The organism is Enterococcus sp. 7F3_DIV0205, assembly GCF_002141365.2.
In the GTDB taxonomy this organism is placed as follows: domain Bacteria; phylum Bacillota; class Bacilli; order Lactobacillales; family Enterococcaceae; genus Enterococcus_L; species Enterococcus_L palustris.
The window spans coordinates 1,153,431-1,211,101 of the sequence record NZ_CP147244.1 but is presented as its reverse complement, the minus strand read 5'-3'; the positions used below and the strand labels follow the sequence as shown (position 1 = coordinate 1,211,101).

The following is a 57,671-nucleotide window of genomic DNA, read 5'->3' as shown; positions in this document are numbered from 1 at the left end:
TCCTACATACGCGAAAGAAATTAAAACACCGGAATTTGGTTTTGGCTTGGATGGAATATTACGTTTAGAGCAAGGCAAACTGAGCGGGATTTTAAATGGGATCGATTATGATTCAAATGATCCAGAAACGGATAAGTTGATTCCAGCACATTTTTCTGTAAAAGAATTGTCTGGAAAAGAACGAAACAAACAAGCGTTACAAAGAAAAATGAACTTGCAAGTTAAATCAGATGTGCCCTTGATAGGGATCGTAAGTCGTTTGACATTTCAAAAAGGTTTTCATTTGATTTTGGATGAATTAGTGCATTTATTGGAAAAGGATGTACAATTGGTCCTGTTAGGAACAGGGGATACAGGAATTGAAAATTCTTTCCGTTATTTTGCTAGTCGCTATCCAGATAAATTTAGTGCCAATATCACGTTTGATGTTGCTCTAGCCCAACTAATATATGCCGGAGCTGATTTGTTTTTGATGCCCTCTGCGACTGAACCTTGCGGCTTATCTCAAATGATCGCAATGCGTTACGGCACATTGCCGATCGTTCATGAAATCGGCGGGTTGAAAGATACAGTAAAGCCGTATAATCCAATCACAAAAACAGGTACAGGTTTTGGCTTTTCTGAGTTTAACTCGTATTACTTGATGTATAGTACACTAAATGCTATTGACCTTTATTGGAATGACCAGCAGACATGGAAGCAATTAATGAAAACGGCGATGGAAAAGGATTTTAGTTGGGAAAAATTAAGTCAGCTTTATTTAGATTTATATAAAAAAGCGAGTGCTATATGAATGTTTTAGCATAATGAAAATCACTACTATTCATGCAAATAAGTGGAATAGTAGTGATTTTATACTCACGATAGAACACCAAAGACGATCAGATTATATGAAACGAACAAAAGAAAATCAATATGGCGTACGTTGCTCAAACAAGATGGTAAATCAAGCCTATTAAAAATCTAGATCCTGAATAGGAGAATCATATGACTGAGTTTTATTATAATTCGTGGTTGGAACAATATAAACGGCCATTTGGAGCAATCAAAGCAGGAAAATCTGTCGAAATTTCCATTGATTGTCCTAATATGAAAATCGCTGCTCTTTATTTTGTTATTCGTAAAGAAGATGGAGATCAAGGAGTAGAGCAATATTTGATGGAATCGGACCAGAATGGACGTTATCACTGTTCTTATTTGCTTAGCCAAGGAAAGGGTCTTTATTATTATCATTTTATGATTCAAACGAGAAATGATGAGAATCAGCTTGAAACCTTTTTTTATGGGGCAACAAAAGAACATGGTGGTATCGGTCAAGTATACAGAGAAGACATGCAGTTGATTCCGTATCAACTGACTTGTTTTTCAACAGCAGAAAAAGCACCGACGTGGTATCGTGAGGCTGTATTTTACCAAATTTTTCCTGATCGTTTTCATAATGGAAATCCTCATGGACAAATTAGTCAGCCAAAGAAGAACTCTTTTATCTATGGCAATCATAGTGATGAACCGATGTATGTAAAAAACGAGGCTGGAGAAATCGCTCGTTGGGATTTTCAAGGTGGAAACTTGTTAGGGATTATCCAAAAAATTCCCTATTTAAAGGAATTAGGAGTGAATGCGATCTATTTAAATCCTATTTTTGAATCTGTTAGTAATCACCGCTATGATACCGCCGATTATTTAATGATCGATGGTATGTTAGGAGATGAAGTTATCTTTAAGCAATTGGTGGATACGCTGCATGAACATGATATGTATCTAATTTTAGATGGTGTTTTTAATCATGTAGGAAAAAATAGTCGTTACTTTAATTACGATGGTAGTTACGGTACCAAAACTGGTGCGTATAGAAATTCGGAGAGTCTGTATTATTCTTGGTTTACTTTTATAGATTATCCTAAGTCATATGAATCATGGTGGGGGATCGCTGATTTGCCGCAGGTAAATAAGGAAAATCGAGAGTTTCAAGAATTTATTTATGGTAAAACAAATAGTGTCTTAGCAAAATGGAATAGCTTTGGTATAGATGGTTGGCGATTGGATGTTGCTGACGAACTGCCTGATTTTTTTATTCAAGGTATACGGCAAAATTTAGAGCAGTACACTGAAAAAATTTTACTTGGCGAAGTGTGGGAAGATGCCTCGAATAAAATTGCTTACAATCAAAGACGTCAATATATATTAGGCGACGCATTGCATGGTGTGATGAATTATCCCCTTCGCACAATTATCTTATCGCTGTTAAGAGAAGAAACTACAACAGAAATAAGTGCTAAAAACCTGACTATTCTTGAAGAAAATTACCCATCAGACATTTTTATGAATAACCTGAATAATTTAGGGACTCATGATACTGAGCGTCTGCTGACGATGATGAACGAAAATATAATAAAAATGTTGAGCGCTTTTTCACTAATGATTGTTTTACCAGGCATCCCTTGTCTTTATTATGGAGATGAAGCGGGACTGACTGGAGGGAAAGATCCGGAAAATCGGAAATATTTTCCATGGGGAAGTGAAGAGTTGGTCATCCAAACGCAAATAAAAAAATGGATCGATATCCGTAAAAAAAGCGCAGCTTTGAAGTACGGTAACGTGTATCCCTTTTATACAAAGGACTTGTTTGGAATTTTGCGGACGACAGCAAAAGAGTATGCACTTTATATTTTAAATCCAACGAATTACCTAAAACAAATCAATGTATCTGAATTTATTTTTACAAAACAATGCCCACTAAGTGAGGAAAGAGTCGGCAATATGTTGGAAGAACTGAAAATCGCCCCCTATGATCATGTCTTTATTTCAGGCGAAATGGAAACTTTTGATTGACGATATCGAAAAACCAAGGTATACTTTTAGCGAGAAATGAATGAATCAAAGAAAGCCATAGAGGTGTTTTTGTGAGTGTAAGTATCTAACTAGAGGAAATGAATAGCTGAAGAATTAATGTCCATTTTTTAGAGGGCTTCTTTAGTATACCTATGTTGATACCTATCTTAACTCATAAAAAATAGCTGATAGATCATGTATATCTATCTTTATTTATCGATTATTGAGGGATGAAGGGAAGACTTCATCCTTTTTTGTTATCGTTTTGCTATAAAACTCTTTGACCATTCAAAAAAGATAGGTATCTCTTAAATGAAAAGGAGATACGTATGAATCAAGATACTTATAATAAAACCCAATTTACGACAATCAAAGAAAAGCTAATGACGTATGCTATCAGTTTTTACGGAAAAGAACTTATCAAGAATATGCGTCCAAGCAGTCAGTTGGATATAGTGAAAAAACGCCTGCAAGAAACAGCAGAAGCAAAAGCTCTGCTCTTAGCCAATTTGCATGTTCCTTTTATGGGGCTAAACAACATAGAGCATCTGACAAATCAAGTGGAAAAAGGATTTGTTTTAGAGCCGAGTGAATTAGTCAGCTATGCAGACTTTCTTAGAAGTAGCCGCTTAATTCAATCATTTATGAAAAAAAATGAATTTATTGCGCCGCTTTTAGCTAGATATAGTGAATCGTTACAGCTGTTTTCCAACATTGAAGACGAAATTTATCAGGTCATTCGTCATAATAAAGTAGAGAATGATGCTAGTCGTGAGCTTCGTAAAATTCGTAGAGCCATTCAAGAATGCGAAAAAGAAATCGAATCAAAATTGAATTCATTTCTTCGAAATACCCAAAATAAGCCTAAAATACAAGAAGCAGTTATCGTTAAGAAAAATGATCGCTATACAGTGCCGATCAAAGCAACGTATAAAAACCAAATTTCAGGAACGATCGTGGAAGCTTCTTCTAAAGGAACAACCGTTTTTATTGAACCTGTAACAGTAACGAAGTTAAATGATAAATTATATCAATTGAAGATGGAAGAAGCGACAGAAGTCTATCAAATTTTATCTACATTAACAGGGCTGATTGCAGAACAAATGAGTTTGATTCAATCAAACTTAGAAGTGGTTGCGCAATTTGATATGATCTTTGCGAAAGCGAAATACAGCAGAGAAATCAATGGTATCGAGCCTGAAATCAATCAGGAGGGAATCCTTGAATTTGTCAATGTGAAGCATACTTTATTGGGTGAAGCTGCTGTTCCTTTAAATCTATCGCTAGGAAAAGACTATCGTGGTTTGACTATAACTGGACCAAATGCTGGTGGAAAGACAGTGGTATTAAAAACAGTGGGTCTGATTTGTCTGCAAACGATGCTTGGTGTACAAATCGTTGCAGATGCAGGTACAAACATTGCTATTTTCGATCAGATTTTCGTTGACATCGGAGATCAGCAAAGTATTGAGAATGCCTTAAGCACCTTTTCAGGTCATATGCATAATATTTCTGAAATTTTAGCGAAAACAAAACAGAATAGTTTGATTTTGCTAGATGAAATCGGCAGTGGGACTGAGCCGAATGAAGGAGCGGCCTTGGCAATTGCAATCATGGAAGCTTTCTATAAAAAAGGCAGTATCATTATTACGACAACTCATTATGGTGAAATTAAACGATTTTCTGAACAACACGACGACTTTTTAACTGCTGCAATGGCTTTTGATTCAGAACACTTAACGCCAAAATATCAACTGATCTTAGGGGAAACTGGAGAAAGCAATGCGTTTTGGATCGCCAATAAGATGAATTTAGATAAACAAGTCGTTATTCGTGCTCAAAACTATTTACACAACCGCAACTATTCAACAAAAAAAGAGACAACTCTACCAAAACTCAAAAAACAAAAAGAGCAAACCTGCTCTACAACCTATGAAAAAGGGGATAGAGTATTTTGGACGGAGAAAAAGCAAATTGCTTTGGTCTATGAATCGATGGAAATGACAGATGATGTGATCATTTTTGTGGAGAATAAAAAAGTGAAAGTGCATAACCGTCAATTAAAACTAGACCGTAGTGCAAAAGAATTATATCCGCCAAATTATGATCTAGATTCGTTATTTGAAGATTACCATGACCGCAAGAAAATTCGAGATCTTGAAAGAGGATCAAAGAAGGCACATAAAAAATTAAGAAAAGAAATGCAGGAAAGACAATCAAAAAATAATCATCACTAAGATATTCTGAAATGTGGCGTAACTACAAGGACATAAAAACAGCGTATCGTTCTGCTTTTTTATGTCCTTGTTATTTTAGTTGATTAAAAAGTCTTGCATATAATTTCCTTCTTTCAAAGTTTTCAACCCTATTTTTCAATGGTATAATAGCTTCGGAGGAATATGACGAATGAATGAAAATCAATTATCAAAACGTTTAGCTCGTGTGGGAGAATTAGTCCCTGAACAAAGCCGTTTAGCAGATATCGGTTCTGACCATGCGTATTTACCAGTAGCATTAGTTTTACAAAAGAAACTTGATTTTGCGGTGGCAGGAGAAGTAGTCAAAGGACCTTATGAAGCGGCCCAAAAACAAGTGCGAAAAAATGGTTTAACTGATCAAATCACGGTTCGTTTAGCAGATGGCTTAGATGCGATAGAGGAAACCGACAAAATCACAGCAGTCACGATTTGTGGTATGGGTGGTGTTTTAATCCGTGATATTTTGGACGCTGGTTGGACAAATCAACGACTTCAAGGAAATGAACGCCTCGTTTTACAGCCAAATATTGGCGAAAAGCCGTTACGTGATTGGTTGACTGTTCACGGGTATACAATTATTGAAGAAGATATTTTAGAAGAAAATAATAAAATCTATGAAATAATCGTGGCTGCTAGACAAGAGACAAGAGTTGCCTATTCAGAAAAAGAACGTCTTTTCGGACCGATTTTGCTAAAAAAACAGTCCCCTATTTTTCACAAAAAATGGCATGGGGAAGTAAAACAACGTGAGGCTATTTTAGCACAATTAGCCAAAGCATCAGGTGATCAGCAAGTAAGAATGCAACAAATAGAAAAAGAAATCATTGAAATTCAGGAGGTTTTATCAAATGAGTCTTGAGGGTAAAACATTTATTGAACATTTTGAAGCCTATTGTCCTCAATGGTTGGCTGAAGCGGGCGATCCTGTAGGATTACACATCGGTACACTGAATAAAAAACTAGATCGAGTGTTAGTCACATTAGATGTTAGACCAGAAGTAGTTGCAGAAGCAATCGAGAAACAAGTGGACTTGATCATCGCAAAACACCCACCTATTTTTAGGCCAGTAAAACGTCTGGATACAGATGATTTACAAACTAAGATGTATGCGGATTTACTAAAGCACGATATTGCTGTTTTTGCAGCACATACGAATATGGATATTATTGAAAATGGTTTAAATGATTGGTTTTGTGAACTTTTAGAAATTCAAGATACGACGTACTTAACCAAAACCCATACGGTTAGCTATAAAAAATTAGCTGTTTTCGTTCCTGTCGATTGTGCGGCGAATATGCGTCAAGTATTAGGACAAGCAGGTGCGGGCCTTCAAGGTGATTATTCAAATACAAGTTACTCTTTGATTGGGACAGGAAGATTTACGCCGGGTGCTGGTGCTAATCCAACACTTGGTACAATCGGTAAAGAAGAAGCTGTTCAAGAGGCAAAAATCGAAGTGATTTTTCCAGAGACAATCGAAGCAAAAGTCATTCAAGCAATGTTAGAAGCACATCCCTATGAAGAACCAGCTTATGATGTATATCAGATCGAAAATATCACTAAAGAATATGGTTTAGGGCGAGTGGGTCATTTAGAACAAGCAGTTTCTTTAAACGATTTCGTGTCTACCATCAAAGAGACATTTGATTTAGATGGTTTAAGAATCATAGCAGAAGATGAGAATAAACTGATTCAGCGTGTTGCAATCTGTGGTGGTAGTGGTGAGAAATTCTTCCGTGATGTGATTAAAAAACAGGCAGATGTTTATATCACAGGAGATGTTTATTATCATACAGGACATGATATGCTGACAGAAGGCTTACCCGTGATCGATCCTGGTCATTATATCGAGCAATTATGCAAACCGAAGTTGGTGGAACTATTCAATCAATGGAAAAAAGATTATAATTGGGATATAACGTTTATCGAATCAGAAGTAAATACGAATCCGTTTAAATTTAGATAAAGTGGAAAGAAGGAACTTAACTATGTATGAAAATTTATTACCACGTTTTTTACGCTATGTAAAAACAGAAACACGCTCAAATCCAAAAAGTGAAACGACTCCTTCAACACAAACACAGGTTGATTTTGCGCAAACGTTGAAAAAAGAATTGGAAGAAATCGGTATGAGTGATGTGGTTTATAACGAAACAAATGGTTTTGTGATTGCTACTTTGCCAAGTAATGTAGACAAAGAAGTTCGCTCAATCGGATTTATTGCTCATATGGATACAGCAGATTTTAATGCAGTAGATGTCAATCCGCAAATCATCGAAAACTATGATGGTGAATCAACGATCAAATTAGACAAAGAAGGAAAATTCACATTAAATACAACAGATTTTCCTAATCTAAAAAACTATGCAAATCAAACCTTGATCACAACTGACGGCACAACACTTTTAGGTGCGGATGATAAGTCTGGAATCGCTGAAATCATGACAGCAATGGAAATTCTGATCAAAAACCCATCGATCAAACATGGAACGATTCGTGTTGCATTTGGTCCTGATGAAGAAATCGGTGTAGGCGCTGATAAATTTGATGTAGAGCAATTTAACGTTGATTTTGCTTATACGATGGATGGCGGCCCAGTTGGCGAATTACAATTTGAAACATTCAACGCAGCGCAAGCAGAGGTTACGATCCAAGGAAAAAATGTTCATCCTGGAACAGCAAAAGATACAATGATCAATGCATTGCAGTTGGCGATCGATTTTCATAATCAATTACCACAAAACGAAGTACCTGAGAAAACAGACGGTTATGAAGGGTTTTTCCACTTAGCTCAAATGGGTGGAACACCAGAAGAAGCTCAGATGACTTATATCATCCGTGACCATGATCGCGAAAAATTTGAAGCTAGAAAAGCCCTGATTCTTAAAGTTCAAGAAATAATCAATCAGCCGTTTGATCAAGAGCGGGTTCAAATCGATTTATTTGATCAATATTATAATATGGGTGAAGTGATTGAAAAAGATATGAGCATTATAGAATTAGCTAAAAATGCGATGATCGATCTAGATATCGAACCTCTGATCGAACCTGTCCGTGGCGGAACAGATGGTTCTAAAATTTCTTATCTAGGGATTCCAACGCCGAATATTTTTGCTGGTGGTGAAAATATGCATGGACGTTTTGAATTTGTTTCCTTGCAATCAATGGAAAAAGCGACGGATGTCATTGTTAAAATTGCAGAATCGAATGCTAAATAAAACTAGCAGTTAGTGTTAATAATAGTAAAATTTAAAAAGAGGGAGTAAAGTTACAGTAGTGACTTACTTCCTGTTTTTCTGTTAAAATCAGATGAGTTCTACTCCGTTTATTTTGAAGTAGAGTCAATAAAATCAATGGATGTCGAGAAATACAAGATGGAACGTTGATACATTATATAAGGAGGAACGTAAATGGAAAATGTAATGATTCTCTTTAATGAAACATCAGGTAAAGATAAGGGCAAAGAATTAGCGGAACAGTTTGTAGAGTATGCAAAAAATCATGGTCAAACATCCACGAATTTTATACTAGAACAAGTTGGTCCTGATTGCGATAGCGGCAAAACGCTTAAAAAAGCGAAAACTGAAAATGTTGATACCTTGATTTTCATCGGTGGTGATGGAACGATCAATCATAATGTAGAAGATTTCAAAGAAGAATTACCACACTTAAAAGTAGGCTTATTGCCTGGCGGCACAGTGAATAATATGGCTAAAGTCTTAGGAATTCCTATGAAGTTTGAGGATGCTGCTGATATAATTTTAGGCGGTGTTACAAGAAAAATCGATTATGGAATGATCAATAAAAAAGTCATCATTAGTACAATGACAATTGGTATTTTAGCAGATACTGCTGCAAGAATCAGCCAAGAAGATAAACAAAAATATGGAAAACTTATTTTTGTGAAGAATTTTTTCAAATTACTCGCTAAGAAAAAACGCTATCGTTTAGAGATCAAAACCGATAAAGAGCAATGGCAAGGGAAAACACAATTAGTAACCGTGACGATGACGAATTCTGTTGGAGGGTATACCAATTTTGATGATTCAGCTTCACCAGATGATGGATTGTTTCATTTGACGATCTTACCAAAATTAAACTTTTTCAAGTTAGCCTTTTATCTACCAAAAATTATTTTAGGCAAGGTTTATGAAATTCCCGGATTAAAATATATGACAGCAGCTGAAATAAGTATTAAAAATACATCCGAAAAAAAAGTAGGAACACGCGTTGATGGGGATCCAAGCGAAGATTTGCCAGTTCAAATGAAAGTCGTCAAACATGGCCTTACAGTTTTTGTACCAGAATCTTCGATCTGATTTTTTGTTGGATTGTTAAATTTCCTTTACAGTTCTTGTTCTTTAAGGGTATTCTAATAAGAGAATGATATTGGAGGAAAAAGTATGACAGAGTTGTTGAGGCATTTACCGTGGGTGTATTTACTTAGTCTAAATGTGATTGAATTTTTTGCAATGTATATAGACAAACAACGGGCTAGAAGAAGAAAATGGAGGATACCAGAATCCAATCTGCTTTTTATAGGAGTGATTGGCGGGGGAGTTGGTGGTTTACTAGCACAGCAATTATTTCATCATAAAACGAGAAAATTACGCTTTTATTTTTGCTTTATTTTTGGTACACTTGTGACTATTGCAATTATTTGTTTTAGTTATCAAAAATAATCGTGAATACAAATTTAGTGGGGAGAAACCATGAAAAGCAATTCTAAAACAAAAGTTTTTCTGAATATTGGTTTATTAGCAATTTTTATTGGAGTAATCATCTATGTGATGGATAATTCACTTAGTGATATATTTGCTCAATTAATGAAAACGAGTTGGATCGTTGTTGGCCTAGTCATTTTGTTAGGTGTCGTGTATCAGGTTGTAGAAGGACGTTCAATCAAAGAAATTGCTTCCTATTTTCAGAAAGATTTCACAACAAAAGATGGTTTTTTTACGTCATGTTATGTTGCCTTTTATCGTGTGATTTCATTTGGAACAGGGACATTGCTTTCTGAAATTTATTTTTATAAGAAAAAAGGAATGGCTGTTTCTCAAGGGGTTGGTGTGACAGCGTTGCATATGATTATGTATAAAGTCGCTGTTATTTTTCTATCAATACTTGGGTTGATTTTTCAATTTTCTTTATTTTATGAACGAGCGCCAAAAATGATTCCTTTTATCTTAGTGGGCGTTGGATTAACGTTTCTGATTATTTTTTCATTGTTGATTCTTTCGAGTAGTATCAAACTCCAAGTAATCTTAATTAAATGGACAAATAAGCATTTTAAACGTAAAAGATTGCGAGATTGGGTAGATAAATGTAACCTACAGATTTATTCTTTGAGGGAAACTGTCCAAACGATCACAAAAGACCGTTCGGCGATGCTTCGGATTTTTGGTTGGAACGTAGCGAAGTTACTTTTTTGGTATGTGATTCCTTATGTGGTGTTGGTTGAGAACCATCCAACTATCGATTTTCTTTTGGTTCTTTCTTTTACCAGTTTTTCAGTTATTTTGTCCGGTGTATTTCCGACACCGGCAGGAATTGGTCCGTTTGAGTTTGTTTATCTTTTGCTCTTTAAACCTTTAGTGGGAACTGTTGATGCAGTATCATCTTTATTGTTGTACCGCTTTGGCAGCTTTGTTTTACCATTTTTGATTGGGTTTGTTTATGTTTTGATTCAAAAAAGACGAGAGATAAAATTAGAACTCCATGCGGTTAGAGAAGAGAAAAAAGAAGTAACGGATGAATAAAAGGAAGAAGCATTCACTTTTTCTATAATGAAGCAGAACCGAACGAAACAGATAAAGTTTCGTTCGGTTTTTTTATTTGAATAATTAATTTGTTAGAGTTACTATTGATATGTAAAGAATATATTTCTAGGAGGGGAAAATATGAGTAAAAAATTAACCACTAGTGAAGGGCAACCTGTAGCCAATAATCAACATTCGCAAACAGCTGGCAAAAGGGGACCAGTATTGATTCAAGATATCCATCTTTTGGAAAAATTAGCTCATTTTAATCGCGAAAGAATTCCTGAAAGAGTGGTTCATGCTAAAGGAGCCGGTGCTTTTGGTGAGTTTGAGTTGACGAATGATATGGGGAATTATACAAAAGCTGGACTTTTTAATGACGTAGGAAAAAAGACGAGAGTAGCGATTCGTTTTTCCCAAGTAGCCGGTGAGTCAGGTTACATCGATACCTATCGAGATGTCAGAGGGTTTGCAGTCAAGTTTTATACAGAAGAAGGAAATTATGATATTGTCGGAAATAACACCCCGGTATTTTTTGTTAATGATGCTTTAAAGTTTCCCGATTTTATCCATTCTCAAAAGCGTGACCCAAGAACACATTTACGTGATCCTTATATGCAATGGGATTTTTGGTCTCATTCGCCTGAATCTCTCCATCAAGTAACGATTTTAATGGCAGATCGTGGGATTCCTGCAAGCTATCGTACGATGCATGGATATGGCAGTCATACGTTTAAATGGGTCAATGACCAAGGAGACGTTTTTTGGGTGAAGTATCATTTTAGAACAAATCAGGGTGTAAAGAATCTAACAGACGATGTGGCTGCGCAGATTGCTTCTGAAAACACCGATTATTTGACGGATGAATTATTTCAAGCGATTGAAACTGGCGATTTTCCTTCATGGACACTTTGTGTACAAATTATTCCCTATGAAGAAGGCTTGAACTACAAATATGATTTATTCGATGTAACAAAAGTCGTTTCGCAAAAAGATTATCCGTTGATTGAAGTTGGTAAAATGACATTGAATGAAAACCCTCAAAACTATTTTACTGATGTGGAGGAAATTGCTTTTTCACCAGCAAACTTGGTACCAGGAATCGAAGTGTCACCTGACAAATTATTACAAGGAAGATTATTTGCTTATAAAGATGCAGCACGTTATCGTTTAGGGGTTAATTATGATCAGTTGCCTGTTAATAAACCAATCAATGAAGTCAATAATTATGAACGAGATGGTTTCATGCAAGGAAATAATCCGGGTGGGGCAGTTAATTATGAACCAAATAGTCAAGGTGGACCAGTCCAAGACGAATCTGCAGCGATTACACCGTTTGATGTAAAAGGGCAGGTAGGAACTTATGAATATGGTCCAGACCACTATTCCCAAGCAGGTGATTTATATCGTTTGATTCCAGAAGCTGAAAAAGAACGTTTAGTCCAAACCATCGAAAATAATTTAGGTCAAGTGGATAATCGGGAAATACAGGTTTTAGCAATCAAACAATTTTATCAAGCAGATCAAGACTATGGTTCAAGAGTGGCTAAAGCTTTGAATATTTCGATAGAAGAAATTCAGCAGTAAAAAATTGTTTAAACCGGTCGCTAATAAAATAGTATGCTCTACTTTAGGCAAATACTAGGGAGTCTTTTTGATTGAAACGTTCTTTTGAACGGACCCTTTGATCCTATGAGATGATACTCGCGTAGGAAAGTGTCTAAGAAATAGAATACAATGACTTAACTCTATGAAATGGTTCTTTATCATTTTATAGAGTTTTTCCTGTTTTAAGGCTCTTCTCAAAATAATTGAGGGGAATTATATGACATTTACTGATTATGGAACACTATCTAAATTGGTAGCTGAGTAGCCAATCAGATTGACTAGGTTAAAAAATTGATAAAACCAGAGAATAACCTAGTTGTTGCTATGGGCGGAATTGATATGTTCTTCAATTAAGTTATTTAAAAAAAATATTGAATTTCTTTCTAAGGTAGTGTACTATTTAACTAGAACACTAGTGAAGGTGAAAATCAATTGGAGGTAAAGTTATGGATTTCCATACGGATCGGCCGATTTATTTACAGATTATGGACTTTATCATTCAGCAAATTGTTTCTGGAAAATTACAGCCTGGAGATAAAGTTAAAGCGGTGAGAGAGATGGCAGTAGAATTAGCTACAAATCCAAATACAGTTCAACGAGCGTTACAAGAATTAGAACGTGAGGATATCTTATTCTCTAAACGTGGACTGGGTCGTTTTGTAACAGAAGATAATGAAAAAATCAGTAACTTACAAAATCAAGCAGTTGGACAGGTAATTGAAAACTTTTTGGCCGAAATGAAAAAATTTGGTTGGACACAAGAGCAAGTAAAAGATGTACTAGAAGAATACATCGAAAGGGAGAAACAATAATGAAGGAATTAGTGAAGATTGAGCAATTAAGTTACCGTAAGGGAATGAAACAAATTTTTAGTACATTGGACTTTTCAGTTTCTTCAGGAAAAATTGTTGCTTTGATTGGTGAAAATGGTTCTGGAAAAACAACAATCATGCGTTTACTTTCTGGTTTAGCTTTAAATTGGAAAGGTCAGATTTTGATTGACGGCTGTGTTGTTGGGACAAAAACAAAATCATTTGTGGCTTATTTAGAAGATCAGAATAATTTTCAGCCTAATCAACAATTAGAAGAGATTATTTCCTTTTATGCGTGCTTCTATCCAGATTTTGATAAGCGGAGAGCATACGAATTATTACGTTTTATGAATTTAAGTGAATCTGAAAAGTTAGGAAATTTATCAAAAGGAAACGCTGAAAAATTTGCTTTGAGTATGACCTTAGCTAGAAGAGCAAAACTATACTTATTAGATGAACCATTAAGTGGGGTAGATTTGTTATCAAGAGAAAAGATCATTCAATCATTATTGCAGTGGTTTGATGAAGAAAGCACGATCATCATTACAACTCATCAGCTAAGAGAGATCGAAAATATTATTGATGAAGTAATGTTTTTACGTGATGGTCAGATCATTCTTCATGAGTCTTTAGAAACAATCAAAGAAGTAAAGCATAAAGACTTAGAGGATTTATATCGTGAGGTGTACGAAATATGATTAAATTATTCCGTATATTTTTTTCAAAGACACTAATCTTAGTGTATAGTGCTACGTTGTTTCTTACGCTTTTTTTAGGATGTGTAAATGTCTATAACATCAAGCAGCACTCTGTTGAGTTTAGTACAGCTTTTTTGATCTTTTCGATCCTCGCTTATTTTATACTCTTTTTTGTATTGGAATCAAACCGAATTTATCAATTTTTTAGGACTGTTGATTTCCGATTATTACCTATCAGCACAGGAAAATTATACGTTTATAATGTAATTTTTAGTTCGATAGTAGGGATAATTTTTTTTATAGGAAATGCGACTATTGGTCTGATCATCAATTATTTTATGATAAAGATTCCTTTTGTTCTAGATATAACATGGCTAAAAGGAATAACGGCGGTAATCGATATAGTTGTCTTATTTTTAATGATTCAATTTCTTATTTGTATTTATGCTTCGATTAAACAGTTTGTTCAAAAAAGATTTCGTTGGATTTTAGAAATTGTTTTATTCATTGTATTTATGTTTTTGATCGATTACTTATCAGTTTGGGATTTAGATATCTTAAAAGGTATTGTGATGAGCACTTTCGGCTTGAAACAAGAAATCTATTTCCGGTTGATCACTCAATTAGTGATTGCAGGCGGATACTTTAGTTTAAGTATCTGGCTGATAGATCGATATGTGGAAGCGGGGGATCGATAAATGTGGAAATTATGGGGCGAATATAAGAAGGAGAATCGACTTTTTTGGATGTTTAGTAGTTTTTCTTTCATAGTCCTAAGCGGATTTATTGCATACAAATTAGGTATTCAAAATCTGCATGTGGAGGGTATTTCTCAAATTGTTTTAGTTGTGGTATTTTTCTTTTTATTTGTCCATTTTATCTGGGAAATGTATCGTCAAATCAAAGCATGGAAAAAAAGTCAGTATCGTCTACTACCAATAAGTGAAAACAAATTTTATTTCAGTAATATTTTATTTAGCTGGCTCACCACAACGCTTATATTATTCAGTTATTACTTATGTTTGGTTGTATTGGTTTTTCTTTTGGATAAACAAGTAGATATGACTGATTTTCAAGAATATTGGAAACATCTGTTGGTATCCAGTTACTTCTTCCTTTCAACATCGATCTATGTTCAATTGGTATATTTATTGAGTAGCTTGATTAGTACGAAAGTACCAGTCAGATTACAGAAGGTGTCAAAATATGGGCTATTTCTCCTTTTATTTATTGCAGAAGTTACGGTTAGTGAACAACTATTAGATGGTTACAGGAAAATTGCATTTATGAATAGGTATCAATTTAAAATTACTGTAGGATACATTCCGTTATATTTAAATGATTTATTTTTTGATGTTATATTGTTAGGAATCGGAGCTGTAGTCAGTATTTTTATATTAAAGAAATACATTGAAGCAGAAAGTAGGTAACGTATGGAAATCAAGAAAGTATTAGAAGTAGAAAACCTTTCAAAGCAGGTAGGTAAAAAAAAGATCATCAAGAGCGCTTCATTTACAGTGAAAAGCGGCAATGTAACGGGATTATTGGGACCTAATGGCGCTGGTAAGACAACGATCATCCGTATGTTAGTGGGTCTAATGAGTCATGATGAAGGAACGATTCAAATTAACGGTCAATCCCTTTCCGCGAACTTCAAAGAAGCCATGGCTCATGTAGGAGCAATTGTCGAAAACCCAGAATTTTATAACTACATGACTGGACGAGAGAACTTAAAACAATATGTGCGCATGTCCTCTAAAGTAATTTCTGAAGAAGAATTAAATCGCGTGATTCACAGTGTTCACTTAGAAAATAACATCGATCAAAAAGTTAAGACATATTCCTTAGGAATGCGTCAGAGACTGGGTGTGGCTCAAGCAATTTTGCATAAACCAGATCTGCTACTTTTAGATGAACCAATGAATGGGCTAGATCCAAAAGGAATGCGTGAGTTTCGAGAGATGATTCAAGCATTAAAAAATCAAGGTGTAGCTGTGCTAATTTCAAGTCATCAACTGAGCGATATGGAGCTATTATGTGATGATTTAGTAATAGTTCAAAAAGGCGAAATCACTTATGTTGGACCAATGAATAATCCCGAAGAGGAAAGCAGACTGATTTTATTAATAGAAACAGATCAGCAGCAACGAGCTTTGAACCTTTTGAAAGAGCGAGGATATACGGCAAGTGTGGATGGAAAGTATCTAAAGGTTGAATTATCTGAAGATACTAGAACCGTTTTGACTAAACAATTAGTGGATGCGGGCATTGGGGTCAAAGAGTTAAAAGTTCACGTGGATTCACTAGAAGAAAACTTCTTACGTTGGACAGAAGATGGAGGGTTATAGTATGAGTGAATTGATAAAGAATGAATGGGAAAAGCTAATCAAGAAGAAATCCTCTTGGATCATGTGGCTCATATTAGTTGTCCTGACTTTTGCAATTACATTATTGGTAAGATCAACTACTAAGGCGCAAAGTGGTGAAGTTATGATGAAAGCAAATGATTTATTTGCAAGTTTGACTGAAATGACTTCATTTCTAAATTTATTTGTTGTGGTCGTTGCGGCATCCATCGTAGCAGAAGAATTTAGTCGTGGAACAATCAAATTTTTGTTGATTCGTCCATTTACAAGAAGCCAGATTCTACTCTCAAAATTTATCGTTTGTGTAATCTACAGTGTGATTGGCACGATCATTTTATATCTGAGTAGTTTGATTTCTGCCAATTTATTATTAAGTAGCCAATCACCCTTAGCGGTTGTTAAAGGGTATCACGGTTGGAATGCATTGACGGTCGCAGGTGCTTATGCCGGTGCTAATCTATTGTTGCTTCTTTTATATATCACAATCACATTATTCATATCGGCTGCGATTCGTTCGCAAAGCTTAGCGGTCGGCGTTGGTTTAGGTGTTTTGTTTGGTAGTAGTATTATTAATTCTTTTTTGAATGTTGTTATACCTAAATATCAATGGTTGAAGTGGAACCCATTCAATATGCTGAACATTAAAAATACAATCATGGAAAATAAGGAAGCTGCTGCTAGTTATCCAGGCTACTTGAATTTTTGGCAGATGGCTGGAGGTATTTTAGTGTATAGCATTGCCATTTATCTAGTAATGCAGTTATTATTTAAGAAGCGGGATGTTTCGTTGAGCTAGATTTCATTGGCAGATTTTAAGATAAAATGAGAGAAAGATAAAAAGGATAAAAAAAGAGATAAAGGCTGAAACTTTGTAAGATCAAAGTTTCGGTCTATATTTCTATATGAGAAAACATTGTTTATTAGAGAAAATGTATGTTTTCTTTTTTTATCTAATAAATTGCTGATAAAATCAATATTTATGCATGTGAAAGCTTGTTTAAACGCTTAAAAATGATTATGATTAAAAAGATATTTTATACTTAATTATGATTAGGAGTGTTTTGATGGAACAAAAGCAATTGCGATGGTTTACCGTTGGTCTGATCGCTTTCAACATGGTTTGGGGCTTAGGTAATGTCGTGAATAACTATGCACAACAAGGAATTTCTGTTGTGACATCATGGATTTTAATTTTGGTCTTATATTTTATTCCCTATGCGTTGATTGTGGGACAACTTGGCTCAACTTTCAAAGATAGTAGCGGTGGAGTTAGTTCGTGGGTTCAAAATACAAGTACAAAACGTTTAGCTTATTATGCGGCTTGGACGTATTGGGTTGTACATATCCCTTATTTAGCTCAAAAACCCCAATTAGTGTTGATCGCTTTTGGTTGGGCGATTCAAGGAAATGGTGATATTGTTAATAATTTTTCAGTCGTTGGGATTACATTAATTTCTTTAGCTATTTTCTTAATATTTTTACTATTATCGACAAAAGGTCTAATGACTTTAAAAGTCATTGGTGGAATGGCTGGAACAGCAATTTTTGTAATGTCTATGCTATTTATCCTATTAGCAGTTGGTGCACCAATGATGAATTCAACTGTTGAATTTGCAACACCTCATATGGATAAAATCAGTACGTATATTCCTAAATTCGATTTTAGTTATTTTACGACGGTCTCCATGCTCGTGTTTGCAGTTGGTGGAGCGGAGAAAATTTCACCTTATGTAAACTCAATGAGAAATCCAGCTAAAGAATTTCCAAAGGGAATGATTTTCTTAGCAGCAATGGTTGGGGTATCAGCTGTTTTAGGTTCATTTGCGATGGGTATGTTGTTTGCAAGTAACAATATTCCAGAAGATTTAATGGCAAATGGTGCTTATACGGCCTTCCAACTGTTAGGTGAGTATTATGGTGTCGGTAACTTACTGATGATCATCTATGCGATCACAAACGGTATCGGACAAATTTCAGCATTGGCCTTCTCGATCGATGCGCCACTACAAATTCTTTTAGCTGATGCAGATCCAGATTACGTACCGGCAGCGTTACGTAAGAGAAGTAAAAAGGGAACATTAATTAATGGCTATTTGTTAACAGGTGTTTTAGTCAGTATTATTATTGTCTTACCGATGTTTGGTATCGACAATATCAAAGAGTTAGTGAAATGGTTGACTAACTTAAATTCTGTTGTAATGCCAATGCGTTATCTATGGGTATTCTTTGCCTATATGATGTTGAATAAGGCGTATAAAAATTATACGTCTGAATACAAATTTATTAAAAATCCTAAAATCGCTTTTGCCTTCGGGTTATGGTGTTTCTTGTTTACAGCCTTTGCTTGTATTTTAGGTATGGTACCAAAAGTTGATTTTGCAGCAGATCCAAAAGCGTGGTTCTTCCAATTAGCTTCTAATATCATTACACCAGTTGTATTGATTTTATTAGGGATGATTCTACCAGCTTTGGCTCGTCGTGATAAAAAGAAAGCACAAATCAATTAGTAGAAAGAGAGAAAGAGACTCAGTGAGAGTATCTTTCTCTTTTTTTATTTGTATCTAAAAAGGATGTGATGAAGTTAAAATTCATATGGTGATTTGCAGCATAGAGAAAAATAAAAATTTTATATGAGAAACAATCGAACAGCCATATGTTTTTACAGCTACATTATTACCACTGTTAAAATTAATGCGTACCTCTGAAGAGTTTGTTTTAATACTGGTTTTAACCATTGTTTTTCTTGTTAAATAGTGATTTTCCTTCTAGTTTTTCTTTTAATTTCATATATTTGTAAAAAAATGAGAACAATTTTTCCTTTTTATCGGTATAATAGAAGGGAAGTCTGTTCTTTTTTCTAAAAAAATGATACGATTTATACAGGAAAAAAATTGAGGAAGTGAGAACGATTAGTAAGCGACAACGTCAATCAGAAAAAGAAGAAAGATCAACCTACCTTTGTAAAGAAGTTGATCCCGATTATCTTGGCCGTGAGATATATGCCGATAATGTAGATACCCCTTATTCATTTTATTTAGTTCGAAAGTTGAATCTAGCAAAAGATTATCAAAATTTAGCTGAAGGCGAAGCTTTTTTTGATGCAATCTGCGATAGTTGGGATGAAACAGAAGCGTTTGAAGAGTTAGTAGTCAAAAAAATCTATATGTATGTTGAGACTGAGATCATGTATTATACATTACTGATGGGAAGTTTTGAGCCAACTAGAAGAGAACTTCGGATGAATATAAGACAATGGTTTGAAGAAATCACTCTTGAGAAGAAGGATCGGTCTCTAGTATATAAAGGAAACACAGCATTAGACTCTGGAGAGATGCAGGGAATGATGAAGCAAATGCTTGAAACTTCAAACGAGATTTTCCGTCTACGCAAAATGATCACGGATTTGACAGATACGATCAATCAAGGGAAAATCGAGATGCATACGGCTAAACATGATCCAATCATCTCTAGAAGTATTCAAACGATTCATCTGAAAAGAGCGCAGCCTTTGGTGATTGAAGATGACAAAGCTGAAAAAACAGAAAATTCTGCTGTGAATGAGTCCGTAGATGTAGAAGTCGAACTTGTGGATGATGGTGCTGCTAAAGAAGTTGAAATTGCAGAACCAGTTGAGCAAGCCGAAGCTATCGAGGAAGTAGTAGGAGAAGAAGCAGAAAAAAAGTTGGAGAACGAATTGGTGGAAAAACCAATTCAAGAAGATTCCCAAATAGAAGAAAAACATACAGCTTCGTTAACCCAAGAACCAGAAAATAAGGAACAACCGAAGACGCAACACACGTCAATCAAATTGAAACGTAAACAAATGGAAAACGAAAAAGCTCAAGAAATAGTTGAACTTGATACAAAAGAAACTATGGTAAAATCAAAACCATTAGATCTTGGTTTGTTAGTGTTTAAGAAAAGAAATACAAAGAAAGCGACACCAAGTAACTGGCCGCGCTTTTCTAAGCTAATGAAAGCTAGTAAAACAATTGCAGCTCCAGCGAAAATTCCTAATTTCTCTAAAAGTGAGATGGAAAATTTGGAAGATGAAATTTACTTATGCTTCATGAATAAGCGAATGCGCTTAGGAACAAAGAAAAATGCAACTCAAAAAAAGAGTATTTTACGATCAGATTTGCTGGCCCAAATTAATCAAGCAGAGTACTTAAACTACTCTTGGGGGCAAGTGTTAAGACAACGAAAAGAAGATGTTCTGATTTGTGGTCGACTGAGCTGTGGCGGTTTAGTGTCTTCTTTAGATGGTTTTTTACAAGAAATGCGGGAAATTGCATATAGCCGTTCTTTATTCGGTAAAAAAGTCCGCTGTTCAGTGGATTTATTGCGTCGCTTGGAAGGATACATTTTAATGGATCAATATATGCAACATCTAAGCTTGATGCCAGTTGACAAATGATTTGTAGGATAGAAAATAGTGATATTTTTAGAATGAGGTTGGACAGAAATTACTTTTAGTCCTACCGTTTATTCGAACTGCTTGAGGTAGGGATGTGACTCTTAGAGTGATGTCCTTGCCTCACTTTTTTTATAGATATCAATATAAGTCGTATGTAAAAGGCTAAGTCAAAAGTGTTGTTGATTGGTGAAATACGATCTCTACTGTATGATTAGAATGAGGTGTTAAGAGAATCATTGGCAGTAGTTATGCAGCTTATATTGTTTAAATATAATGGAGGGAATAGAGATGAAAAAAATTTTTAAGAAAAAGTCTACAGAGAGCAAAAATTCACGTTTAAAAAAATCATTAGGGCATGAAAAGCAACAAGAGAAAAAAATTGCTCATTTGGAAAATAAAGCAGATGAGAAAGAGTTTGATTCTTTTTTCTCTGAGGTGATAAAAAAATTTCCTGAAAAAACATCATCAATTATCCTCGCAAGTTATGGAAAATCAAAAGAGCAAGCTGAGAAAATTTTAGCTAAAAGTAAAAGTCAATTTGATAGTATCTTCGATGAGTTTTTAAAAGGAGTGGACGCGGAAACCCGTAAAAAGTGTCATACAACGATTCATGCTGCTTCCTTAACGGCTGCGATTATAGGGTGCTCACCGATTCCTTTTTCAGACGCATTATTACTAGTTCCAGTTCAATTAACAATGATGGCTCGTCTACATAAAATATTTGGGCAATCATGGTCTGAGAGCATGGGGAAAAGCTTGGGTAAGGAAATTGTCGTTGTTGGTTTGGGTAAAAGTGCCGTTGGTAATATAATAAAATTTATTCCTGCAGTAGGAACTGTAGCGGGGGCTGCAATTAATGCGACTGTTGCAAGTACAATTACAGAAACACTAGGATGGGTGACTGTCAAAATGTTAAATGATGGCGAAGATATTTTTGAGCAAACGATGACATTTAAAGGTCAATTTCAAACATTGTTTAAAGCTGTACAAAATTCTAGTAAAAAAACAAAATAATGCTTACTAGAAAATTAAGAATGGATGTAATGATAAAGCTAAACATCATCATAAGAAGCGGTCGTGGGTCTTAACCTCACAAGAGGAAGAATGATGAATCAGAATTTCTAGATTTAAAAAGGAGCTTTTATTTATGAAACAATCGATTGTACACATTGCATTAGTTATCGAAGATTATGACGAAGCAATAGCGTTTTACACTCAAAAACTTCATTTCACTTTAATAGAAGACACATATCAGCCAGAACAAGACAAGAGATGGGTAGTAGTCTCTCCTCCCAATTCAAAAGGAACGACAATTTTATTAGCAAAAGCGTCGAAACCAATTCAGCGTGATTTTATTGGAAATCAAGCAGGCGGACGAGTATTTTTATTTTTAGGTACCGACGATTTTTATAGAGATTACAAGGACATGGTCGCAAATGGAATTGAATTTGTTAGAAAACCTAAAGAAGCTGACTATGGAATTGTGGCTGTTTTTAAAGATCTATATGGTAATTTATGGGATTTAGTACAGTTTAATGAACAACATCCAATGAGTGGGCGAATATAGAAGTTGAACTTATTTCCGAAGGTGATACTTCTGTTTCCATCGCCTATTTGGATTCCTTGTGGCTGGGACATCACTCGTCAAGTGATGTCCCAGCCACTTTAATATTTTCCATTTTTATTCCCATGTTAATGGGAAAATTAGTGGGACAAAAACAAGTCGATCACGTCAAAAGGTAAGGTGATGTTAGATTTTGTTCAGTGTTTTACATAATTTAAGAGGAACTTGTTAGTTGAACGTACTAGAGAAGTTCATAAAAGGGCAAGGAAAAAAACGGCGTTATCGGTGATCGTCTTAAAGTATCGGAGAAAAAGATTCAACAAGTTGTTAGTTTAACAGGATACAAAATAATATTTTGGGGAAGAAATTCATGAAATGACTGGTATTTCTTCTTCAACACTCTATAGGTATCTGGGAAAAAATATAATGATCAGAGAGTGATTCTAAGCGCATTTTACTATTTAATGTAGATAGTTATAGATTAAATGTTATAATAAATGATTGATTGAAAAGGTGCTCTGATTTATTTAGCCTGAAATTAATAGTATAGAAATCCCAACTTAAATGGCAAAAAGGCTCGTTAACAGATACGGGCAACTAAAAGGTAAAAAAAATATCGATGATTCCAGAAAGAATCAGGAAGGAGAGTAAATGAAAAAAGTTTTTATTGTAAGCCAAGTTTTACTAGCAATTAATTTATTTATACTCATTATTCCAACGTCTATTTTGTTAGTTATTTTTTCTCTATTTCCCAGTTTAAAGTCATTTGAAAATGGACTAGGGGCGTATCCGTTGTTTTTTATAGTATGTGGCATTACAGGATTGATAGTAACAATTCCTTTTTCATTCATTATGATTATATTATACATGTGGTATAAATATAGAGCGAAAGCGTAGATTGTTTTGAAGAAAGTCTTGAAAAGGATCAATGAAATAATAGCTATCTTTTTAACAATAGCTGGTTACATTATTTACTTATTTTTGTATATAAATGATGAAGATGGAGGAATGATGGGGCTATTTCCTTGGCTCATTTTTGTAGCTGTCGGATATAAAAAGATGGTAAAAAAAGCACTTCTATCTACAGCAAATAAAAAAATTGATACGCTTCGCTTGGACTATGAAAATACAATAATTGATGAAGAAACTTACAGAGACTTGACGCAAAAAGTACGCTCACTTATTTATAAGGTATCTTAGTTATAATTTTAATAAACTCTCAAAAAGGATAAAAATAAGGATTGATGAACTATATGGAAGAGTTTTTCACAGCAATTGCAGATTTTTTCAGTTCTATAGCATTTTCTCTGTCTAATAATAAGAAAAGATAATTATTCCAACAAGAAATAAATTCTGGAGAAAAAATCACGAAATAAGATAAAATAGAATGTCTATTAAAATATGGAGGATATATGAGAAAAGTAATTATGCTATGTTTTTGTGTCACGCTGTTAATGCTTACGTCTTGTTCTAATGTAGAAAATGAAACCAGAGAATCAGAAGCAAGAGAATTATTGGAAGATGGATTAACCTTTATGAGTGGAATACAAGAGGTTGGACGTGAGATTAAATATACTGTAAAAAAGAGAAGACATAAAATAAATGAGACAGCAGTCATTTATGAAAATACAAAACCTGTAATTGAAATTTCTGTGAAAAAAGCAAAAGGACAATTGTATCCCAATTCAGTAAATAAATATGATTCTATTGAGGTAGAGATGAATTATAAAAATATTGATTATCCTAAAGCATTTGAAATAAGTTTCTCTGGTGTGGAGCTATTTACAATGAAAGGACAAGCAATTAAACACGGGGCAAATGGAATGGAGTCTACTGAAGCAACTTTAGGAACTCAAGGTCATGCTACAGCGGCTCTTACTATTGGTGAACTTATTGAAATAGGAGATAGTGTGATTATACGGTATGATTATGATATAGAGGTTAATGGAGGTGGAGCAGGCCCGTTTGACTATATTGAATTTGAAGTACCTATTGAAGTTGTAAAGAAATAGAAACTAAAGATTTAAGCAAGAAGAAAATAGTGCCATTAAAATTTATAGATTGTTCTGGCTGTAGCTTCAATATAACAGTATGTTTAAATAATAATTTTCCTAAAAAGAATGTAGAAAATGTGTCAAAACCATAAAATGGGTGAATATCTTTATAAAAATGGTGATGTATATAAAGGCGTTTCTTATTAGGATGAAGAGTACGCGGTTTGTGGCTTTGTTTCAGTCTTCTTACCAGAATTTACAGAAAAAACATTTTGTAAGCCCTTTCTTTATGCAGATGATAACTGAATCTGATAAAAGGATATAGTACCGATAGTTGGAGATTTCATTAAATTATCATAGAACTAAATACATAAGGTACAGAAGAAAAACAATTTAGAATCATAGTATAGAAGAAAGTAAGATATATAGGTAGCTATGAAAATGTGAGTAAAAAAAAGATTGCTATATGTATTCTATATTGTTACTCTTGAATAACGGAGTATTAAATTAGGTGGTGAAGCGGTGAAAAAGAAGTGGATTTTAGCAATATTATTAGGAATGATCGTAATTATTATTTTATTAGGAGGGAAAAAATATATGGATAAAAAAGCAGTAGAAAAAAGTTATCAAGATGGGATTGAACTTATCCAAAACTATGTCACAGATTATTTAGTCAAAAATTATGAAGGCATTGAAAAAATCGAGTGGCAAGGGATTGGTGTAGAATGGCGAAGTTCTCCTGTTTTTGGCGCTTCTATTTTGGGGAACTATGTAAATAGCAATGTTCACGTATATATTTCAAAAGATAGTTATTTTACAATGGAGTTTCGCCTATCTGATGAAACAGAATATGATGATGACTTAAAAAAATATGTTTTATATGAATACGATGGAATCTCTGTGTTGAATCCCAGTAATATTGATATTTCAGTTGCAACTGGAATACACAATGCTATTTATGCATATAGTGATGACCCTGATGTAAAAAATTTGAAGGTAAACGAAAAAGAAAAGCGAGCATTTGAAAGAATCAAAAAAGCTTCTCCAGGTAGCACCAATGCGGAGATTATTTACAATTTAGAAATTCATAAGTTGACTTATTAAAGACGGTGGAAAACAGATGAGTAGCGAAATCACAACAGAGGTCTTGGCTAAAGCAATTGATACCACAAAAGAAACTGTTCAGACTGACACAAATAAAGTTAAATTGAATATTCAAGGAAAAAATGTAGACTACCAAATCCTAAACAAAGCAGCCAGCGATGAAGACAGCCAACTAAATGCAATGGCTATCGCCCCGATAGTCAATGGGAAACCTGACTATAACAATGTAGCTGTTGTGTACGCTGGAACCAATATGTATAGTGATACTGGAGCCAACGGTTTTGTTACTGCAGGTGGTGCTTTGACAGGCGGCCTTTCAGGGGAATATGAGGGTGCACAAGCTTTTTTAAACGAAACACAAGATAAAATAGCCAAACATAACGGGTCGATTACTGATGTTGCTGGTTTTAGTCAATCTGGTGGTTACATGATGAAAATGGCCGGAGAATGTGGTAAAGAAATGGGCTTTCAAACAACAAGTTTTGATGACTGGGGACGAGATCAGTTTGGAACGCTCACAGATGATCAACTGAAATGGTTGAAAAGTAATCCCGAAATGTTGAGACGATATCAAAACGATTCTTGGGCGAATTTTTCTGGTCGTGATCATACGTATGGAACTGTGTCACGAATTGAAGGAATAGGATTCAATGAACATAATACCCTTGCTAAATACTTTGATGGGGACACGCTAAATTTAGATCGTTTAGCCAAAGATGGTATCTTTGCCCCTGGTATGACAAAAGCGCAAGTAGAGCTGGCTGCCAAAAATTGGGCCAAAAAAAATGGTGATGGCAAATTTTGGACAGGTGACGATGAGGAAGCGAAAGCGCGTGTAAAAGAGTATTTAAAATTATATGGATCTTATCGGATAGCAGATCTTTCTGAACTCAAAAAATTGAGAAAAAAACTAAAATCTAGTGGCGGTGGCTTATCGAAGAATGAAGAAATCTATTTGGATAACAGTGAAGCTTTATTAGTTGTAACGACTGCCTCTCAGACGATGAAAGACGGACTAATTGATGTGATCACAATCTATCAAGAGGCGATTACAGAAGCTAAAGAAGTTTGGGTAGAAGGGCTTCAGCATGCTCGTTCAATCGGAACAGAGTTAAATGAATCTGAAATTATTGATGCCTTGGCTGCAGTCGGAGCAACAGAAGCCAGTATTGTAACCGAACCTATAATTTTTTATAAAGAACAGATCACTAAGGCCATACAATTGGGTGAGAGTTTTGACAGTCTCGTTTCAGAAATTAAATCGGGAATTGATAAACTTGTTCAAAGTGATAAAAATTTAGCTAGTCAACTTTTCTAGAATGAGGTGTTCATATGGATCAACAAGAAGTATTAAAAACAGATTATCTAAAAAAAAAACGTCAATTGGAAGAGAATGAAGAGGATATTCTTTTTCAAAGAGATCAAGGAATACGTGATGTAGAAGAAGTTGCAGATATGACACATTATTATTTAAAAGACTACGTTTTAGATCAAGGTTTTATTATACAAGCTGTACATAAGTTAGATAGGCTGAAAGAAGAAGTCTATGAAGCAGCACAACATGACCGAAAGAAAATTGAGCGAGAAATAGAGGAGTTAGATGAGACTTATTATCATGCTGTTCGTACATTATATGATCAGGAATTAGAGAAGAAAGAGAGTGATTTTTAATGTTAGATGATGTAACCAAAGACCTTAAAAAGAAGGCGCAGAAAGACTCAATCGCGTCAGCAATTGGTCATTCCATGAAACAGAAAAAACAAACAAATCAACAAAAAGCGAAACAAAGTGGAGAAGTGAAGCTATCTTCAGTTAAAACAAATATGGCAAGTGTTTCCGAAAGTATGGGGAATTCTATCAAAGGACAATTCGGGAAAAAAGTAAAAGAGTCTTTCAAAAAACAAAGTGAAAATTTAGATAAATTTTAATAACACACTTTTCCGATAAAACTACTTAATAAAACGAAGCAAACAGAAACCTTGATTTATTAGGGTTTCTATTTTGATTTAGAAGCTTTTTTTGAATTATACGTTTCTCTAGAATAGATGCTGGAAAAGGAACTGTTAGAAGTTGTTTCTTAGGACAAAAACAAAATCAAGAAAATAGTACAACTTAAATGGAGATAGAAATAACTTTAAAGTGTTATATGATAGTCGACTCAAAGAGGAGTCTTTGTCTAATATGTTTTTATGGAGTAGAAAAGACAGTCAGTTCTCTAAAAGAAACAGAACCAATGCAAAAAAAACAACTAAAAAGTCCTTATTCTACAACCTTTTAAACTAACACTAAAAAAAACTTCCGTTTTGTAGTATAATTTTCAAGGATAGAGGAAAGGCGGGAAGCCCATGAGGAAAAAACAGACATATGCAGTAGTTGATCTAGAAACAACTGGGACCGATCCAATGGTTGACCGGATTATTCAATTCGGCTGTGTATTGATCCAAGATGGAGAAATCATTTCCCGTTTTGCGACAGACATCAATCCAAATCAGGCCATTTCTAAACAGATTCAACAACTTACTGGCATCAGCAATGCCCGTGTTCAAAAAGCACCGTATTTTGAGGATGTCGCGTTAACGATTTACAATTTGCTGGCTGATACTGTATTTGTTGCTCATAATATCTATTTTGATTATTCTTTTTTAACACAGGAATTGATCCGTTGTGGTACGCCAAAACTAAAAATTCCCGGAATAGATACAGTTGAGCTGGCTCAGATTTTTTTACCGACAGAAAAAAGCTTCCGTTTAGGTGACTTGTCTGAAAGTTTAGGGTTGATCCATGATAATCCTCACCAAGCAGATAGTGATGCCCAAGTAACGGCAGAACTTTTACTTTTGATCGAAGCCAAAATGCGTCGCTTGCCGCTGATCACAATGGAAACAATTGACCAGTTGAGTCAACAAACAGGTATGGATACTAGCTCTTATATTCATCATATCTATGAAGAAATGAAACAAACTATTCAACCTTTAGCAAAAGAACAACATGTAGTTTCTGGAATTGCATTAAGAAGAAAAGAAGTGCCACTATTTGAAGAAAAATTATACGGAAAGCCTATTTTTCCGCAAAAGAAAAAGGCCAAAGAAAAAGTTTTTTCAAATGTAATCGGCTATCGCTCAGAACAAAGCCGCATGATGAACTTAGTATATGATCATTTTACAAAAGATGAAACTAAAAATTTATTTATTGAAGCAGCTACTGGAACAGGAAAAACATTAGGCTATTTATTCCCGCTAAGTTATTTAGCAACACCAGAAAATCCAGTTATTATTAGTACTGTTTCGATTGTTTTACAAAATCAATTGACTGAAAAAGATATTCCGTTAGCCAATCAAATTTGCCCTAAACCGATCAAAGCAGTGATTATCAAAAGCCATCGTCATTATATCGATTTGCAGCGGTTTAAAGCGACACTGAAGAATCCTGTGCAGCAAAAACAATATGCTTTGTATCAGATGGGGGTTTTAGTTTGGCTGGTAGACACTGAGACTGGCGATCTTGATGAATTACAACTGACAAATTTTAATCATGTTTTTTGGCGTGATGTCGCACATCGCGGGATTGATTTTTTATCTGATCAAGATTCGCTGTACCAAGAAGATTTTGTGCGTTTTCTTTATAAAAAAGTTCGACAAAGTAATGTACTGATCGTTAATCATGCATTTTTGGCACAAGAAACCCTTAGAGAAATCCCGCTGTTACCTAAAAGTTCGTATTTGATCATTGATGAAGCACACCATTTACCAGATATTGCTGGGAAAATTGCGAATCGTCAGTTTAACTATGTTTCATTTAAAAAACAGGCAAATCTTTATCTGGAAGAAGACCAGTTGTTTGATCAAGTCAATCAAATTTTTAAATCAGAAACACAAGAACAGCGACTATTACGTATTTACTCTAAAGCGCTAAATGATTTAGTAGAAGAATTTAGTGATTTATTCTATGAACTAAACCAGCTGTTTCAAAATGAAAAACAACCCAATTTAGAGGCCGTTTTGTTAACGAAACCATTGTTCGATCATTTGTCTTTAAATGGAGAAACGTCAATTCAAAAAATCGAAGTTCTTTTAACTGAAATGCAGGAAATTCAAACTAGATTACAGCAGTCGATTGTTGAACAACTAGAAAAGTATACAGCGTCTGAGCGGATTATATTTGTCAGTCTATTGCAATTTTTTGAACGCATCGTATTTTTGTATGAATGTTTTGATATTTATGTCAATGAATGGCATCCGCGCTGGATCAAAGAATACAGCTCGACACCTCAAGGCTATGGGTTACTTGCAATCAATGATTTAGAAGCAAGTATTTTACCTGAAACAACTTGGTATGATCGGTATCAACGGATTTTATACACGGGTGGAACGTTAAAATTTGGTAATGATAAGAAGTATTTGCCAAATAAATTGGGTTTGACAGATGTTTTGTTTAAAACATTGCCTGATCCTTATGATTATGAGCAAAATGCTCGCTTGTATATTCCTTCAGAAGCCATTACGATCAGCCAGGCCAATCCTGCAGAATTTTCCGCATATATTGCCTCTGTGATCCAAGAATTATCACAAGAGCAAGATCGTTCTGTACTGGTATTATTTACGTCACATGAGATTTTATCTAGTGTTTATTATCGTTTGCATCCTCATTTTTTAAATGTTGGGAGAGAGCTTTTAGCACAAGGAATCAGTGGTAGCCGAGAAAAAATCTTGAAACGTTTTGCTCATTCAAAAAATAGTGTGTTATTGGGCGCTGACAGTTTTTGGGAAGGCGTCGATTTGCCTGGAGAAGCATTATCACTGTTGATTGTGACACGTTTACCATTTGAAAATCCTAAACGACCTTTCGTCAAAGCACGTTATGATTACCTTGAAGAAAAAGGAATCAATCCTTTTACTCATGAGGCTTTACCAAAAGCAGCACTACGGTTGCGTCAAGCTTTAGGACGTTTGATTCGCTCTGATGGTGACAAAGGAGCATTAGTTGTTTTGGACAGACGTTTGGTGACGGCAAAATACGGTAAGCGCATGTTAAAAGCATTACCAAAAGATTTAACAGTAAAAGAAGAAACATTAGAGGAAATAACGTCAGAGCTAAAAGAATTTTTAAATAAATAAATTTGTCTGCTATCTATTAAATCAAACTGATTTTCTGCTATAATGGTAGCCAGTAAGTTTGGAAAGGGCGAGGCGATTGCAAGAACAAGAAGATCAACGTGAATCAAGGAAAACCAAGATCCTAATAAGTGTCATTGCGTTTTTATTAGTGATTATTGTGATGATAACTATTTTTTATATTCGTTCAACACATCCACGAACACAGGCGAAAAGAGAAGCAACAGAAATTGCAAAAGAATATGCACATTTGGAAACCGTCGATAATTTTTACTGGTTTACTAGAAAAGAAACCTATTTCAGTGTGACAGGTAAAGATGATAAAGGAGAATCACTGGTCGTAATCATTCCTAAATCAGGAGAAAAAGTCACTGTCCTAAATCAAAAAGACGGCGTAGAAGAAGGACATATCCGCCAGATCATTGAAACAGATTACAAAGAAAAAGATATCCAAAAAATCAGTTTAGGACTGTATAATGATAAACCTACGTGGGAAGTCATTACAAAAAATGATGATGGATCATTAAATTACTATTTATTATCATTTGAAAAAGCTGAAGAGATCATGGTCATTAAAAATGTCTGACGAGACAGTTTATAGAAGCGATTGGATGAAGAGTGGCAAAGCAACACTCAATTCAGATTTGACTTTATAGATCGAATTGATTCATCCTTCTTGTTGATAAAAAATGAATGGAGCGATACTATGGAAATATCGAATCGAGCACAAAAATTAGAACCCTCTGTTACGCTAGCTGCTGCCGCTAAAGCCAATGCGTTAAAAGCTTCCGGCAAAGATGTTTTAAGTTTAACAGTTGGTGAACCAGATTTTACTACACCTAAAAATATACAGAAAGCGGCAATTCAAGCGATCGAAAGTGGAAAAGCTAGCTATTATACGCCATCAGCAGGTATCAAAGAGTTACGTGAAGCTGTAGTAAAACATATCAAAACATATTATCAACTGGATTATCAAGCAAATAATGTGATCGTGACAGATGGCGCCAAATTTGCGTTATATCTCCTTTTTCAAGCGGTATTAAATCCAAATGACGAAGTGATCATTCCAGTCCCTTACTGGGTAAGCTATGGGGAACAAGTTAAATTAGCTGAAGGTGTACCTGTTTTTATCTCATGTGCTCAGGAAAAAGAATTTAAAGTGACTGTAGAACAATTAGAAGAAGCTAGAACGGATAAGACGAAATTATTGATTTTAAATTCTCCTTCCAATCCTACAGGAATGATTTATTCTGAAGCTGAATTGCGTAAAATTGGTGAATGGGCGGTACTAAATGATGTCTTGATCGTATCAGATGATATTTATGGTAGACTTGTTTATAATGGCGCTACCTTTACACCGATTGCGACAGTGTCTGAAGCAATCAAAAAACAAACGATCATTATCAACGGAGTTTCTAAAAGCTATGCCATGACAGGCTGGCGTATCGGTTATGCGGTGGGGGATGAAACAATCATTTCGGCAATGAATGATATCGCATCACAATCAACAAGTAATCCCACAGCTGTTAGCCAATATGCGGCAATCGAAGCTTTAGTTGGCGAGCAAGACACGGTTGAAACCATGAGAAAAGCTTTTGAAGCACGATTAAATGAGATTTATCCGTTGTTTGCAGCGTTGCCTGGATTCAAATTGGAAAAACCGCACGGTGCATTTTACCTATTTCCAAATATCAAAGAAACATTAACGATGTGCGGCTATACAGATGTCACTAAATGGGTGGATGATTTATTAGCAGAAGCACAAGTTGCACTTGTAACAGGTGCGGGGTTTGGCGCTCCAGAAAATGTTCGGATCAGTTATGCAACGGATTTAGATACATTAAAAGAAGCAGTTAAACGGATTGCAGCATTCATCGAAAAAAAATCAACGAAGTAAATTACTTAATTCGGGATAGGTAAAAGAATAAATGAATGGAGAGACGATTGTGGAACAAATTCAAATTATTGATTCAAAAAATCATGTAGGGGAAACAGTAAAAATAGGAGCTTGGATCGCTAACAAACGTTCAAGTGGAAAAATTGCGTTTTTACAATTACGTGATGGAACAGCTTATTTTCAAGGGATTGTAGTAAAAAGTGAAGTCCCAGAAGAAGTCTTTCAATTAGCGAAAAGCTTAACACAAGAAACATCAGTTTGGATTACTGGTGAAATCAGAGAAGACAGCCGCTCAAAATTTGGTTATGAAATTGGTGTTACAGGGATCGAAGTAATTGGTGAAAGTCATGAGTACCCAATTACACCTAAAGAACATGGCACAGACTTTTTAATGGATCATCGTCATTTATGGTTGCGTTCTTCACGTCAACATGCAATCATGCAAATTCGTAATGAAATTATTCGTGCAACCTATGAATTTTTCAATAACAATAATTTTGTTAAAATCGATCCACCTATTTTAACTGCCAGTACAGCAGAAGGTACAACTGATCTATTTGAAACAAATTATTTTGATCAAAAAGCCTATTTATCTCAAAGTGGACAATTATACATGGAGGCAGCAGCCTTAGCGTTTGGTAAAGTGTTCTCATTTGGACCAACATTTAGAGCGGAAAAATCAAAAACGCGTCGTCACTTGATCGAGTTTTGGATGATTGAACCAGAAATGGCCTTCATGCATCAAGAAGAAAGTTTAGAAGTCCAAGAACAATACGTAGCGTTCTTAGTTCAAAGTGTACTGGACAATTGTGATCACGCATTAGACGTGTTAGAACGTGATAGAGAAGTCTTGAAAAAATATACGCAATTACCATTCCCGCGTATTTCATATGATGAAGCAGTTGAATTATTGAAGAAAAATGGGTTTGATGATATTGAATGGGGCGATGATTTTGGTTCGCCGCATGAAACGTTTATCGCCAACTCATTTGACCGACCAGTTTTCATTTTGAACTATCCAAAAGCGATCAAAGCTTTCTACATGAAACCACATCCAACTCGTGACGATGTTGTGATTTGTGCGGATATGATCGCACCAGAAGGCTACGGCGAAATCATCGGCGGTTCTGAAAGAGCTATTGACCATGATTACTTATTGGAACAAATTCGTAACCACAATCTAGATGAAAAAGAATATTCTTGGTATTTAGATTTACGTCGTTACGGTTCCGTTCCACACTCAGGCTTTGGACTAGGATTAGAGCGTACCGTTACATGGTTGGCAGGCATTGAACATGTTCGTGAAGCAAGTCCATTCCCACGTTTGTTGAACCGTATTTACCCATAGAAATAAACATTCAGTTAGTCGTTGAACGAAGCATTATGCTTTGTTTCAGCGACTACTTTTTATGGAAATTAAAAGGTTCAAATAAAATTACAATAATAAAAAAGAAAAAGTAAGGTAAATTGTTTAGAATTCCGCTTTTTTATGGTAGAATTGACAGAAAGTAGAATAAAGGAATGACTCGAATGGAAAACCCAACTCAAATCAAAAGAAAACATTTTCGTTTTCCAGCTTATGACGATGAATTAGGCGTGAAATTAGTTTCTGAAAATAAACGAACATTGTTTCAAGAAGAACCAATGCTCTCTAAAACACCAACACAATCTCAACAAAGTACACCAGTAATAGATCCGATAAACGTCCAACCAGTGTTGCACAAACAACCAACACAAACAAATAATCAACATGTTTCTCATAGTCAGGAACAAGTTGCAGAATTGGCACGTCACAAATCCAATCTGCCGAATTATATGATGACTCATAATAAAACAACGTCACCAAAGCAAAAAAATAATCTATTTGGTAATATGCCAAAAAGAAATTCTTACGGTTTTGGTTCTCAACAATCTTCTAATAAAAACAAAGCAGCTTTTTCAAAGGATTTTACTTATGATACTCGTTCTTATTTTGTACCAAAGTATATTCCAGCGTCTGTCATTCCAGAAGAAAAAGCACCCGCTTTGACTGAGCAAGAATTGGCAGAAGCAATGAAAAAAGATCAAAATTCGTACTTGCTTTTTGACGATGAACCAGCGGCATTTCAAGTGAAGGGGAATGAAGATCCGACTGTTCAAAAATTTAACATTCCAAAAGACTCACCTGAAATTCCTGTAACAAGACGTCAATACCAACAAATCAAACCTGATATGGAACGATTTGGAAAAGAAGAAGATATTAGTCACACGTTGCCGCGTTCTAGAAAAGAGCTGAAGACGGCGAAAGAAAATGCTAAAAGCCAAACTGCATACGGTCAAAAAGTAGCAGAAGCAGAACATGAGAAAAAAAAGGGCATTTTAGATAAGTCCTTGAGTGGTATTATTAAAGATTCAAGTATGGAATTAGAGAATAGTAAGTATTTTAAGTGAAAAAGATCTGAGACAAAGCCAAATAGGCTTTGTCTCAGCTTTTTACTGTGATTCTTTATAATCGGCTAGACAGAACTTGACCCAGCAAAAATGCTGCTAGAAGCCTTTTTATTGTTGGAAAATAAACGATTAGGCGTTTTTTTTAGTTGATTATTTCACAATTATATACGATAATGGATTGCGTACGATTGAAAACTGTTTAAAAAAGCTACGTTTTATATAGACTTTAAGAGAAGAGGATTAAGATGAGCAATCAAGAAAATAAATTACATCATTTTGTTGGGATCAAAGGATCTGGAATGAGTTCATTGGCACTCGTATTGTTTGAAAAAGGCTATCAAGTGCAAGGATCCGATGTAGATGAATATTTCTTCACACAACGTGATTTGGAAAAAGCTGGTATTACTATTTTACCGTTTAATGCTGATAATATTACAAAAGATATGACTGTTATTGCAGGAAATGCATTTCCTGACACTCATGAAGAATTGGTACGTGCAAAAGAATTAGGAGCCGAAATTATTCGTTATCACGATTTTATTGGCCGTTTTATTCAACCTTATACAAGTGTTGCTGTAACGGGTTCTCATGGGAAAACAAGCACAACTGGGTTACTTTCCCATGTGTTGACAGGGATTGCACCAACAAGTTATTTGATCGGTGATGGAACGGGTCATGGTGATCCAAATGCTGAATTTTTTGCTTTTGAAGCGTGCGAGTATCGCCGTCATTTTCTAGCATATTCACCAGATTACGCAATCATGACGAATATTGATTTTGATCATCCTGATTATTTTAAGAGTATTGAAGATGTATTCTCGGCTTTTCAAACTATGGCTGAGCAAGTAAAAAAAGGGATTTTTGCTTATGGTGATGATAAATATTTACGTCAATTAAAAACGGATGTCCCAGTTTATTATTATGGATTAGCACAGGATGATGATATTCAAGCTAAAAACATTGAGCGGACAACACAAGGATCTTCTTTTGATGTTTATCACCATGACACATTTGTTGGGCACTTTGTCTTACCTGCTTTTGGGCAACATAATATCATGAATGCATTAGGTGTGATTGCTGTAGCTTATTTTGAAAAGTTAGATATGAAAAAAGTGGCTGAGGAAATGCTGACATTTGAAGGTGTCAAACGTCGTTTTACAGAGAAAAAAGTTTCTGACATGATCATTGTTGATGATTATGCACATCATCCAACTGAAATTATTGCAACGATCGATGGTGCTCGTCAAAAGTATCCTGATAAAGAAATCATTGCTGTTTTTCAACCGCACACATTCACTCGTACTATTGCATTGATGGATGAATTTGCTGAGGCGTTGGATTTAGCGGATGCTGTTTATCTTTGTGATATTTTTGGATCTGCCAGAGAACAACAGGGCGATGTGAAAATCGAGGATTTAGGAAATAAAATTCAAAAAGGCGGCCAAGTTATAAAAGAAGATAATGTGTCTCCGCTTTTAGACCATGAAAATGCTGTGATGGTCTTCATGGGAGCTGGAGATGTTCAAAAATTTGAACAGGCTTATGAAACGCTATTAAGCAACACAACTAGAAGTGTTCTATAAAAATAAACTTGAAGAAGAAGTTTCAGCAAACGTATTTTACGATTTGTTGAAGCCTCTTCTTTTTAACTTGCCTTTTGTCGTCATTTTGGTACAATTATCTTATCATTAGTGGAGGTGTACTAATTTGAATATCGGAAAACCGAGAAAATTAGGCAAAACCATCGAAGATATTGAGGAAGGCGATTCGCTGTCTTTAACCGAATCGATCGAAGATAAAGACTTGCTTCTTTATTTGGGCTTAACCAACGATGCCAATCCCTTATATATCCAACATGATTATGCCCAAAAAACAGAATATGGCAAACCAATCGTTCCATCGATTATGTTGATGGGAATCATTACCAGCGCAATTTCAAAACATTTACCTGGCCCTGGCTCTCATGTGGTCAATTTTTCAGTGAACTTCGTAGAACCAGTTTTTCATTATGAGACACTGACATTTCAATTTGAAGTGATCAAGGTAGATAAGATGAAAGATGTTGTGACGATTTCGATTGAAGCGGTCAATGAAGAAGAAGATCGAGTACTTGATGCGGTCGTAATGGTTCAGCCACCTCAAGTGACATTAGCGGATTTAGAGGAGAAAGAAGGAAATATAGATGAATAATGGAGCAGTAGCCAATGTTGGCTTGAACAAATTCTATTCAAAAATTTACGCATTTTTAGCGATGGGAATCGGGATCAGTGCGGTAGTATCTTATTTAGTTTTAAATGTATTTTTTATGGAAATCGTGATGTTTTTAGCCAAATATCCCTTTGCTTTTTATGGTATTTGGATCGCTGAGTTGGTTTTAGTTATCTTTTTAGGTGTTAAAGCTATGAAGAATCCAACTTTAGCAATCAGTGGTTTCATCCTTTACTCTGTGTTAAATGGTATTACATTAGCAGTTACTTTAGCGATGTATACAGAAGGCACGATTGTAACGGCCTTTGTTAGTGCAGCTGCTACATTTGGCGGTATGTCGTTGATCGGTATTTTTACTAAACGAGATCTTTCAGCAATGGGACACGCAGCATATAGCGCTTTGATCGGTTTGATCATCGCCATTTTCCTAAATGCTTTTGTTTTAAAGAGTGGACCAGTTGACTATTTGATTTCAATTTTGATGGTCATTATCTTTGCTGGAATCACAGCATACGATAACCAAAAAATTCGTACTCTATATACGCAAACTGGTGGACAACCAGGAACGGGTATCGCTGTATTCATGGCGTTACAATTATATCTTGACTTCATCAATTTATTCATAGCATTCTTGCGTATATTTGGTAAAAATAATTAATAAAGTGATAACTACGAAGCATCCAGATTTATCTGGATGCTTTTTTTGTATAAAAATGATCTGGAAATACAATTTTATGCGAGAATGAGTGTTTATTTTGCATAAAAAACCTTTATATTGGTATTTTTTGATATAAAATCCATTGACTATTACCGCTCTTTGCTTTATACTTTTATAAAATTGAGAAACAAAGTTCTATATTGAATACAAGTTGATCATGTACGGGAAGGTGTTATTGATGGGGAATTTTGAAAACATACCAAAGGGATTTAGGTTTTATGGAACGCATGTTGGAATCAAGAAAAAAAGAAAAGATTTTGGGTTGATCGTGGCTGATGATGTTTGTCACGCTGCAGCAGTTTTTACAAAGAATACATTTTGTGGCGAATGTATACCTATCGGGAAAGACCATGTGAAAAATGCTGAATTACAAGCAGTTGTAGTGACGAGTGGTATCGCCAATGTTGCAACTGGGAAAATAGGGAGAGAAAATGAATACAAAATTTTAGACTGCTTATCAGATAAGCTAATGATTAAAAAAGAGAATATTCTGCCTTCCTCTACAGGGATGATTGGACCTCAATTACCAATCGATGTTATTGAGGACTTTTTAGAAACAGAATCGATCGACCTCAAAGAAGACTATGAAGATTTCGCCCATGCTATTTTGACCACAGATCAACGAATCAAAGTTCGTAGCTTAAAAATTGGTGCTGCAACTATTTTAGGCATTGTCAAAGGCTCAGGAATGATTGAACCTAATATGGCAACGATGTTGGCCTATATTGTAACAGATGCAAAAATTGAGAAAGAAGAGATTCATTCTATTTTGAAAGTAGCTGTTGACCAATCTTTCAACACGATCAGCATCGATACAGATACAAGCACTAGTGACACTGTAGCACTTTTAGCCAGTGGTCATCATGAAATCAAACCGAGCGAATTACAAAAGGCGTTGGATCAAATTTGTAAGGAATTAGCTTTAGATGTGGTAAAAGACGCTGAGGGTGCTACGAAGACAATGTTTGTCACAGTGAAAAATGCTGAAACCAAGGAGCAGGCAAAAAATGCTGGGAAATCAATCATCAACTCTCCTTTAGTGAAAACTGCATTATTTGGTAACGATCCTAACTGGGGTCGAATTGCAATGGCCCTTGGTAAAACCGACGGCTTGATGTTTGACCAGAATAAAGTTGAAATTTTTTATGGAACATACCCGATTTTTTCAAATAACAAAGAAAAAACACAAAATATCGATCAAATCACAGAGTACATCGAACAAAATGAAGATATCTATTTAACGGTAGATTTACATCAAGGAGTAGAAAATTTTGAAGTAATTGGCTGTGATTTAAGCTATGAATATGTCAAAATAAATAGTGATTATTCCACTTGATTTATGTTGTGAATTGTTGATCTTTTAACTAAATAAAACAAGGAGTTTTTATAAGGAGAGGACAAAGTAGTTGTATATTGTTCTCTCCTCTTTTCTTTTACGAATGTATGTTCTATAATAAAAGCAGGATAGGTGGAGTTGAACATGCAGAATACGCAAAGAATCGCAGTCCGCAGATTAGTGGAGTTTATTTTACGCAGAGGCAGTATCGATGCTCGGCATACAAGTGAACACACCGCATTAGAAGGTGCTAAGATTCACCGGAAGCTTCAAAAGAAAGCTGGTGAAAATTATCAAAAAGAAGTTAAATTAGCCATTAACATAGAATTGAATCATCAAGCATACATAATTGAAGGTCGAGCGGACGGTATTTTTATTGATGATAAAAAACGGACAGTGATTGACGAGATCAAAACATCGGAACCAGCATTTTCTGATTTGTTAGAAGAACAAATAGACATGTATTGGTATCAAGTGATGTGTTATGGACATATTTATTGTCAGCAAGAGGACTTGGAGTCAATTACATTACAGTTGACCTATTATCAAACAACAACGGACGATATTACTCGCCAAGAAAAAGAATTTAGCAAAGAAGAACTAGAAGAATTCTTTGATGCTTTGACCAAAAAATACGAACAATGGTTGATCTTTAAGGCAAATTGGCGTAAAATTCGGAATCAGTCTTTACAGGATTTATCTTTTCCTTATGGAGACTACCGAGCAGGACAAAGAGAATTAGCAGTAGCAGTTTATAAAACAATTTTAAGTGATCAAAAGCTTTTTGTTGAAGCACCGACTGGAACAGGTAAGACCATTTCAACCTTATTTCCAACTTTAAAGGCAATCGGTGAGGAACAAGCGGAAAGAGTTTTTTATTTAACTGCTAAAACGATCACGCGCCAAGTGGCAGAAGATGCAGTAGAAGCAATGAAACAAAAGGATATGAAATTAAAAAGTGTGACGCTAACAGCTAAAGATAAGATTTGTTTTTTGAGTGAGCGCAATTGTACGCCAGAAGCTTGTCCTTTTGCGAATGGTTATTATGATCGTTTAAATGAAGGGCTCTGGGATTTATTAAATAATGAACATCAATTTACCCGTGAAGTTATTGAATTTTACGCACGAAAGCATACGTTATGTCCATTTGAATTATCGTTAGATGTTAGTCTGTGGTGCGATTTAGTGATCTGTGATTACAATTATTTATTTGATCCAGTTGTTTATTTAAGACGTTTTTTTGAGGACCAGACTGAAGTCAAAGAGAATATTTTTTTGGTAGATGAAGTGCATAACTTAGTCAATCGTTCACGGGAAATGTATTCAGCGGAGCTATCTAAAAATAAGCTATCCGCATTGAAACAAACACTTGATAAAAAACAAACCAAACTGGTTCGGGCACTTAGCAAAATCGAAAAAGAATTTGATAAAATCAAACAGATCTGTGAGGAAGAAGGAAAAGAATTTCTACATCAACATGGACCAATTGATTCTCTAGTTAAAGTGGCCTATTCATTAGTTGAAAAAATCAAAGAGTGGCTTCCGGAAAATCAAGATCATATTGAGCTGAATCAAGTCTTATCTGTTTATTTTGAATTGTTGAATTATACTAAAATCAGCGAAGGATATGATGATCATTATTGTACGTATGTAAATTGTCAAAATCATGACATCATCGTGAAACAATTTTGTATAGATCCAAACTATTTATTACAACAAAAACTAGATAAAGGGAAAGCCAGCATTTTATTTTCGGCAAGTCTAACACCGCTAGATTACTATCAAGAGATTTTAGGTGGTGGGGAAGACAGTTTGCGTTATCGAATCCCAAGTCCTTTTCCAAAAGAAAATCAGTTATTAGTAATCGAAAAGTACATTCAGACTACATACAAAGAACGCGCGGATAATCATGTTAAGATTGTAGATAGTCTGACGAATATGATCCAGCAAAAAACGGGAAATTACTTCGTGTTCTTTCCATCGTATTCCTATATGGATAGCATTTATGAACTATTCAAAGAAAAAAATCCTCAGGTCAAAACCAAAATTCAGGCAAGTATGATGAATGAAGCAGAACGGGAAGCATATTTAGCTGATTTTGAGTTGGACCCAACAGAAACTTTAGTTGGTTTTTGTGTTTTAGGAGGAATTTTTTCAGAAGGGATCGATTTAAAAGGAAGCCGCTTGATCGGTACGGCAATCGTGGGAGTGGGGCTGCCGCAAATCAATCATGAACAAGAGCTGATCAAAGGATATTATGATCAGGAAAAAAATCAAGGCTTTCAATTTGCGTACCAGATACCTGGGATGAATAAAGTTTTGCAAGCGGCAGGTCGAGTTATCAGAGATACTGATGATAAAGGAGTCGTATTACTTTTGGATCAGCGGTTTTCAACACTGCCTGTTCAACGTCTCTTTCCGCCTCATTGGAATCAGGTCCAAACATCTTTTTCTCATGAGCGGACAAAACAGCTGATGCACGATTTCTGGCAATGACTTAAACAACTGATGATAGGAAAAAATGTCACTTGCTGTTATACTAAAACAAGGGTTACTATAATAACAAGTGGACAATTAATTTGAGAAACTATAAAAAGCCGAAGCAGCAATTATCGGCTCTTTTTTGAGCGAAGAGTTATCTAAATAAATGAATGACAGGGAGACTAAAAATGAAAACAATCTTAGTATTACATACAGGCGGCACAATATCGATGTCAAGAGAAGCAGATGGTAATGTGACGACGAATCATACGAATCCATTACTTAACCAAGAAGAATTGTTAGCAGGAAAAGTCAATTTAGTTGTAGAGCCGATTTTTAATATTCCGTCTCCTCATATGACTTTAGAAAGAATGTTAGAGCTGAAACAACGCATCCAAAAAGCATATACTGAAAAAATCGATGGTGTGGTGATCACTCATGGAACGGATACATTAGAAGAAACGGCTTATTTTTTAGATATTACATTGGAACATAAAATTCCTGTTGTATTAACTGGAGCTATGCGTTCAAGTAATGAAATTGGGACAGATGGCTTATACAATTTCATCAGTGCAGTTTGGACAGCCAGTTCAGATGAATCATATGGGAGAGGTGTGCTTGTTGTGATGAATGATGAAATTCACACAGCGCGCTATGTGACAAAAACTCATACGACAAATGTTGCGACATTTCGCACACCGACATTTGGTCCTATCGGTATGGTTTCTAAGGAGCGTACTTTTTTCGCTAGTGAAGTGCGCCCGCAAGAAGTTTGTGATATTCAAAATGTCAGTGGAGAAGTCTACGTGATCAAAGCTTATGCTGGCATGGATGGAAGTTTGTTTGATCTAGTAGATAATGATCAAACAGATGGTATTGTGATAGAGGCTTTAGGTGCAGGTAATCTTCCACCTGAAACATTGCCTGCGCTAAAGAGGCTTTTAGCTAGAAAAATTCCGATTGTTTTAGTTTCCCGCTGCTCCAATGGAATCGCCGAAGATATTTATGATTACGAGGGTGGTGGCGTTAACTTAAAGAAAATGGGAATCATTTTTTCTAGAGGACTAAATGGACCAAAAGCGCGAATTCGATTGATCGTTGGTCTGAATAGTGGAAAAAACGCTCAGTCATTGTCTGATTTTTTGAGTGAATAAACGAAAATAAAAAGCATAATAAGCTAGGAAAAAAGTTTCTTTCGGCTCATTATGCTTTTGTATTAACGGAAATTTGTAAATTGCAACTCTACAGGTAAGTCTAAATTTCTAAGCAAAGCAATTACTTTTTGCAAGTCATCTCGACTTTTGCCAGTGACTCTGATTTGATCTTCTTGAATCTGTGATTTGACTTTAATACCAGAATTTTTGATTGCAACATTGATCTTTTTAGCATTGTCTTTGTCGATTCCGCTAATCAAATCACCGTATTGACGTGAGGCTCCTCCAAGAGCTTTTTCACTTGTTGAAAAGTGAATATTTTTGATAGGTACTGCGCGTTTGACTAACTTACTGAACAAGACGTCTTTTACTTGCTCGATTTTATAATCATCTTCTGCGACCACAACTAATTTATTGTTTTCTAACTTTATATCTGCGATCGATCCTTTAAAGTCAAAACGATTTTTGATTTCTTTCATTGCGATTTGGATCGAGTTTTTGACTTCTTCCATATTCATTTCTGATGTTACATCAAAACTTGCTTCTTTTGCCGCCATTTGCGTATCTCCTCTCATTATTTCTTACTTTTATAGTACCATTAAATGGGGAAGAAACAAGTATAAAAAGCATTTTTGACAAGAGAGGTAAGTCAAGAGCTATAGGCGGACTAAAGGAGACGTTCGCAAGAATAAAATAATCCTCATTTTCATCTTTTTTTCTTTTCTTTTATTGAGCAACCTGTTATTCTAATGCGTGGGATCTTATGTTAGAAATTAAAGCATAAGTCTGGAAAGAATAGCTATAGCTTTTCAGAAGATTGGGAGGTTTTGGATGAGTAAGTGGGTTATTTCATATAAAAAAAGTGAGACATTGAAAAAGTTTGCTGTGATTTTTGTTACCGGAATTTTAGTAGCAATCAGCTTGAACTTTTTTTTGATTCCTGCAAAAGTTTTTTCTGCTGGAATGAATGGAGTTGCGCAAATTATCGCAACGTTATTGCATACACATCTAGGGATCACGATAGATACGGGTCTTTTTATTTTGTTACTAAATATTCCGATTTTTGTTTTAGGCTTTATGAAGCTTGGGAAAGAATCAACGATTTACAGCTTTTTAAATGTAGCTTGGGTTTCCTTAACGACGATTTTGATTCCGATCGATGTCATTACAACCAATCCTTTGATGAATGCAATCGCTGGTGGTGTATTGATTGGAATCGGTGCGGGATTGTCACTTAAAATGGGATTTACTACTGGTGGAATGGATGTTATTTCATTGGTGTTATCGAAAACAACTGGTAAAACGGTTGGCAATTATATGTTTATGTTAAATGGTATCATTGTGGCAATCGCAGGATTTGTGTTTGATTGGGAAAGTGCCCTATATACGATTATTTCAATTTACTGTATGACCCAAGTGGTTGATACGATTCATACAAGCCATCAAAAGATAACGGCGATGATCGTAACAGTTCAACCAGAAATTGTGACACAAGCAATTTCAAAACAGATGATTCGAGGAATGACGTTGCTTCCGTCAATGGGAGGTTATTCTGGTGTTGAAGGACGAATGATCATGATGGTGATCACACGCTATGAATTGTATGATTTGGAGCAAATCGTTTATGCCGTAGATGAGAATGCCTTTATGAATATTATCCCTACACACTCTGTATTGGGCCGATTTGCCAATGAAGATGAACAACGGATTTTTAAAAGTACAGGAAGTTTTCCTGAATTGAAAAAGCATAAGAGAAAGTAAACGTATATCAAGTTTCATAAGATGTCTAGTATTTGTCAGACGTTTTATGAAACTTTTTTTGTTGTGTGATCATTTTTGTTTTTTTTTGGTAATTTTCCCACTGGTTGACACTTTTTCTCTTGTTACTAACTAGCTTCCCAAAAGGTTTGATAAGGATTGAAAGCGCATTCTCAGGGTGGTATAAATAACGTGTAAAACAAATACACAGAAGGAGGGTGTTTCACTAGTGATGGAAAAAGTGCAGCGGTTTGGAGGAGCAATGTTTACTCCGGTATTATTATTTTCTTTTTCGGGTATTATGGTAGCGCTGGCGATCATTTTCAAAAATCCGATGATCGTCGGAAGTATTGCAAATGAAGGAACCGTTTGGTATGGGATTTGGTCTGTTTTAGAAAGTGGGGCTTGGACGGTATTCAATCAAATGGAATTATTATTTGTTATCGGTTTACCGATTGGTTTGGCTAAAAAAGCCAATGCTCGAGCAGCAATGGAAGCATTTGTTATTTATCTGACGTGTAATTATTTTATTAGCAGCATGTTGGCCTATTTTGGTTCATTCTTTGGTGTTGATTTTGCCCAAGAAGTTGGCGGGGAGAGCGGTATGAAAATGATTGCTGGTATCAAAACCTTAGATACTGGAATTATTGGAGCGATTTTTATTTCGGCAATCGTAGTTTGGTTGCATAATCGTTACTTTGATACCAAATTGCCGGATTTCTTAGGGATTTTTCAAGGTTCTTCATTGATTGCGATTTTAGGATTTTTCGCAATGTTGCCGATTGCTTTTCTAATTTGTCTCATTTGGCCGAAAATTCAAATGGGAATCGGATCGATGCAGACTTTCTTAGCAAGTGCGGGAACTTTTGGCGTTTGGTTGTATACTTTTTTAGAAAGAATTTTGATTCCTACAGGACTACATCATTTCATTTATACGCCGTTTGTCTTTGGTCCAGCTGTTGTTGAAAATGGTATTACCAAATACTGGATGGCTCACTTGAATGAATATGCGCAAACCACAACACCAATCAAACAATTATTCCCACAAGGCGGTTTTGCGTTACATGGTAATTCGAAAATCTTTGCCTCACCAGGAATTGCAGCAGCCTTTTACTTCACAGCGAAACCTGATAAGCGGAAAAAAGTATTAGCGATTTTGATCCCTGTGACCTTAACAGCTGTGTTGGCTGGTATAACGGAACCATTAGAATTTACCTTCCTGTTTGTAGCACCCCCGTTATTTGTTTTACATGCTGTGTTAGCTGCAACAATGGCTGCAACGATGTTTTTCTTCGGCGTAGTTGGAGATATGGGAGGCGGGTTTATCGATTTATTAGCGAAGAACTGGATTCCGTTGTTTGCTAATCATAAAGGGATGATTTTTACCCAATTGCTGATAGGTCTATCATTTACCTTGATTTATTTTATCGTTTTTCGGGCATTGATTTTGAAATTTAATTTTGCTACGCCTGGAAGAGAAGAAGAGCAAGAAGTTAAATTATATAGTAAAAAAGAGTACAAAGAAGCGAAAAAAGCAGGAACTTTGGGTGATGTTGCTATTGCTGGTGCGAATCAGTATACAGAACAAGCTGCTATTTATCTAGAAGCTTTTGGCGGTAGTGATAACATTGAAAAGGTGAATAATTGCGCCACTCGCTTGAGGATCACTGTGAAGGATGAAGGCATAGTTTTACCTGATAGTGTCTTTAAAGAAGGCGGAGCTCATGGTGTAGTTAGAAGCGGTACAGCATTTCAAGTGATCGTCGGTTTAGATGTTCCTCAGGTGAGGGAGCAATTTGAAAACTTATTAGCGTTAGGAAATGAAACACAACCAAACGAATAGAAGACAAGGAGCTGGAAGAAATGAAGAAATTTTCAATCGTAATTGCAGGGGGAGGAAGTACGTTTACCCCGGGAATCGTTTTGATGTTATTAGATAACCTAGAAAAATTACCAATTAGACAAATCAAATTTTATGATAATAATCCGCAGAGGCAAAAACAAATTGCGGATGCCTGTGAAATCATTATTAAAGAACAAGCGCCAGAAATTGAATTCCTCGCAACAACAGATCCAAAAACAGCTTTTACAGATGTTGACTTTGTGATGGCTCATATTCGTGTCGGGCTTTATGCAATGCGAGAAAAAGATGAGAAAATCCCTTTAAAATATGGTGTTATCGGTCAAGAAACTTGTGGACCTGGCGGAATAGCTTATGGGATGCGCTCGATTGGCGGCGTGTTGGAATTGATCGATTATATGGAAAAATACTCACCAGAAGCTTGGATGCTAAACTATTCTAATCCAGCTGCAATTGTAGCTGAAGCAACTCGAAAGTTACGACCTGAAAGTAAAATCATCAACATTTGTGACATGCCAGTTGGGATTGAAGAAAGAATGGCGAAATCAATCGGTTTAACTTCAAGAAAAGAGATGGTTGTTCGCTATTATGGGTTGAATCACTTTGGTTGGTGGACTGATATTCGAGATAAAAAGGGCAATGATCTAATGCCGAAAATCAAAGAACATGTAAAAGAGTATGGCTATTCATTGAAAGAAGAAGTAGAAGAATCTCAACATACCGATGCCAGTTGGATGCATACTTTTGCTAAGGCTAAAGAAGTCTATGCCGTTGACCCGACTACATTGCCAAATACGTATTTAAAGTATTATTTCTATCCCCAAGACGAAGTAGCACATGCCAATCCAGAATATACAAGGGCTAATGAAGTGATGGCTGGCCGTGAAAAACATGTTTTTGGTGAATGCAATCGCATTACCCAAGCTGGGACAGCTGAAGGAACAACCTTAGAAGTGGATGAGCATGCATCTTATATTGTAGATCTAGCCAGAGCTATCGCCTATAATACGCACGAAAGAATGTTGTTGATCGTTGAAAATCAAGGAGCTATAGTCAATTTTGATGAAACGGCAATGGTGGAAGTTCCTTGTATTGTTGGCAGTAACGGACCAGAACCCATTGTTCAAGGGAAAATCCCTCGTTTCCAAAAAGGACTGATGGAACAACAAGTTGCTGTTGAAAAATTGGTAGTTGAAGCGTGGACAGAAGGTTCATACCAAAAATTATGGCAAGCACTAATGTTGTCAAGAATTGTTCCAAATGCTCGGATCGCACAAGAAATTCTAGATGATTTAGTAGAAGCTAATAAAGAGTTTTGGCCTAAGCTGTCATAGGCATGATTCAGTGTCGTTTTCCTTAGAAAATTCCCTTAGTATCGTTTTGATTTTTCATCCTTTATACTAAGGGAGTAAAACTAAGGAAAAGAGGGATCGAATATGAATTTAGAAACATTGATGCACAAACACCAAAAACAATTAAGTGAAATGGACTGGGCGATTCTGGGCTACATTTTAGAAAATGAACAAGAGAGTATGCGTCTAAGTATCGTTGAGTTGGGTGAAAAAGTCCACAGCTCAAAATCCTCTATTTTACGTTTAACTAAAAAGTTGGGTTTTTCTGGTTATTCAGAATTTAAGTACTTTATGCGACAATCTAAGCAAAACAACATTGGAACAACAGGAACAGATTTAATCTGTCTACAAACAAAAGATATTGAAAATACAGTCAAATTGGCACAACAAACAGATTTTACGTCATTGAGTAAAGCGCTCCAACAAGCCAATACTGTTTACTGCTATGCGACTGGCTACTCACAAAGAAAAGTAATCGAAGAGTTTTCCAAAATGCTGATGGTTTGCGACAAACGCTCCATTATAATTCCAGTAAAAACAGAATTGGATATCAGCATGTCAATGATCACAAAAGAAGATATCGTTTTATTTGTATCTTTAAGTGGAGAAACGGATGATGTCAAAGAAAATATCCTATCTTTAAATGCTCGAAAAATTCCTATTGCAGCAATTACAGCTTTTTCACATAATTTTTTTGCAGAACATGCTCAATATGCATACTTTTATTACTCAACACCATTTACAGTTTCTGGAAAAGAGCATATAGCACAATCACTAGTAGGATTAAGTGTATTGATGGACTTGATTTATCGAAAATATGTTACTTATTTAAATAAAGAATTTGAGGAGGGCATTTAATGACACTATTTTTGCATCCAGTTAAAATAAAGCGAATATTGTTTGGTTATTGGTTGGCTGTTCCGTTGCTGTTTGGCTGCTATAGTTTGATTTTAGCAACAGTTAAACAGATTTCACTTATTACTATTTTTACGAGTATTCCGAGTTTGGCGTTAACAAGCATTGTCGTTTTGTTAATGATTTTTCAGCTCTTTGGCTTATACATCGTTGGTGATTTGTGCGAATATCGAAATTCTTTGTTAGGTTTCTATTTGAAATTCAATATGGTTCAGCAATTATTGACATTGAATATTCCTGGATTTCTATTTTGTTTATTTTTTTATCGTAGTTTATTAGTTGGGAAGGAAAAAGCTGAGTTGTCAAAGCAAATGAAATGGACAGCGTTTAGCTTAATGGGATTTATCAGCATCATAACTATTTTGGTTGTTTTGATTCGTTTATCATTATAATGTTTAGTAGAGTGAAGCCAGTATCTAGTACTGTTTCGCTCTTTTTTTGGACAAAAAGCAGCAAGTGTCTACAGTTTTGTGAAAGTCTGGACAAAAGTTTTCTGAAAAAGGCAATTTTAGTAGAAAAGTACTAAAAAGTCTGCTAAAATATAACTGTTGGTTAAGGATAGCCTTAACAAATAAAGTTTTTTTAAAACTTAGGAGGAATTTTATTATGCCATTAGTATCAGGAACTGAATTTCTTAAAGCAGCACGCAAAGGCGGCTACGGTGTCGGAGGATTCAACACAAACAACCTAGAATGGACAAAAGCGATTCTTGAAGCTGCAGAAGCTAAAAAAGCGCCAGTTTTGATCCAAACTTCTATGGGTGCGGCTAAATACATGGGCGGATACCAAGTATGCTACGATTTAGTTAAAGACTTGATCGATTCAATGGGCATTACTGTACCAGTTGCTCTTCACTTAGATCACGGTGAATATGAAGATGCATTAGAATGTATCGAAATTGGTTATACTTCAGTTATGTTTGACGGATCTCACTTACCATTTGAAGAAAACATCGAAAAAGCAAAAGATGTTGTTGCCAAAGCACACGCTAAAGGCGTTTCTGTAGAATGTGAAGTTGGTTCAATCGGCGGCGAAGAAGACGGAATCATCGGTTCTGGCGAGTTAGCTGACGTACAAGAATGTGTACAAATGGTTGCTACAGGTATTGATTACCTAGCATGCGGAATCGGTAACATCCACGGTTCATACCCAGAAAACTGGACTGGTTTAGCATTTGACCACTTACAAGAAATTGCTGACGCTGTTGGTGACATTCCATTAGTATTACACGGTGGTTCAGGTATTCCTTTAGAGCAAGTTCAAAAAGCAATCTCTATGGGTGTTTCTAAAATCAACGTTAATACTGAGTGTCAAGAAGTATTTGCAGCAGCAACTCGTAAATACATTGAAGAAGGTAAAGATCTTGAAGGTAAAGGTTTTGACCCTCGTAAATTATTAGCACCAGGAACAAAAGCTGTTACTGAATTAGTTGAACAACGTATCGAATGGTTCGGTTCTGCTAACAAAGCATAATTGATTTTTATATCAAGTAAAAACTGAGATTACAGATTTGCTGTAGTCTCAGTTTTTTTATTTTTAAAAAGAGCCATTGTACAAAAATTTTGTTTAAAACTGAGCAAAAATCAACTAAATGACGAAAAATAGCGAAAGGGAATGGCTGTTGGCTTTTTTATTGCTCTTTAATGTGTTAGAATAGTTTGGGTATATTATAAAAAAAAAATAAAACTATTTGTTTTACATAGATAGGTGAGAATAATAAATGAAAAAAATCGTAATCAATGGCAATCGTCCATTAACAGGAGAAGTATCGATCAGCGGGGCTAAAAATAGTGCAGTTGCACTGATTCCAGCAGCTATTTTAGCGGATTCACCAGTAACTTTAGATGGTGTCCCTGATATTCAAGATGTCCATTCATTAATTGAAATTTTAGAAATCATGGGTGCTAAAACAACCTTTACTGACAATACACTAGTCATAGATCCAACAGAAATTGTTTCTGTTCCAATGCCTAAAGGCAAAATAAATAGCTTGCGCGCATCCTACTATTTTATGGGTTCATTATTAGGGAAGTTTGGAGAAGGTGTCGTTGGACTCCCTGGGGGCTGTTATTTAGGTCCTCGTCCTATCGATCTTCATATCAAAGGTTTTGAAGCGCTTGGTGCTAAAGTAACCAATGAACATGGTGCAATGTATTTAAGAACTGAAGATGGTCTTCACGGAACGAGAATATTTATGGATATGGTTTCGATTGGGGCGACGATCAATGTGATGTTAGCCGCTGTTAAAGCAGAGGGCAAAACAATTATTGAAAATGCTGCTCGTGAACCAGAAATCATCGATGTTGCCACGCTATTAAATAATATGGGCGCAAATATTCGTGGTGCAGGAACGGATATTATTAGAATCGAAGGCGTTGAAAAATTACATGGTTGCCGTCATTCAATCATTCCTGATCGAATCGAAGCAGGGACATATCTGGCTTTAGCTGCTGCGATGGGTGAAGGAGTGAAAGTTCGTAATGTGATTTATGAACACCTAGAAAGCTTCATTGCCAAATTACAAGAGATGGGCGTGAAAATGACGATCGAAGAAGATATGATCGAAGTTCATCCTTCTCATGATTTAAAAATGACCACTGTTAAAACATATCCATACCCAGGCTTTGCGACTGATTTGCAACAACCGATTACACCTTTGATGTTAAAAGCCAAAGGGACAGGTGAGGTTATTGATAGTATCTACGCACAACGGACTAAACATATTCCAGAATTAGTGCGAATGGGTGCAGACGCTTCGATTGAAGGCAATATGATCGTAATCAATGGACCTACGCAGTTACATGGTGCCGAAGTTGTAGCATCAGATCTTCGAGCAGGTGCTTGTTTAGTGATAGCAGGGTTGATGGCAACAGGTACCACAACAATTTATAACGTAGAATACATTTTACGTGGTTATGACCACATTATTGAAAAATTAACGGCACTTGGTGCTGATATCCAAATGATTGAGACCGAAGAAGAAATCGAGGTGGCTAAATGAGTGACTATTTAACAATGGCGGAGCTTGAAAATAGTACACTAAAGGATATTTATTCTTATGCTAAAGAGTTCAAGATCCCTTATTATAGTCAAATGAATAAAAAAGAGTTATCTTTAGCTGTTATCAGAGCACAAGCAGAGAAACAAGGCTTTTTCTTCATGGAAGGAATTTTAGATATTGTTTCTCAAGACGGTTATGGTTTTTTACGTCCAATCAATTATGGACCTAGCGCTGAAGATATTTATATCTCTTCTTCACAAATCCGTCGATTTGGCTTAAGAAACGGCGATAAAGTTGCTGGAAAAGCGCGCCCTCCTAAAGAGTCAGAACGTTATTACGGTTTGATGCATGTTGAAAGTGTCAACGGGAAAGATCCAGAAGAAGCAAAAGAACGTCCCCATTTTCCAGCATTAACACCGCTTTACCCCGAAAAACAAATCAAATTAGAAATAACTCCTGGTAGAATGTCAACACGCATGATCGATATCTTTTCTCCTGTTGGTTTTGGTCAACGAGGCTTAATCGTTGCCCCTCCTAAAGCAGGGAAGACAAGTGTATTAAAAGAAATTGCTAATGGAATCTCAGAAAACTATCCAGATGTGGAATTGATTTTGCTCTTGATCGATGAACGACCAGAAGAAGTTACCGATTTAGAACGAAGTGTTAAAGGCGATGTCGTTTCTTCAACATTCGATCAACAGCCTCAAAATCATACACGTGTTTCTGAATTAGTCTTAGAACGCGCGATGCGTTTAGTTGAAGATAAGCGCGATGTCGTTATTTTAATGGATAGTATTACACGTTTAGCTCGTGCTTATAACCTAGTGATTCCAGCAAGTGGACGGACATTGAGTGGTGGGATCGATCCTGCAGCATTTTATAAGCCAAAACGTTTCTTTGGTGCTGCTCGAAATATTGAAGAGGGCGGCAGTTTGACGATTCTTGCCACGGCTTTAGTAGATACAGGTAGTCGAATGGACGATGTTATCTTTGAAGAATTCAAAGGAACTGGGAATATGGAACTACACTTATCTCGTGATTTGGCAGATCGTCGTATTTTCCCTGCAATCGATATCAAGAAATCAGGTACTCGCAAAGAAGACTTATTAATGTCAAGCGAACAACTAGAAGAAACATGGAAGTTGCGTAATCATATGACAGGGGATTCTTTAGAGTATACAGAACAATTCGTTAAATTTTTGCGTAAAACGAAAAACAATCAGAAATTCTTTGAAGAATTCCACGATGTCTCTTTTGGCAAACAAGCGAAAAAAAATATTAAAAGATAATTGCATCGATAAACGAATCATGCTATTATAGTACTGTTGTATACCGACAAATAAACTCTGATACAGCAAATGGATCAGGGCAAAGGAGCGAAAAGACTATGAAACAAGATATCCATCCAGAATATCACCCAGTTATTTTTATGGACTCAACAACTGGTTTTAAATTCTTGTCAGGTTCTACTAAGCACTCTGACGAAACAGTTGAATGGGAAGACGGAAACACTTATCCTGTGATTCGTGTCGAAGTTACATCTGACTCTCATCCATTTTACACTGGACGTCAAAAATTTACACAAGCAGACGGACGTGTGGACCGTTTCAACAAAAAGTATGGTATCAAAGATGCCAACGCCAACCCAGAAGCTTAATTCAAACAGCAATGGTTATAAGACGCAGCTCATTTATGAGTTGCGTCTTATTTTTTGTTCTTTTAAAAAAAGTTAAGTTAAGAAGCTTTTTATTATGAATTATTCTTTTAGTTTTGTACACTTTAATAAAGTATGAGCTAACTATTGAGGAGGAGTCGTTATGATATGGTATAAAATGACACCAGAACAAGTGCTAACAGCATTACAGTCTGGTTCAAATGGGCTCGATAGAACGCAAAGAAAAGAGAAACAAGAAGAAGGCAGTAACACTCTTTCAAAAGAAAAAGAAGCAAGTAAATTACAAAAGTTTTTTCATCATTTTCACGATTTATTGATTTATGTGCTGCTTGTATCGGCTGTATTAAAAGGCATCAGTGGTGATTTTGTTGATATGGCAATTATATTGTTTGTGGTGATCATAAATGCAGTTATTGGCTATGTTCAAGAAGCAAAAGCGACAGATTCTTTGGAAAGTCTTTCATCAATGATGAGCTCAGATGCAGTCGTTTTAGTAGATGGTGAAAAAGAAACTGTTAAAGCAGAATCTTTAGTTCCAGGAGATATTGTCTATTTAAGTCCAGGAGATATTGTTCCAGCAGACCTTAGAGTGCTCGAAGCTTACAATTTAGTAATCGATGAAGCCATTTTAACTGGTGAATCAACGCCTGTTGAGAAAAGTACGCTTAAACTTGATGAAGAAGCGGATCTGGGCGATCATACAAATATGGCGTATTCTGGTACATTGGTCAATAGTGGCGCAGGTATTGGGATCGTTGTACAAATCGGGGATCAAACCGAGATTGGTAAGATCAATCAGCATTTGAAAAGTGTGGGAAGTAATGAAACACCTTTGATCAAAAAAATAAAACAATTAAATAAACAAATTTTTCTGTTTTTAATGGGCTTGATCATCTTTCTAGTTTTGTTTAGTTTGTTTTTCCGAGAATTGTCTGCAAGTGAATTACTATCTTCTATGATTGCTTTAGCTGTTTCGGCTGTTCCAGAAGGATTGCCAGCTGTTTTGTCCATTATTTTGTCCGTCGGGGTAACACGAATGGCACGTCAGCATGCTATTATCAAGAAAATGCCAGCTGTTGAAACGTTGGGGAGTATGGGCGTGATTTGCTCGGATAAAACAGGAACTCTAACAAAAAATGAGATGGAAGTTGTAGCACTAGTCACGTCAAAAGAAACAATCGATACAACAACAAATAATGCAGAATCAGATTCTATTCGCCAAGTCGAAATAGATGAAAATTTAAGAAAAATGGCGGAAATTGCTTTGTATTGTAATGATACAAAAATCACATATAAAAATGGTGTACGAGAAGTGATCGGAAATCCTACAGAAGGTGCGTTACTTGATTGGGCAAATCATACAGCTCTTGTGGAAGAAGAACATGATATCAGCAAGATTCCTTTTGATTCATCTTATAAATACATGGCGACATTAGTCGAAATTCAAGATAAGCGTTATATTTATTTAAAAGGGGCACCAGATGTATTATTAAATATGGTTGAATATCAACTTTCAGATGAAAAATCAGAAAGGTTTAATGAATCTTATTGGCAACAAAAAATCAGCCAACAAGCAACTAAAGGTCAAAGGATTTTAGCTGCTGCATTTAAAGAAGTAACGAAAGAACAGACAACACTTGCGCATGAAGATTTGCAAAATGGGATGGTACTTGCAGGTTTATTTGGAATTATCGATCCGCCAAAAAAAGAAGCAATTGAAGCAGTTCGTATCAGTCGCAAAGCAGGTGTTTCAGTAAAAATGATTACTGGGGATCATAAGGATACTGCGGTAGCGATTGCCAAAGAAATTGGGCTTGAGAATTATGCAAATGCATTGGTAGGAAAAGATATTGAACAACTAAGTGATGATGAATTGACGAAAGTGGTCTTAACAAATGATGTTTATGCTAGAACGACACCAGAGCATAAACTGCGCTTAGTTCATGCAATCCAAAAAAATGGGCAAATCGTCGGAATGACTGGGGATGGTGTCAATGATGCACCAGCTCTTAAACAAGCGGATATTGGTATTGCTATGGGAATCAAAGGAACTGAAGTGACTAAAGACGCAGCGGATATGGTTTTGGCAGATGATAATTTTGCTACTATCACCTTAGCGATCAAAGAAGGTAGACGAGTTTACGAAAACTTGAAAAAAACAATTTATTTTTCTTTACCAACGGCATTTGCACAAGGGTTATTAGTGGTAGTTTCCTTATTGTTAGATAGACCGTTACCTTTAACTTCTGTACAAATTTTGTGGCTGAATATGGTGACGACAATTACATTGTCATTTGCTTTAGGGTTTGAACCGTTAGCAAAAAATGGAATGGATAAACCACCTCGTAATCCTAAGGAAAATATTTTAGATCGATATGCTGTTTTCCGTATCGTCTATGTGTCACTCTTATTAGCAGCCTTAGGTTTTTTAGTTAATGGATTTTTAGAAGGGCGCAATGCTTCTGAAGCTGTTATGCAAACGACATTGATAACAACCATCGTGTTTGGTCAAGTTTTTTATATGATCAATTGTCGGGAAATTTATAAGTTTTCGATCAATAAAAGTATCCTCTCAAATAAAGTATTATGGTTATCTCTGCTCGTTTTAATTATTTTACAAGCATTGTTGACTTACACGCCGATCATGCACCTAGCATTAGGGACAGCAGCTATAGGTTGGCCATATATCAAATTAGCATTACTTTCAGGGCTTGTTGTGTTTGTAGTAGTAGAACTTGAAAAACTAATTACTCGAAACCTGAAAAAAAATTAAAAGAATTATAGAGGTATTCTGTTTAGAAAAAACGGAATACCTCGTTTTTGTTAAGTGCAACTTGACAAAAAAATTGTAAATATAAACAAAAGTAGCCTAAATTGAAGTTTAGAGAAAAAAATGCTGCAAAAAATGATAAAATAGTGTTAGCTTACTCAATTGAACAATTGATTTCAAACGGAAGAGAGATGAAAGTATTGAAAATCAGTAATCAAAAATTTGGAGAAAATGCTATTTTGTATTCGCTTACGAACGACAATGGGTTGACAATGAATGTCACGAACCTAGGAGCTAGAATCGTTGATTTGATCGTGCCAGTTAACGGAGAAAAGCGGAATATTGTATTGGGATTTGACACTGCCGAGGAATATCTGTCTAAAGACATGTATTTTGGCGCAACGATTGGTCGTGTTGCTGGAAGAATCAAAGACGGTTCATTTTCAATTGATAATCACAAGTACCAATTACCAGTATCTCCTGAAAATGGTCATACCTTGCATGGAGGGCCGGAAAGTTTTGAGGCAAAAATCTGGAAAGCGGAAATAGAAGAAAAAAGTAATCAAGTTTCTGTTATATTTTCTTATATGAGTCCTGATGGAGAACATGGTTTTCCAGGAGAATTAAAAGCTCGTGTAATCTACTCCTTAACAAACGAAAATGAATGGATCGTTGACTATCAAGCTGAAACAGATCAACCAACGTTATATAACCCAACAAATCATGTTTATTTTAATTTGACAGGGGATGTCACACAATCAGTTGGTGAGCATGAATTATTTGTAGATGCTGACCGATTTGCAGTAGTCGACAGTGATACAACTGTTACAGGTGAATTACGCTCAGTTGATGAGACACCTTTTGATTTTAAAGAATCAAAGAGTATGAATCAAGTATTTGAGACACGTTCTGAGCAAAATAACTTGGTCAATGGTTTGGATCATCCATTTATATTAAATCGTACGGGTTTTGATCAGCCCCAAGCAATTATTACTGCACCCAAAAAAGATCTTTCTGTTGAGATGTATACTGATCGACCGGCAGTGGTTATTTTCACAGCACAATTTGGAGAAATGGGTCCAGAGGTTCGAGGGGAGAAATTAGTCAATCATGGTGGACTAACATTAGAAACGCAAGTCAGTCCAGGAGCTGTTGAATTCGATGGATTTGGCGATATTATTTTATATCCAGAGACAATTTATCAAAGTCGAACAATTTACAAAATCAATTGATCAAAAATAATCATGCGGGAGTGGTATGAATGACGGAAAAATTATTAGGTAGCATTGAAGCTGGCGGTACAAAATTTGTGTGTGGCGTCGGAAATGACGAGTTAAAAATTATTGAAAGAGTTAGTTTTCCCACCACTACGCCAGAAGAAACAATGGCTCTAGTGATTGGTTTTTTCAAAAAATACAACTTAAAAGCGATTGGCATTGGCTCTTTTGGACCAATCGATATCCATAAAGGTTCACCAACTTATGGACATATTACCTCGACACCTAAATTAGCTTGGCAGGATTATGATTTTGTTGGGGCGATGAAAAAAGAATTTGATCTTCCTATCGCATTTACAACAGATGTAAATGCT

At 35.6% G+C, this 57,671-nt stretch carries 50 protein-coding genes (2 of these 50 cut by a window edge); 49 read left to right on the top strand and 1 reads right to left on the bottom strand.

Going from position 1 to position 57,671, the window contains the following annotated elements:
- The 37 genes from glgA to A5821_RS05540 form a co-directional block, all read left to right on the top strand.
- On the top strand, window positions 1–793 hold the 3' portion of the coding sequence (gene glgA, locus A5821_RS05720) for a glycogen synthase GlgA (protein WP_086314316.1). It extends 644 nt beyond the left edge of the window; only the last 793 of its 1,437 coding nucleotides appear in the window; its start codon lies beyond the left edge, outside the window; the stop codon is at window positions 791–793.
- 194 nt (window positions 794–987) lie between these two features.
- Window positions 988–2,832, top strand: a complete 1,845-nt coding sequence (locus A5821_RS05715; protein WP_086313618.1) for a glycoside hydrolase family 13 protein — start codon at window positions 988–990, stop codon at window positions 2,830–2,832.
- A 329-nt stretch (window positions 2,833–3,161) separates the two neighbouring features.
- Entirely contained in the window at window positions 3,162–5,069 is a 1,908-nt protein-coding gene (locus A5821_RS05710; RefSeq protein ID WP_086313617.1) for an endonuclease MutS2, read from the top strand.
- A gap of 169 nt (window positions 5,070–5,238) precedes the next feature.
- Entirely contained in the window at window positions 5,239–5,949 is a 711-nt protein-coding gene (locus A5821_RS05705; protein WP_086313616.1) for a tRNA (adenine(22)-N(1))-methyltransferase, read from the top strand.
- Window positions 5,939–7,057 (top strand): Nif3-like dinuclear metal center hexameric protein, encoded by a 1,119-nt coding sequence (locus tag A5821_RS05700; RefSeq protein ID WP_086313615.1) that lies wholly within the window; start codon window positions 5,939–5,941, stop codon window positions 7,055–7,057. Before A5821_RS05705 ends, A5821_RS05700 begins: the two co-directional genes overlap by 11 nt.
- A 22-nt stretch (window positions 7,058–7,079) precedes the next feature.
- Window positions 7,080–8,309 (top strand): peptidase T, encoded by a 1,230-nt coding sequence (gene pepT, locus A5821_RS05695; RefSeq protein WP_086313614.1) that lies wholly within the window; start codon window positions 7,080–7,082, stop codon window positions 8,307–8,309.
- A gap of 192 nt (window positions 8,310–8,501) precedes the next feature.
- Entirely contained in the window at window positions 8,502–9,410 is a 909-nt protein-coding gene (locus A5821_RS05690) for a diacylglycerol/lipid kinase family protein (protein ID WP_086313613.1), read from the top strand.
- 84 nt (window positions 9,411–9,494) lie between these two features.
- Window positions 9,495–9,773 (top strand): DUF1294 domain-containing protein, encoded by a 279-nt coding sequence (locus A5821_RS05685; RefSeq protein ID WP_086313612.1) that lies wholly within the window; start codon window positions 9,495–9,497, stop codon window positions 9,771–9,773.
- Window positions 9,774–9,803: 30 nt separating this feature from the next.
- Entirely contained in the window at window positions 9,804–10,850 is a 1,047-nt protein-coding gene (locus A5821_RS05680) for a lysylphosphatidylglycerol synthase transmembrane domain-containing protein (RefSeq protein WP_086313611.1), read from the top strand.
- Between the two features lie 141 nt (window positions 10,851–10,991).
- Window positions 10,992–12,437, top strand: coding sequence for a catalase (locus tag A5821_RS05675; RefSeq protein WP_086313610.1), 1,446 nt, complete (start codon window positions 10,992–10,994; stop codon window positions 12,435–12,437).
- A gap of 467 nt (window positions 12,438–12,904) precedes the next feature.
- Complete coding sequence (locus A5821_RS05670) at window positions 12,905–13,270, top strand: GntR family transcriptional regulator (RefSeq protein WP_086313609.1); 366 nt, start codon at window positions 12,905–12,907, stop codon at window positions 13,268–13,270.
- A complete protein-coding gene (locus A5821_RS05665; protein ID WP_086313608.1) occupies window positions 13,270–13,968 on the top strand; it encodes an ATP-binding cassette domain-containing protein in 699 nt (232 codons plus the stop codon). Before A5821_RS05670 ends, A5821_RS05665 begins: the two co-directional genes overlap by 1 nt.
- A 338-nt stretch (window positions 13,969–14,306) precedes the next feature.
- Window positions 14,307–14,666, top strand: a complete 360-nt coding sequence (locus tag A5821_RS05660) for a hypothetical protein (protein ID WP_249921830.1) — start codon at window positions 14,307–14,309, stop codon at window positions 14,664–14,666.
- The gene (locus A5821_RS05655) at window positions 14,667–15,398 is read left to right on the top strand and encodes a hypothetical protein (protein WP_086313606.1); all 732 of its coding nucleotides are present in this window, start codon (window positions 14,667–14,669) and stop codon (window positions 15,396–15,398) included.
- Window positions 15,399–15,401: 3 nt separating this feature from the next.
- On the top strand, window positions 15,402–16,316 hold the full coding sequence (locus A5821_RS05650; protein ID WP_086313605.1) for an ABC transporter ATP-binding protein: 915 nt from the start codon (window positions 15,402–15,404) through the stop codon (window positions 16,314–16,316).
- 1 nt (window position 16,317) lies between these two features.
- Window positions 16,318–17,130: an ABC transporter permease gene (locus A5821_RS05645; RefSeq protein WP_086313604.1), complete on the top strand. Its 813-nt coding sequence runs from the start codon at window positions 16,318–16,320 to the stop codon at window positions 17,128–17,130.
- A gap of 268 nt (window positions 17,131–17,398) precedes the next feature.
- On the top strand, window positions 17,399–18,841 hold the full coding sequence (locus A5821_RS05640; protein WP_086313603.1) for an amino acid permease: 1,443 nt from the start codon (window positions 17,399–17,401) through the stop codon (window positions 18,839–18,841).
- A 392-nt stretch (window positions 18,842–19,233) separates the two neighbouring features.
- The gene (locus A5821_RS05635; RefSeq protein ID WP_086313602.1) at window positions 19,234–20,751 is read left to right on the top strand and encodes a hypothetical protein; all 1,518 of its coding nucleotides are present in this window, start codon (window positions 19,234–19,236) and stop codon (window positions 20,749–20,751) included.
- 288 nt (window positions 20,752–21,039) lie between these two features.
- Complete coding sequence (locus A5821_RS05630; protein ID WP_086313601.1) at window positions 21,040–21,765, top strand: YcjF family protein; 726 nt, start codon at window positions 21,040–21,042, stop codon at window positions 21,763–21,765.
- Between the two features lie 133 nt (window positions 21,766–21,898).
- Window positions 21,899–22,318 (top strand): VOC family protein, encoded by a 420-nt coding sequence (locus tag A5821_RS05625; RefSeq protein ID WP_086313600.1) that lies wholly within the window; start codon window positions 21,899–21,901, stop codon window positions 22,316–22,318.
- Between the two features lie 912 nt (window positions 22,319–23,230).
- Window positions 23,231–23,515 carry a hypothetical protein gene (locus tag A5821_RS05620; RefSeq protein WP_139844046.1) on the top strand — a complete coding sequence of 95 codons (285 nt, stop codon included), beginning with the start codon at window positions 23,231–23,233 and terminating at the stop codon, window positions 23,513–23,515.
- A gap of 212 nt (window positions 23,516–23,727) precedes the next feature.
- On the top strand, window positions 23,728–24,327 hold the full coding sequence (locus A5821_RS05615) for a hypothetical protein (protein WP_086313597.1): 600 nt from the start codon (window positions 23,728–23,730) through the stop codon (window positions 24,325–24,327).
- Between the two features lie 504 nt (window positions 24,328–24,831).
- Window positions 24,832–25,413 (top strand): hypothetical protein, encoded by a 582-nt coding sequence (locus A5821_RS05610; protein WP_086313596.1) that lies wholly within the window; start codon window positions 24,832–24,834, stop codon window positions 25,411–25,413.
- A 16-nt stretch (window positions 25,414–25,429) separates the two neighbouring features.
- The gene (locus A5821_RS05605; RefSeq protein WP_249921829.1) at window positions 25,430–26,731 is read left to right on the top strand and encodes a hypothetical protein; all 1,302 of its coding nucleotides are present in this window, start codon (window positions 25,430–25,432) and stop codon (window positions 26,729–26,731) included.
- A 14-nt stretch (window positions 26,732–26,745) separates the two neighbouring features.
- Window positions 26,746–27,084, top strand: a complete 339-nt coding sequence (locus A5821_RS05600; RefSeq protein WP_086313595.1) for a hypothetical protein — start codon at window positions 26,746–26,748, stop codon at window positions 27,082–27,084.
- Window positions 27,084–27,341, top strand: coding sequence for a hypothetical protein (locus A5821_RS05595; RefSeq protein ID WP_086313594.1), 258 nt, complete (start codon window positions 27,084–27,086; stop codon window positions 27,339–27,341). The genes A5821_RS05600 and A5821_RS05595 overlap by 1 nt, the downstream gene beginning before the upstream one ends.
- A gap of 417 nt (window positions 27,342–27,758) precedes the next feature.
- The gene (locus A5821_RS05590; protein ID WP_086313593.1) at window positions 27,759–30,527 is read left to right on the top strand and encodes a helicase C-terminal domain-containing protein; all 2,769 of its coding nucleotides are present in this window, start codon (window positions 27,759–27,761) and stop codon (window positions 30,525–30,527) included.
- 76 nt (window positions 30,528–30,603) lie between these two features.
- Window positions 30,604–31,110, top strand: coding sequence for a DUF5590 domain-containing protein (locus A5821_RS05585; protein WP_086313592.1), 507 nt, complete (start codon window positions 30,604–30,606; stop codon window positions 31,108–31,110).
- Window positions 31,111–31,230: 120 nt separating this feature from the next.
- Window positions 31,231–32,421, top strand: a complete 1,191-nt coding sequence (locus tag A5821_RS05580; protein WP_086313591.1) for a pyridoxal phosphate-dependent aminotransferase — start codon at window positions 31,231–31,233, stop codon at window positions 32,419–32,421.
- A gap of 49 nt (window positions 32,422–32,470) precedes the next feature.
- On the top strand, window positions 32,471–33,769 hold the full coding sequence (asnS, locus tag A5821_RS05575) for an asparagine--tRNA ligase (protein ID WP_034682849.1): 1,299 nt from the start codon (window positions 32,471–32,473) through the stop codon (window positions 33,767–33,769).
- A 182-nt stretch (window positions 33,770–33,951) separates the two neighbouring features.
- Window positions 33,952–34,851 carry a hypothetical protein gene (locus A5821_RS05570; RefSeq protein WP_086313590.1) on the top strand — a complete coding sequence of 300 codons (900 nt, stop codon included), beginning with the start codon at window positions 33,952–33,954 and terminating at the stop codon, window positions 34,849–34,851.
- A 245-nt stretch (window positions 34,852–35,096) separates the two neighbouring features.
- Window positions 35,097–36,434: a UDP-N-acetylmuramate--L-alanine ligase gene (murC, locus tag A5821_RS05565; protein ID WP_086313589.1), complete on the top strand. Its 1,338-nt coding sequence runs from the start codon at window positions 35,097–35,099 to the stop codon at window positions 36,432–36,434.
- A 124-nt stretch (window positions 36,435–36,558) separates the two neighbouring features.
- On the top strand, window positions 36,559–37,041 hold the full coding sequence (locus A5821_RS05560; RefSeq protein ID WP_086313588.1) for a MaoC family dehydratase: 483 nt from the start codon (window positions 36,559–36,561) through the stop codon (window positions 37,039–37,041).
- Window positions 37,034–37,717, top strand: coding sequence for a Bax inhibitor-1/YccA family protein (locus A5821_RS05555; protein ID WP_086313587.1), 684 nt, complete (start codon window positions 37,034–37,036; stop codon window positions 37,715–37,717). Before A5821_RS05560 ends, A5821_RS05555 begins: the two co-directional genes overlap by 8 nt.
- A 238-nt stretch (window positions 37,718–37,955) precedes the next feature.
- Window positions 37,956–39,113: a bifunctional glutamate N-acetyltransferase/amino-acid acetyltransferase ArgJ gene (gene argJ, locus A5821_RS05550; RefSeq protein WP_086313586.1), complete on the top strand. Its 1,158-nt coding sequence runs from the start codon at window positions 37,956–37,958 to the stop codon at window positions 39,111–39,113.
- Window positions 39,114–39,257: 144 nt separating this feature from the next.
- Window positions 39,258–41,609: an ATP-dependent DNA helicase gene (locus A5821_RS05545; protein ID WP_086313585.1), complete on the top strand. Its 2,352-nt coding sequence runs from the start codon at window positions 39,258–39,260 to the stop codon at window positions 41,607–41,609.
- A 173-nt stretch (window positions 41,610–41,782) separates the two neighbouring features.
- A complete protein-coding gene (locus A5821_RS05540; RefSeq protein WP_086313584.1) occupies window positions 41,783–42,748 on the top strand; it encodes an asparaginase in 966 nt (321 codons plus the stop codon).
- A 62-nt stretch (window positions 42,749–42,810) separates the two neighbouring features.
- Here A5821_RS05540 and A5821_RS05535 read toward each other — a convergent pair whose 3' ends face one another.
- Entirely contained in the window at window positions 42,811–43,305 is a 495-nt protein-coding gene (locus A5821_RS05535) for a YajQ family cyclic di-GMP-binding protein (protein WP_086313583.1), read from the bottom strand.
- A gap of 274 nt (window positions 43,306–43,579) precedes the next feature.
- On the opposite strand from A5821_RS05535, the gene A5821_RS05530 reads away from it, so the two are divergent.
- From A5821_RS05530 to scrK, 12 genes are all read left to right on the top strand, one after another.
- Window positions 43,580–44,509: a YitT family protein gene (locus tag A5821_RS05530; protein WP_086313582.1), complete on the top strand. Its 930-nt coding sequence runs from the start codon at window positions 43,580–43,582 to the stop codon at window positions 44,507–44,509.
- A 226-nt stretch (window positions 44,510–44,735) separates the two neighbouring features.
- The gene (locus A5821_RS05525) at window positions 44,736–46,349 is read left to right on the top strand and encodes an alpha-glucoside-specific PTS transporter subunit IIBC (protein ID WP_086313581.1); all 1,614 of its coding nucleotides are present in this window, start codon (window positions 44,736–44,738) and stop codon (window positions 46,347–46,349) included.
- A gap of 20 nt (window positions 46,350–46,369) precedes the next feature.
- The gene (locus tag A5821_RS05520) at window positions 46,370–47,701 is read left to right on the top strand and encodes a 6-phospho-alpha-glucosidase (RefSeq protein WP_086313580.1); all 1,332 of its coding nucleotides are present in this window, start codon (window positions 46,370–46,372) and stop codon (window positions 47,699–47,701) included.
- Window positions 47,702–47,803: 102 nt separating this feature from the next.
- On the top strand, window positions 47,804–48,577 hold the full coding sequence (locus A5821_RS05515) for a MurR/RpiR family transcriptional regulator (protein WP_086313579.1): 774 nt from the start codon (window positions 47,804–47,806) through the stop codon (window positions 48,575–48,577).
- Window positions 48,577–49,026 (top strand): hypothetical protein, encoded by a 450-nt coding sequence (locus tag A5821_RS05510; protein WP_086313578.1) that lies wholly within the window; start codon window positions 48,577–48,579, stop codon window positions 49,024–49,026. Before A5821_RS05515 ends, A5821_RS05510 begins: the two co-directional genes overlap by 1 nt.
- A gap of 214 nt (window positions 49,027–49,240) precedes the next feature.
- Complete coding sequence (locus tag A5821_RS05505; protein WP_010764576.1) at window positions 49,241–50,107, top strand: class II fructose-bisphosphate aldolase; 867 nt, start codon at window positions 49,241–49,243, stop codon at window positions 50,105–50,107.
- 247 nt (window positions 50,108–50,354) lie between these two features.
- The gene (locus A5821_RS05500) at window positions 50,355–51,635 is read left to right on the top strand and encodes a UDP-N-acetylglucosamine 1-carboxyvinyltransferase (RefSeq protein WP_086313577.1); all 1,281 of its coding nucleotides are present in this window, start codon (window positions 50,355–50,357) and stop codon (window positions 51,633–51,635) included.
- Window positions 51,632–52,924: a transcription termination factor Rho gene (gene rho, locus A5821_RS05495; protein WP_086313576.1), complete on the top strand. Its 1,293-nt coding sequence runs from the start codon at window positions 51,632–51,634 to the stop codon at window positions 52,922–52,924. The genes A5821_RS05500 and rho overlap by 4 nt, the downstream gene beginning before the upstream one ends.
- 98 nt (window positions 52,925–53,022) lie before the next feature.
- A complete protein-coding gene (locus A5821_RS05490; protein ID WP_025870994.1) occupies window positions 53,023–53,292 on the top strand; it encodes a type B 50S ribosomal protein L31 in 270 nt (89 codons plus the stop codon).
- A gap of 160 nt (window positions 53,293–53,452) precedes the next feature.
- Window positions 53,453–56,083, top strand: a complete 2,631-nt coding sequence (locus tag A5821_RS05485) for an HAD-IC family P-type ATPase (RefSeq protein ID WP_086313575.1) — start codon at window positions 53,453–53,455, stop codon at window positions 56,081–56,083.
- 188 nt (window positions 56,084–56,271) lie between these two features.
- Complete coding sequence (locus A5821_RS05480; RefSeq protein WP_170923002.1) at window positions 56,272–57,312, top strand: aldose epimerase family protein; 1,041 nt, start codon at window positions 56,272–56,274, stop codon at window positions 57,310–57,312.
- 29 nt (window positions 57,313–57,341) lie between these two features.
- A protein-coding gene (scrK, locus tag A5821_RS05475) for a fructokinase ScrK (protein WP_086313573.1) crosses the window boundary here: on the top strand, window positions 57,342–57,671 show its start. The gene runs 546 nt beyond the window's last position; 330 of the gene's 876 nt are visible here — the first part of the coding sequence; it begins with the start codon at window positions 57,342–57,344; its stop codon lies beyond the right edge, outside the window.

Excerpts from the sequence above, each read along its gene's own strand:
- A5821_RS05545 (WP_086313585.1), top strand. The coding sequence starts at position 39,258 with ATGCAGAATACGCAAAGAATCGCAGTCCGCAGATTAGTGGAGTTTATT.
- A5821_RS05505 (WP_010764576.1), top strand. The coding sequence starts at position 49,241 with ATGCCATTAGTATCAGGAACTGAATTTCTTAAAGCAGCACGCAAAGGC.
- A5821_RS05500 (WP_086313577.1), top strand. The coding sequence starts at position 50,355 with ATGAAAAAAATCGTAATCAATGGCAATCGTCCATTAACAGGAGAAGTA.
- A5821_RS05715 (WP_086313618.1), top strand. The coding sequence starts at position 988 with ATGACTGAGTTTTATTATAATTCGTGGTTGGAACAATATAAACGGCCA.
- A5821_RS05520 (WP_086313580.1), top strand. The coding sequence starts at position 46,370 with ATGAAGAAATTTTCAATCGTAATTGCAGGGGGAGGAAGTACGTTTACC.
- A5821_RS05580 (WP_086313591.1), top strand. The coding sequence starts at position 31,231 with ATGGAAATATCGAATCGAGCACAAAAATTAGAACCCTCTGTTACGCTA.
- A5821_RS05535 (WP_086313583.1), bottom strand. The coding sequence starts at position 43,305 with ATGGCGGCAAAAGAAGCAAGTTTTGATGTAACATCAGAAATGAATATG.
- A5821_RS05540 (WP_086313584.1), top strand. The coding sequence starts at position 41,783 with ATGAAAACAATCTTAGTATTACATACAGGCGGCACAATATCGATGTCA.
- argJ (WP_086313586.1), top strand. The coding sequence starts at position 37,956 with ATGGGGAATTTTGAAAACATACCAAAGGGATTTAGGTTTTATGGAACG.
- A5821_RS05705 (WP_086313616.1), top strand. The coding sequence starts at position 5,239 with ATGAATGAAAATCAATTATCAAAACGTTTAGCTCGTGTGGGAGAATTA.
- A5821_RS05700 (WP_086313615.1), top strand. The coding sequence starts at position 5,939 with ATGAGTCTTGAGGGTAAAACATTTATTGAACATTTTGAAGCCTATTGT.
- A5821_RS05595 (WP_086313594.1), top strand. The coding sequence starts at position 27,084 with ATGTTAGATGATGTAACCAAAGACCTTAAAAAGAAGGCGCAGAAAGAC.
- A5821_RS05670 (WP_086313609.1), top strand. The coding sequence starts at position 12,905 with ATGGATTTCCATACGGATCGGCCGATTTATTTACAGATTATGGACTTT.
- A5821_RS05665 (WP_086313608.1), top strand. The coding sequence starts at position 13,270 with ATGAAGGAATTAGTGAAGATTGAGCAATTAAGTTACCGTAAGGGAATG.
- A5821_RS05685 (WP_086313612.1), top strand. The coding sequence starts at position 9,495 with ATGACAGAGTTGTTGAGGCATTTACCGTGGGTGTATTTACTTAGTCTA.
- A5821_RS05515 (WP_086313579.1), top strand. The coding sequence starts at position 47,804 with ATGAATTTAGAAACATTGATGCACAAACACCAAAAACAATTAAGTGAA.
- murC (WP_086313589.1), top strand. The coding sequence starts at position 35,097 with ATGAGCAATCAAGAAAATAAATTACATCATTTTGTTGGGATCAAAGGA.
- pepT (WP_086313614.1), top strand. The coding sequence starts at position 7,080 with ATGTATGAAAATTTATTACCACGTTTTTTACGCTATGTAAAAACAGAA.
- A5821_RS05650 (WP_086313605.1), top strand. The coding sequence starts at position 15,402 with ATGGAAATCAAGAAAGTATTAGAAGTAGAAAACCTTTCAAAGCAGGTA.
- A5821_RS05710 (WP_086313617.1), top strand. The coding sequence starts at position 3,162 with ATGAATCAAGATACTTATAATAAAACCCAATTTACGACAATCAAAGAA.
- A5821_RS05625 (WP_086313600.1), top strand. The coding sequence starts at position 21,899 with ATGAAACAATCGATTGTACACATTGCATTAGTTATCGAAGATTATGAC.
- A5821_RS05490 (WP_025870994.1), top strand. The coding sequence starts at position 53,023 with ATGAAACAAGATATCCATCCAGAATATCACCCAGTTATTTTTATGGAC.
- A5821_RS05570 (WP_086313590.1), top strand. The coding sequence starts at position 33,952 with ATGGAAAACCCAACTCAAATCAAAAGAAAACATTTTCGTTTTCCAGCT.
- A5821_RS05660 (WP_249921830.1), top strand. The coding sequence starts at position 14,307 with ATGATAAAGATTCCTTTTGTTCTAGATATAACATGGCTAAAAGGAATA.
- A5821_RS05630 (WP_086313601.1), top strand. The coding sequence starts at position 21,040 with ATGAAAAAAATTTTTAAGAAAAAGTCTACAGAGAGCAAAAATTCACGT.
- A5821_RS05555 (WP_086313587.1), top strand. The coding sequence starts at position 37,034 with ATGAATAATGGAGCAGTAGCCAATGTTGGCTTGAACAAATTCTATTCA.
- A5821_RS05675 (WP_086313610.1), top strand. The coding sequence starts at position 10,992 with ATGAGTAAAAAATTAACCACTAGTGAAGGGCAACCTGTAGCCAATAAT.
- A5821_RS05680 (WP_086313611.1), top strand. The coding sequence starts at position 9,804 with ATGAAAAGCAATTCTAAAACAAAAGTTTTTCTGAATATTGGTTTATTA.
- rho (WP_086313576.1), top strand. The coding sequence starts at position 51,632 with ATGAGTGACTATTTAACAATGGCGGAGCTTGAAAATAGTACACTAAAG.
- A5821_RS05600 (WP_086313595.1), top strand. The coding sequence starts at position 26,746 with ATGGATCAACAAGAAGTATTAAAAACAGATTATCTAAAAAAAAAACGT.
- A5821_RS05590 (WP_086313593.1), top strand. The coding sequence starts at position 27,759 with ATGAGGAAAAAACAGACATATGCAGTAGTTGATCTAGAAACAACTGGG.
- A5821_RS05530 (WP_086313582.1), top strand. The coding sequence starts at position 43,580 with ATGAGTAAGTGGGTTATTTCATATAAAAAAAGTGAGACATTGAAAAAG.
- A5821_RS05640 (WP_086313603.1), top strand. The coding sequence starts at position 17,399 with ATGGAACAAAAGCAATTGCGATGGTTTACCGTTGGTCTGATCGCTTTC.
- A5821_RS05605 (WP_249921829.1), top strand. The coding sequence starts at position 25,430 with ATGAGTAGCGAAATCACAACAGAGGTCTTGGCTAAAGCAATTGATACC.
- A5821_RS05655 (WP_086313606.1), top strand. The coding sequence starts at position 14,667 with ATGTGGAAATTATGGGGCGAATATAAGAAGGAGAATCGACTTTTTTGG.
- A5821_RS05485 (WP_086313575.1), top strand. The coding sequence starts at position 53,453 with ATGATATGGTATAAAATGACACCAGAACAAGTGCTAACAGCATTACAG.
- A5821_RS05510 (WP_086313578.1), top strand. The coding sequence starts at position 48,577 with ATGACACTATTTTTGCATCCAGTTAAAATAAAGCGAATATTGTTTGGT.
- A5821_RS05645 (WP_086313604.1), top strand. The coding sequence starts at position 16,318 with ATGAGTGAATTGATAAAGAATGAATGGGAAAAGCTAATCAAGAAGAAA.
- A5821_RS05690 (WP_086313613.1), top strand. The coding sequence starts at position 8,502 with ATGGAAAATGTAATGATTCTCTTTAATGAAACATCAGGTAAAGATAAG.
- A5821_RS05615 (WP_086313597.1), top strand. The coding sequence starts at position 23,728 with ATGAGAAAAGTAATTATGCTATGTTTTTGTGTCACGCTGTTAATGCTT.
- A5821_RS05480 (WP_170923002.1), top strand. The coding sequence starts at position 56,272 with ATGAAAGTATTGAAAATCAGTAATCAAAAATTTGGAGAAAATGCTATT.